General features: G+C 34.1%; 46 protein-coding genes. 32 read left to right on the forward strand and 14 right to left on the reverse strand.

Going from position 1 to position 46,723, the window contains the following annotated elements; genetic code table 11:
* Window positions 1-193: 193 nt before the first annotated feature.
* Both KO464_04280 and KO464_04285 read left to right on the forward strand, forming a co-directional pair.
* Window positions 194-970 carry an Mrp/NBP35 family ATP-binding protein gene (locus tag KO464_04280; GenBank protein MCC7572590.1) on the forward strand — a complete coding sequence of 259 codons (777 nt, stop codon included), beginning with the start codon at window positions 194-196 and terminating at the stop codon, window positions 968-970.
* Window positions 970-1,821 (forward strand): MBL fold metallo-hydrolase, encoded by an 852-nt coding sequence (locus KO464_04285; protein ID MCC7572591.1) that lies wholly within the window; start codon window positions 970-972, stop codon window positions 1,819-1,821. Before KO464_04280 ends, KO464_04285 begins: the two co-directional genes overlap by 1 nt.
* Here KO464_04285 and KO464_04290 read toward each other — a convergent pair whose 3' ends face one another.
* A complete protein-coding gene (locus tag KO464_04290) occupies window positions 1,822-2,091 on the reverse strand; it encodes an acylphosphatase (GenBank protein ID MCC7572592.1) in 270 nt (89 codons plus the stop codon).
* Between the two features lie 97 nt (window positions 2,092-2,188).
* Between KO464_04290 and KO464_04295 the strand changes: the two genes are divergently transcribed.
* From KO464_04295 to KO464_04310, 4 genes are read left to right on the forward strand one after another with little or no spacing between them, the layout of a single operon-like run.
* Window positions 2,189-3,001, forward strand: coding sequence for a hypothetical protein (locus KO464_04295; protein MCC7572593.1), 813 nt, complete (start codon window positions 2,189-2,191; stop codon window positions 2,999-3,001).
* 41 nt (window positions 3,002-3,042) lie between these two features.
* Entirely contained in the window at window positions 3,043-5,865 is a 2,823-nt protein-coding gene (locus KO464_04300; protein ID MCC7572594.1) for a M1 family metallopeptidase, read from the forward strand.
* Window positions 5,866-5,873: 8 nt separating this feature from the next.
* Window positions 5,874-6,071, forward strand: coding sequence for a hypothetical protein (locus KO464_04305; GenBank protein MCC7572595.1), 198 nt, complete (start codon window positions 5,874-5,876; stop codon window positions 6,069-6,071).
* A 43-nt stretch (window positions 6,072-6,114) separates the two neighbouring features.
* Window positions 6,115-6,552 (forward strand): hypothetical protein, encoded by a 438-nt coding sequence (locus KO464_04310; GenBank protein ID MCC7572596.1) that lies wholly within the window; start codon window positions 6,115-6,117, stop codon window positions 6,550-6,552.
* 4 nt (window positions 6,553-6,556) lie between these two features.
* Here the strand turns inward: KO464_04310 and KO464_04315 are convergent, their stop codons facing one another.
* Complete coding sequence (locus tag KO464_04315) at window positions 6,557-6,760, reverse strand: dodecin family protein (GenBank protein ID MCC7572597.1); 204 nt, start codon at window positions 6,758-6,760, stop codon at window positions 6,557-6,559.
* A gap of 107 nt (window positions 6,761-6,867) precedes the next feature.
* On the opposite strand from KO464_04315, the gene KO464_04320 reads away from it, so the two are divergent.
* The 4 genes from KO464_04320 to icd all read left to right on the forward strand — a co-directional run bounded on the left by KO464_04320 (window position 6,868) and on the right by icd (window position 10,914).
* On the forward strand, window positions 6,868-7,050 hold the full coding sequence (locus KO464_04320) for a hypothetical protein (protein ID MCC7572598.1): 183 nt from the start codon (window positions 6,868-6,870) through the stop codon (window positions 7,048-7,050).
* Window positions 7,051-7,154: 104 nt separating this feature from the next.
* Window positions 7,155-7,679 (forward strand): 2'-5' RNA ligase family protein, encoded by a 525-nt coding sequence (locus tag KO464_04325; GenBank protein MCC7572599.1) that lies wholly within the window; start codon window positions 7,155-7,157, stop codon window positions 7,677-7,679.
* Window positions 7,680-7,796: 117 nt separating this feature from the next.
* Entirely contained in the window at window positions 7,797-9,713 is a 1,917-nt protein-coding gene (locus KO464_04330) for an aconitate hydratase (GenBank protein MCC7572600.1), read from the forward strand.
* A 1-nt stretch (window position 9,714) separates the two neighbouring features.
* The gene (gene icd, locus KO464_04335; protein MCC7572601.1) at window positions 9,715-10,914 is read left to right on the forward strand and encodes an isocitrate dehydrogenase (NADP(+)); all 1,200 of its coding nucleotides are present in this window, start codon (window positions 9,715-9,717) and stop codon (window positions 10,912-10,914) included.
* On the opposite strand, the gene KO464_04340 is transcribed toward icd, so the two are convergent.
* Window positions 10,911-11,171 (reverse strand): hypothetical protein, encoded by a 261-nt coding sequence (locus KO464_04340; protein MCC7572602.1) that lies wholly within the window; start codon window positions 11,169-11,171, stop codon window positions 10,911-10,913. The genes icd and KO464_04340 overlap by 4 nt on opposite strands.
* A gap of 45 nt (window positions 11,172-11,216) precedes the next feature.
* A complete protein-coding gene (locus KO464_04345) occupies window positions 11,217-11,681 on the reverse strand; it encodes a GNAT family N-acetyltransferase (GenBank protein ID MCC7572603.1) in 465 nt (154 codons plus the stop codon).
* 106 nt (window positions 11,682-11,787) lie between these two features.
* Between KO464_04345 and rsgA the strand changes: the two genes are divergently transcribed.
* A complete protein-coding gene (gene rsgA, locus KO464_04350; protein ID MCC7572604.1) occupies window positions 11,788-12,876 on the forward strand; it encodes a ribosome small subunit-dependent GTPase A in 1,089 nt (362 codons plus the stop codon).
* Window positions 12,877-12,948: 72 nt separating this feature from the next.
* Entirely contained in the window at window positions 12,949-13,392 is a 444-nt protein-coding gene (locus KO464_04355) for a VOC family protein (GenBank protein MCC7572605.1), read from the forward strand.
* A gap of 16 nt (window positions 13,393-13,408) precedes the next feature.
* On the opposite strand, the gene npdG is transcribed toward KO464_04355, so the two are convergent.
* The 5 genes from npdG to prs all read right to left on the reverse strand — a co-directional run bounded on the left by npdG (window position 13,409) and on the right by prs (window position 18,113).
* The gene (gene npdG / locus KO464_04360) at window positions 13,409-14,149 is read right to left on the reverse strand and encodes an NADPH-dependent F420 reductase (protein ID MCC7572606.1); all 741 of its coding nucleotides are present in this window, start codon (window positions 14,147-14,149) and stop codon (window positions 13,409-13,411) included.
* Between the two features lie 118 nt (window positions 14,150-14,267).
* Complete coding sequence (locus tag KO464_04365; GenBank protein ID MCC7572607.1) at window positions 14,268-16,022, reverse strand: MtaA/CmuA family methyltransferase; 1,755 nt, start codon at window positions 16,020-16,022, stop codon at window positions 14,268-14,270.
* Window positions 16,023-16,201: 179 nt separating this feature from the next.
* Window positions 16,202-16,651, reverse strand: a complete 450-nt coding sequence (locus KO464_04370) for a hypothetical protein (protein MCC7572608.1) — start codon at window positions 16,649-16,651, stop codon at window positions 16,202-16,204.
* Between the two features lie 59 nt (window positions 16,652-16,710).
* Complete coding sequence (locus KO464_04375; protein MCC7572609.1) at window positions 16,711-17,256, reverse strand: CBS domain-containing protein; 546 nt, start codon at window positions 17,254-17,256, stop codon at window positions 16,711-16,713.
* A gap of 8 nt (window positions 17,257-17,264) precedes the next feature.
* A complete protein-coding gene (prs, locus tag KO464_04380; protein MCC7572610.1) occupies window positions 17,265-18,113 on the reverse strand; it encodes a ribose-phosphate diphosphokinase in 849 nt (282 codons plus the stop codon).
* 126 nt (window positions 18,114-18,239) lie between these two features.
* Here prs and lonB point away from each other — a divergent pair, with 126 nt between their 5' ends.
* From lonB to KO464_04420, 8 genes are all read left to right on the forward strand, one after another.
* A complete protein-coding gene (lonB, locus tag KO464_04385; GenBank protein ID MCC7572611.1) occupies window positions 18,240-20,174 on the forward strand; it encodes an ATP-dependent protease LonB in 1,935 nt (644 codons plus the stop codon).
* A 4-nt stretch (window positions 20,175-20,178) separates the two neighbouring features.
* Window positions 20,179-20,799 carry an MBL fold metallo-hydrolase gene (locus KO464_04390; GenBank protein ID MCC7572612.1) on the forward strand — a complete coding sequence of 207 codons (621 nt, stop codon included), beginning with the start codon at window positions 20,179-20,181 and terminating at the stop codon, window positions 20,797-20,799.
* Between the two features lie 203 nt (window positions 20,800-21,002).
* On the forward strand, window positions 21,003-22,250 hold the full coding sequence (locus tag KO464_04395) for a Glu/Leu/Phe/Val dehydrogenase (protein MCC7572613.1): 1,248 nt from the start codon (window positions 21,003-21,005) through the stop codon (window positions 22,248-22,250).
* 89 nt (window positions 22,251-22,339) lie between these two features.
* The gene (gene gatD, locus KO464_04400; protein MCC7572614.1) at window positions 22,340-23,629 is read left to right on the forward strand and encodes a Glu-tRNA(Gln) amidotransferase subunit GatD; all 1,290 of its coding nucleotides are present in this window, start codon (window positions 22,340-22,342) and stop codon (window positions 23,627-23,629) included.
* Window positions 23,613-25,490: a Glu-tRNA(Gln) amidotransferase subunit GatE gene (gene gatE, locus KO464_04405; protein ID MCC7572615.1), complete on the forward strand. Its 1,878-nt coding sequence runs from the start codon at window positions 23,613-23,615 to the stop codon at window positions 25,488-25,490. The genes gatD and gatE overlap by 17 nt, the downstream gene beginning before the upstream one ends.
* Window positions 25,491-25,609: 119 nt before the next feature.
* Window positions 25,610-27,124: an asparagine synthase B gene (gene asnB, locus KO464_04410; GenBank protein MCC7572616.1), complete on the forward strand. Its 1,515-nt coding sequence runs from the start codon at window positions 25,610-25,612 to the stop codon at window positions 27,122-27,124.
* A gap of 51 nt (window positions 27,125-27,175) precedes the next feature.
* Window positions 27,176-28,585 carry a CoA-binding protein gene (locus tag KO464_04415; protein MCC7572617.1) on the forward strand — a complete coding sequence of 470 codons (1,410 nt, stop codon included), beginning with the start codon at window positions 27,176-27,178 and terminating at the stop codon, window positions 28,583-28,585.
* Window positions 28,536-29,240 carry an acetate--CoA ligase family protein gene (locus KO464_04420; GenBank protein ID MCC7572618.1) on the forward strand — a complete coding sequence of 235 codons (705 nt, stop codon included), beginning with the start codon at window positions 28,536-28,538 and terminating at the stop codon, window positions 29,238-29,240. The genes KO464_04415 and KO464_04420 overlap by 50 nt, the downstream gene beginning before the upstream one ends.
* On the opposite strand, the gene KO464_04425 is transcribed toward KO464_04420, so the two are convergent.
* From KO464_04425 to KO464_04445, 5 genes are all read right to left on the reverse strand, one after another.
* On the reverse strand, window positions 29,241-30,002 hold the full coding sequence (locus KO464_04425; GenBank protein ID MCC7572619.1) for a transglutaminase-like cysteine peptidase: 762 nt from the start codon (window positions 30,000-30,002) through the stop codon (window positions 29,241-29,243).
* Window position 30,003: 1 nt separating this feature from the next.
* Window positions 30,004-30,783, reverse strand: coding sequence for a transglutaminase-like domain-containing protein (locus KO464_04430; protein ID MCC7572620.1), 780 nt, complete (start codon window positions 30,781-30,783; stop codon window positions 30,004-30,006).
* A 119-nt stretch (window positions 30,784-30,902) separates the two neighbouring features.
* Window positions 30,903-32,240 (reverse strand): FAD-dependent oxidoreductase, encoded by a 1,338-nt coding sequence (locus KO464_04435; GenBank protein MCC7572621.1) that lies wholly within the window; start codon window positions 32,238-32,240, stop codon window positions 30,903-30,905.
* Window positions 32,241-32,319: 79 nt separating this feature from the next.
* The gene (locus tag KO464_04440) at window positions 32,320-32,853 is read right to left on the reverse strand and encodes a hypothetical protein (protein MCC7572622.1); all 534 of its coding nucleotides are present in this window, start codon (window positions 32,851-32,853) and stop codon (window positions 32,320-32,322) included.
* 145 nt (window positions 32,854-32,998) lie between these two features.
* A complete protein-coding gene (locus KO464_04445) occupies window positions 32,999-33,139 on the reverse strand; it encodes a DUF1003 domain-containing protein (GenBank protein ID MCC7572623.1) in 141 nt (46 codons plus the stop codon).
* A 203-nt stretch (window positions 33,140-33,342) separates the two neighbouring features.
* Here KO464_04445 and KO464_04450 point away from each other — a divergent pair, with 203 nt between their 5' ends.
* The 12 genes from KO464_04450 to xth all read left to right on the forward strand — a co-directional run bounded on the left by KO464_04450 (window position 33,343) and on the right by xth (window position 46,570).
* Window positions 33,343-34,554: a hypothetical protein gene (locus KO464_04450; GenBank protein ID MCC7572624.1), complete on the forward strand. Its 1,212-nt coding sequence runs from the start codon at window positions 33,343-33,345 to the stop codon at window positions 34,552-34,554.
* A gap of 27 nt (window positions 34,555-34,581) precedes the next feature.
* Window positions 34,582-35,274, forward strand: a complete 693-nt coding sequence (locus tag KO464_04455) for an ABC transporter ATP-binding protein (protein ID MCC7572625.1) — start codon at window positions 34,582-34,584, stop codon at window positions 35,272-35,274.
* On the forward strand, window positions 35,252-38,239 hold the full coding sequence (locus KO464_04460) for an ABC transporter permease (protein MCC7572626.1): 2,988 nt from the start codon (window positions 35,252-35,254) through the stop codon (window positions 38,237-38,239). The genes KO464_04455 and KO464_04460 overlap by 23 nt, the downstream gene beginning before the upstream one ends.
* A gap of 86 nt (window positions 38,240-38,325) precedes the next feature.
* Window positions 38,326-38,586 carry a hypothetical protein gene (locus tag KO464_04465; GenBank protein MCC7572627.1) on the forward strand — a complete coding sequence of 87 codons (261 nt, stop codon included), beginning with the start codon at window positions 38,326-38,328 and terminating at the stop codon, window positions 38,584-38,586.
* Window positions 38,529-38,771 (forward strand): ArsR family transcriptional regulator, encoded by a 243-nt coding sequence (locus KO464_04470; protein ID MCC7572628.1) that lies wholly within the window; start codon window positions 38,529-38,531, stop codon window positions 38,769-38,771. The genes KO464_04465 and KO464_04470 overlap by 58 nt, the downstream gene beginning before the upstream one ends.
* 8 nt (window positions 38,772-38,779) lie before the next feature.
* Complete coding sequence (grpE, locus tag KO464_04475) at window positions 38,780-39,322, forward strand: nucleotide exchange factor GrpE (GenBank protein MCC7572629.1); 543 nt, start codon at window positions 38,780-38,782, stop codon at window positions 39,320-39,322.
* A 35-nt stretch (window positions 39,323-39,357) separates the two neighbouring features.
* Complete coding sequence (gene dnaK, locus KO464_04480) at window positions 39,358-41,268, forward strand: molecular chaperone DnaK (protein MCC7572630.1); 1,911 nt, start codon at window positions 39,358-39,360, stop codon at window positions 41,266-41,268.
* A 31-nt stretch (window positions 41,269-41,299) separates the two neighbouring features.
* The gene (gene dnaJ / locus KO464_04485; protein ID MCC7572631.1) at window positions 41,300-42,424 is read left to right on the forward strand and encodes a molecular chaperone DnaJ; all 1,125 of its coding nucleotides are present in this window, start codon (window positions 41,300-41,302) and stop codon (window positions 42,422-42,424) included.
* 156 nt (window positions 42,425-42,580) lie between these two features.
* On the forward strand, window positions 42,581-42,997 hold the full coding sequence (locus KO464_04490) for a phosphoheptose isomerase (protein ID MCC7572632.1): 417 nt from the start codon (window positions 42,581-42,583) through the stop codon (window positions 42,995-42,997).
* 329 nt (window positions 42,998-43,326) lie between these two features.
* The gene (locus KO464_04495) at window positions 43,327-44,592 is read left to right on the forward strand and encodes a class I tRNA ligase family protein (GenBank protein MCC7572633.1); all 1,266 of its coding nucleotides are present in this window, start codon (window positions 43,327-43,329) and stop codon (window positions 44,590-44,592) included.
* 8 nt (window positions 44,593-44,600) lie between these two features.
* The gene (locus KO464_04500; GenBank protein MCC7572634.1) at window positions 44,601-45,785 is read left to right on the forward strand and encodes an HD domain-containing protein; all 1,185 of its coding nucleotides are present in this window, start codon (window positions 44,601-44,603) and stop codon (window positions 45,783-45,785) included.
* A gap of 8 nt (window positions 45,786-45,793) precedes the next feature.
* Window positions 45,794-46,570 carry an exodeoxyribonuclease III gene (gene xth / locus KO464_04505; GenBank protein ID MCC7572635.1) on the forward strand — a complete coding sequence of 259 codons (777 nt, stop codon included), beginning with the start codon at window positions 45,794-45,796 and terminating at the stop codon, window positions 46,568-46,570.
* Window positions 46,571-46,723: the final 153 nt, after the last annotated feature.

Genomic DNA, 46,723 nt, shown 5'->3' on the forward strand with positions numbered 1-46,723 from the left:
AAAAAATCTAATGACAGGTAGAACTCTCCTCTTTTAACTAAACTCTCGTTGTATTTGCTCCAGTTGCGCTGCATAAAGCAGTAGGGTTTTTATGGGGTTTAAGCTTTTCGCTTCATTTGAGGTGAATTATTCAACAAAGCAGTATATCTAAAAAGTTTTAAATAGTATTGATTACAAAAGGTCAGGTGATATAATGGTGTCTAACCTTCAAGAACAAATGAAAGTTCAAAAGATGAACATTGAAGAAAGAATGTCAAAAATTGATAAAAAGATAGCTATCGGAAGTGGTAAGGGCGGGGTTGGGAAATCCGTTGTTACTTCATTAATTGCATCTTATCTTGCCAAGCAGGGAAAAAATGTAGGTATCCTAGACCTTGATATAACTGGGCCCAGCATACCAATGATGTTTGGGGCAGATGAAAAGCCTATTGGAGGCAGCTCTGGCATAATGCCTGTAGTTACGGAAAGTGGAATCAAAATTATGTCCATGAGTCTACTATTGCCCAATAATGAAGACGCCGTAATTTGGAGAGGCCCAATGATTAGTGGCGCAGTATCTCAATTTCTTGCAGATATTATTTGGGATGAACTTGACTATTTGTTATTTGATCTACCGCCTGGAACAAGTGATGTCCAGCTGACTTTAATGCAGAGTATCAAATTAGACGGATTTGTAGTAGTAACATCTCCTCAAACACTTGCTGCAACAATTGTGAAAAAGGCGATATCAATGGCAGAAGAACTAAATGTAAAAATTTTGGGTGTTGTAGAAAACATGTCTTATGCAACTTGCCCAGACTGCGGTAAAAAAATAGATGTATTTGGAAATAGCCAGAACAATAAAATGGGAGTGTCCACTATAGGCACAATACCAATTGATCCACAAATCTCAAAGCTATGTGATGAAGGAAAAATAGAAAAGTACGAAATAGATCTTGGAGGAATTTATAAAATCCTGGAAGGATTGTAATGCATACTAAGATTAAATGTGTTGTAGATAATAATGTTAAGCTCTCCTCTAATTTTTGGGGAGAGCACGGACTTAGTTTTTTAATCCAAAACAAAGAGAAAATTTTATTTGACACAGGAAAATCTTTCGACGTATTTAATCATAATTTAGAAACATTAGGCGAAAAAAAAGAAGACATATCTAAGATATTTATAAGTCATGGGCATCACGACCATACCGGTGGGCTATTGGACATTTTAAAATATTCCAATGCGAAAGTATTTGCTCACCCTTCAATTTTTGATGCAAAATACAAAAAAAAAGTCACAGAAACTAAATATATCGGAGTCCCTTTTGAGAAAAAAGATTTCCCAGAAATATATCTAACCAAAGAAAGCATAGAGTTATCTAAGAATATATTCACGACTGGGCAAATAGAAAGAACTTTTGATTTTGAAAAAGTATCTCCAATATTCCTAAAGAAAGTAGGATCGAAATATAATCATGACGAGATAATAGATGATCAGGCTTTAATAATAAAAACTCATGTTGGAGGAGTAGTGATACTGGGATGCAATCATTCAGGGCTATTGAATACAATTGAACACTCAAAGGATCTTATCGGTGATGATGTGTTCTTAGTTCTAGGTGGAACTCATCTCGTTTCAGCAGATGAAAAAAAGATTTCGCTCACTGTTGAATACCTAAAGAAATATGGCATAACTCTATTTGGATTTCATTGTACTGGTGACTATGCTTCGTCTAAGCTTCTTTATACACTCGGTAAAATGTATTGCCGAGGGTACACTGGATTTGAAGTATCAATTGAATTTGAAGGCTATAATTTAGGGAAAGATACAAAATGTCAGTGATCATTTAATTAAAAAATCTTTGAATTGTCCCGTATATTGCTCGTTTATTACTTCAACTTTATTTACTCTTGCGTATTTTGGGCCAACTTCGCACCATTCAATCATTTTATTAACGCAAATATCTTCTCCTTCAACAATCGCTTCTACTCTACCGTCCGGAAGATTTCTAGCATAACCAGTTACTTTTAGTCTTTGAGCTTCTTTCTGAGCATTGGCACGATAAAATACTCCTTGTACTAATCCCGAAATAAAAATCCTAGCTCTTTTCATTGCAACTTATACTATTCGTGATTTATTAAAGCTTATGCTTGATTAATGTGGAAATATTAATAATTACCCTTTTATAGTTCAAAATTTAATACTATTTATGAAAGGATTTAAAGAACGTCAAAACATTAAAACAGATATACAGCTTTTAGATGATTTAATAATAGGTGGAATACCAAGAGATTCATTTTTAGTACTTCTTGGGGAAGGTGGAACCGGAAAATCAGCAATACTTGGAGAGTTATGCTATAAATTTCTTAATAGGGGCGAACCTGTAATATATGTGGCGCTTGATAATTCGCCACCATCTATCTATTCAGATATCAATGGCCTTGGGTGGGACCTTACACCTTTCTGTGAGAAAGGTCTTCTAAGATTTTTAGATTGTTATTCATTCAGAATGAGAACGGATTATGATGAGAAGTGTATTACTATACTAAGAGAACCAGAAAATTTACCAAACTTCACAGATAGATTGGTTAGTTTAATGGATGAAATGGGCATGAATGGCAAAGGGATAGTATTGATTGATTCTCTCACTGAATTCATGACTTTATCTGATCCTTCTCAAGTAGTAGATTCTGTTAAAAACTGGAGGGCAAAGGGGACAAAGGAAAGAAATGTATTATTTATTTCAACACTCCATTATGGGCTCAAGGCATTTGAGGGATTCTCGGATGTATTTGATTATATTGTGGATGGAATTATAGATTTAAGATATGACCCAACTTATATGGCTTCAGATATTCTTCTAAAACAAATAAGAATTAGAAAAATAAAAGGTTCAAACCATTATACAAATTGGGTAAATTTTATCATCCAGAAAGGAGGATTAAAACCTCTTATAATTGAAACTAAAAATACAAAAAAGAAAAAAACAGATAAGAATTTAAAGAAGAAAAGTCAAAAATAAGATTTTTAATTTAAATTTCTTTAATCAGAAGCAGTGATTTTATGAAAAGACTTTTCAAATATTACCCCGAAGATTTCAAAGATCTTCCTGTCAAAGTGCTACACATGGATTTAATCTTTGATGTTTATGATGATCACACGAATGTAAAATCAAAACTTAAAATAAAATCTTTAACTTCTCCACTATCAAAGCTTGAGTTGAATGCTAAAAATCTAGAAATCATATCTATATCTGTAGAAAATTATGATATAGAATATGAATACAGAACAGATGAGAATATTATTGCAATAAATTTTAGAAAATCAGTGGCACCTGAAACAGAATTTGTAATAAATACTGAAACTATCTGCAGGCCAACTACAAATATCTTAGAGGGATTATATTATGATGAAACACCCAAAGGAGCGCCACCACAACAAATTACTCAGTGTCAACAATGGGGATTCCAGAGACTTGTCCCATGTTTCGATGATATGATGGCAAAATGCACTTACGAAACTACAATTATTGCAGATTCAAGATATACTAATCTAATTACAAATGGTGACATCCTTGAAGAGAGACATTCTGTCGGGAATGGAAGAGACAAAATAAAATATTCCAATATAATTACTCCAATGGCGCCATACCTTTTCTTTTTAGGAGTTGGAACTTATTCAACTTTTAAGAGAGAAGTTGAATATCCAGAAGGACATAAATTTATCTTGGAATTACTTGTACCTCCTAACTCAAAAAAAGAAATAGCAGAAAAGGCTTTGGATGTTCTACATAATTGCGTAATCTGGACATATCTTTTTACTGGGCCTAATCAATATGATAATCTTGGCATCAAACATCAAATGATGTCTTTAATTGAGGAAAGAGAAAAATCTAAAATTGAAGGAGATAGTCAAAAACTTGAATTATCAAGGAAGAAGTTATTGGAACTAAATAATAAAATTGTACCCGGATATAGATATACCGGTACAGTTTATCGTGAAATTGGAATGCAAAATTCTGATTTTGGAGGTATGGAAAATGTTGGCAATACAACAATCAGTACAAATAGAATCATGCCTTTCAACGATATGACTGATAATGGCTTTGAGTACATGACTTCTGTTAAGGTGCATGAATACTATCATAATCTAAATGGTTCAGAAGTCACAGGTAAAGACCCATTCCAGATATGGTTAAATGAAGCAGTCACTGTAATCATTGAAAGATGGTATCATGAATTTCTTTTTGGAAAAGATTACAGTAGGCTAAAAACTGTATTAACTTTACTCGCTCCGAGCAGTGGAACATTTGCATCTGATCAGGGTTCATCCGTAATGCCCATATTGCCGGATGGATTTAATGACCCAAATGAACTTATTACAGGAGTAACATATGTCAAAGCACCTGAATTTGTAAAAATGATTGAAACTTTCATGGGGAAAGAAAAATTTGTCAAAGGTTTAGATTTATATCACAAGAGATTCAGTCATGGAAACGCAACAACAGACGATTGGATCAAAGCAATGGAAGAAGTTTCAGATATGAGATTTTCTGAAATGGCCAAACAGTGGCTAAAACAAACAGGTTTTCCAACAATTGAAATAAAATCACAATACGACAATAAAATGAAAAGACTAAAACTTTATTTAAAACAATTGACTCCAAAAAAAGAGATATTATGGACCTTTCCACTAAAACTTGCTGTTGTCGATGAAAAAGGTAATGATATCATTGAAACTATAAAAAAAATAGATAGTCCAGAAACCACTGTTATTTTTGATAATATTCCAGAATCTCACTTTCTATCTTTGAACAGAGATTATTCTTTTTACGGGAAGATAAATTTTGATATACCCACAGAGGAGATAATATCTCAAATCAGAAAGGACAAAGATACAATTGCTAAATATGTTGCATTCTATAAGCTTCTTGATAAGGAGAAAATGCGGCTTTTAAATAATATAGAGCTTGAGCCAATTGGAGATATAATTGATCTATATTTTGAACTCATTTCTGATGAAAATCTAATGGAAAGAGCTGGCGGTCAATTTCTTACAATATTTGAATCTGTCGACGATCAAAAATTTGCCCACCATTATAACAAAATATACAATGTTAAAAAGAAGCTAATGGAATCAATTGCAAATAAATACAAGAAGGAGCTTTTAGATATATATCATAAATATAGTGTTCCCTGTTCAGGCAAGAGTTATATCGAAACTAAGAGTATCGAAATAAAAAGAAGGCAAGTAAAAAATATTGCTTTGTCTTTATTGGCCACTTTAGATACACAAGATATCCACAAAATTATCAAAGACCAACTTGAGAAGTCAGATTCTGCAACAGATAAATTGACAGCTTTTTCTTTGTATCTTAATAGTTCAGCAAAAGATAAAATGGAAGTTCTTAAATTAGTTGAGGAACGGTCAAAAAAGAATTTGGTGAGCTGGGAAACATTTCTTGCAATTATTGCATCAAACAGTAGCGATGATACATTAAAAATTATAAAAAGAATTGAAAGCTCCGATTCATTTAGGATTGAGCAATCTAATGATCAAAGAGCATTGTATGTTCAATTTGCCCACAATAGAAAGAAGTCCTTAGAAACTGAAGAAGGAAGAGATTTCTTAAAAGATTCAATAATAAAGATTTCTAAAATAAATGAGTATACAGCTGTCAATGCAATAAAGGTATTTGGGAATATAGATGATATGGAAGAAAAACACCATTTAGCTTTGGTGAAGGTGCTTATTGATATAATTTCAAATATAACCCAAGAAAAAATGCCAAGCGTCTATAACACTGCTAGAAGATTATTGATAGGGGCTCCAGTAGCTGTAGAAAAATATAAAGATAAATATGGCGAAATTAATTTCATAAAATAGGTTAGAATATGTCCGAAAATAAAGAATATCTCCCTTTTGTAGTAAAAGAAGAAGTGAGTTTTTCCTTAGTTGGATTTGTTAGAAGAGATATTGTTCACAGTAGTTTTAGAATACCTCACTTCTCAGTTAATATTGTTCCAATTATCAGAGGCACAGAAAAAACTATTTTGCATAAGAGGTCTAAAAAGAGGAAGATAGACCCTTAAATATGATTTCAATGGCGGGCATGTTAGTTATGACCCCCTTATTTTGTTGGGCTCAAAGGCAATTGAGCAGTCAAACGATAAAACGGCCTTGAGGGAAACTAGGGAAGAAATAGCCGTTTCAAATGATGGAAGACCTTATGTATTCTCGTCTAGAGATCTGATAAGATTCACAAAAGTCGGCGAACTCTTAACAGGCTTTGATGATCACAGTTCAATAAATGTTGGATATATGACAGGGTATATCTTGTTTTTGCCTAGAGATTCAACAATTATAGTCACTGATGAAAATGAGGATGGGACAATTGAAGAACTATCTTACGAAGAGATCGATATGTCCGAAGTAGTTTCATCATTTAAAGAAAGACCATCCGATTTTGCAGGTGGTGCAACAGCTGTCTTAAAAGAGTTATCCAGTACGAAAAGCGACGCTTACAATAGATTCTGGCACATTGTAAATATAAACAAAAATAAAAAGAATTAATTATTTATTCAACAACAAAGATTAATTTAACTGTAGCTTTATATTTTGTTATCTTACCGTCAGTAACTTTGCCTGTTAATTTTTCAACTTCCACGCCTTTAATGTTGTGGATGGTCTTTGAAGCAACAAAAACTGCTTTTGCTACTGCATCTTCCCAGCTTATCTCAGATTTTCCAACTACTTCAATCACTTTCGCAACTTCAGACATAATAATCCCCATTACAATAAGCTTCTTTCTATAAATAGTTTTGCTTTATTAACAATCAAAGATTAACCATTTAAATCAGCAATAGTTTTTCATCAACGAGGGATGAAATGAGGATTATCCTACATAAACTTAGATCATATTTAACTGATTGGAAGAACTTATTAACGCACTCTGTTTTCGGCATAGGAATCCTAGTTATAGGAGTTTTTTCTCCAATACATCCACATGCAAGGATGACTCTAGTTGGGTCTGTAGTTTGTTTGAATATAATAAGGATGAAACATTTCTAGGTTAATCTTAGATTCCTTTTTTCCTATTTACTTTACTAATTACCCCTATATATCTCTGCACTTAAAATAGATAAATTTTTATTATAAGAAATATAATAATTATTATGTCGCTTTTAGTAATTGCATATCCAGAAATTAAAAAGAAGAATTATGATTGGATTCAAGATTTAAGAAATAAATATGATATGCTTTACTATGATGTTGTCAAACCCCATTTTACTTTTGTCTTTCCAGTTTTTAATTTAAATAAAAAAGAACTTACTCATGAAATAAAGGAAAAATCTAAAGGGTTAAAAGAGATTGATTTCTACCTTAGATGTGCTGTGCTAAATAAAGATGCCTTCAATGATTACTGGCATGTCTTTTTAGTCCCAGATGAAGGATTCAGCAGTATTACAAAAATCCATGATAAATTCTATTCTGGGAAACTCAAAGATGAGCATTTTCTTGCTATCCAGTTTATACCTCACTTGGGAGTTGGGAATTCTACAAATGCAAATGAATGTAAGAAACTTGTGGATGAATTAAACGAAAAGAATTTCGAGATTCACGGCAAAATAAAAAAGCTTACAATAGTAAATTATGAGGATAAGAAGGTAGAGGATATAGAAACAATCGATCTAGGGTAGAAATTTTCAATCATTTGATTCCTTTATTACAATAATCTGCCTTAATGTACCCACTAAACTTAAAAACTTAATCAATATACCAAAGAAAAGAGATTATAATGAACAATTGGTGATTATATGAAATATAATGTTTCTGAAAAGATTATATCTGCTCATTTGGTTGAGGGCGAGATGCAAAGTCAAAGCCTTATTGCAATTAAAATTGATCAGACTTTAACTCAAGATGCAACAGGCACACTTGCCTACTTACAGTTTGAAGCAATGGGGGTACCAAAAGTAAAAACTGAATTATCGGTAAGTTATGTTGATCACAATACTCTACAGACTTCATTTGAAAATGCAGATGATCACGCATATCTGCAAAGCGTTGCAAAAAAATATGGGCTAGTCTTTTCAAGACCTGGAAATGGAATCTGCCACCAGCTGCATCTTGAAAGATTTGGAGTTCCTGGGAAAACTCTACTTGGCTCTGATAGTCACACGCCAACAGGCGGCGGTATAGGAATGATTTCTATGGGTGCGGGGGGGCTTGACGTCGCACTTGCAATGGCAGGTGAGCCATTTTACTTGAAAATGCCAAACATAGTGGAAGTTTGTCTTGATGGAGAACTTTCTGATTGGACTTCTGCAAAGGATGTAATTTTAGAATTATTGGGGAGATTATCCGTTAAGGGCGGAGTTAATAAAATATTTGAATTTACTGGGAAAGGTATTGAGAGTTTATCTGTTCCTGAAAGGGCAACAATTACAAATATGGGAACTGAACTTGGCGCTACAACTTCTATTTTCCCAAGTGATAAAATAACAAAAAAGTTCATGGAATCTGAGGGCAGAGGAAAGGAATGGCAAAGGATTGAAGCTGACAATAGTGCAGAATATTCTGAATCTATTTCAATTGATTTAGACAAATTAGAACCAATGATTGCAAAACCCCACATGCCCGACAATGTTGTGAAAATAAGTGAAATTGAAGGCACTAAAGTATCTCAAGTAGCAATTGGAAGTTGCACCAATTCATCCTACAAGGATTTAGCACTAGTATCAGAAGTTCTAAAAGGAAAGACAGTTCATCCCAATGTAAGTCTTGTTGTTTCTCCTGGTTCTAAACAAGTTTTGTCTATGATAGCAAAGGATGGCCATCTGAAGAATATTGTTGATGCTGGAGGAAGAATATTAGAGTGTACGTGTGGTCCATGTATTGGAATGGGACAAGCCCCTACATCGGAGGGTACTTCCCTTAGAACATTCAACAGAAATTTCAAAGGTAGAAGCGGTACAAAAGATGCAGATATCTACTTAGTAAGTCCTGAAGTTGCAGTTGCGGCTGCTCTTTATGGAGTTATAACTGATCCTAGAAAATTAGGCAAATACCCAAAGGTAGAGATGCCAGATAAATTTGAGATTAACGATAACATGTTCATTTTTCCAACAGAGGATGGAAAGGATGTTGAGATAGTCAGAGGGCCAAATATAAAGCCTGTTCCAAGAAACGAGAGTCTAAAAGATCCCTTGAGAGGTTCTGTTCTATTAAAAACTGGAGACAATATTACAACTGACGATATAATGCCTGCAGGGGCGAAGATATTGCCACTTAGATCAAATATTCCAAAAATTTCTGAATATACTTTTGAGAGGATAGATAAAGACTTCCCTTCAAGGGCTAAAGCTAAAGATGGCGGATTCATTATCGGAGGTTCAAATTATGGTCAGGGCTCTTCAAGGGAACATGCGGCAATTGCCCCAATGTTCTTGGGGGTCAAGGCCGTAATTGCTAAGAGTTTTGCAAGGATTCATCATGCAAATTTAGTTAACTTTGGGATAGTACCCTTAACATTTTCAGATGAAAAGGACTATGACAGAATTGAGTTTGGGGATGAGCTAGTAATTGAAATAGGAGATTTTAGTAACATCGGCTGTAAAAATGTTACAAAGAATCAAACATACAAGCTCAATAAAAATCTCTTGGGCAGAGATTTAGACCTTTTAAAGGCCGGCGGGGCCTTAAATTATGTGTATAACAAAATGAGGAGATAAAATGAGTGGAGATTTAATCACAATAAAATCGGGAAAGATCGATGTTCCTGATTATCCTATAATTCCTTTCATTGAAGGGGATGGAATAGGTCCTGACATATGGAAGGCATCCCAAAAGATTATGGACGCCGCCATCCAAAAAGCATACGGAAGCAAGAGAAAAATATACTGGACAGAAGTATTGGCTGGAGAAAAGGCTTTCAATAAAACAAAAAGCTGGCTCCCAGATGAAACAGTTGATAAGATAAAAGAGTGCATAGTGGGCATTAAGGGACCTTTGACAACTCCTGTTGGAGGAGGTATAAGAAGTATTAATGTTACACTAAGACAAGTTCTTGACCTTTATGCATGTATAAGGCCTGTTAGGTACTATACTGGGATCCCATCTCCAATGAAACATCCAGAATATGTTGATATGATTGTTTTTAGAGAAAATACCGAAGATGTTTATTCTGGCATAGAATGGCCTGCGGGCTCTGACGAAGCCAACAAAGTTATTTCTTATCTTGAAACACAGTTTGGAGTAAGAATAAGGAAAAACTCTAGCATAGGTATAAAACCCATTTCAGAGTTTGGAACAAAAAGGATTGTTAAGAAAGCATTTGATTTTGCCATTGAAAATAGTAGAAAGTCCGTAACTGTAGTTCACAAAGGAAACATAATGAAATACACAGAAGGGGCTTTTAAGAATTGGGCATATGATCTTGCTAATCAGGATTACAAGGGTAAGATTATCCCTTATACTGAGTACAAAGATTCTGGTATTGTGCTAAAAGACGCTATAGCTGACAACATGTTCCAGCAAGCTCTTTTGAGGCCCGCTGAATATGATGTACTTGTCATGCCAAATCTAAACGGAGATTACTTCTCTGATGCACTTGCAGCTCAAGTTGGCGGACTTGGGATTGCGCCTGGTGGAAATGTCGGAGATGGCTACGCAGTATTTGAAGCAACTCACGGCACCGCACCAAAATATACAGGAATGGACAAAGTAAATCCGGGATCATTACTACTTTCTGGCGTTATGATGCTAAACTACCTTGGATGGAAGGAAGCTGCAACTTTAGTTGAAAAGAGCTTTGGCGAAACAATAAAACAAAAATATGTCACATATGACTTCGCTAGGCAGATGGAAGGCGCAACAGAAGTAAAATGCTCCGAGTTTGGAGAAAGAATAATTAAAAATATGGATAAAAATTAATCCTCTTTTTTACCTTTCTTTTTCTTTTGAACAACTTCTTTTCTGAATTCTTCGATATCCTCTTCAGGGATTTCTGGGAAATATATCAGATCGTTTACAAATACACTTTCCTTAATACTTCCATAGCCGCATTCTTTACAGATATCCCTTACCATATAATTGAATGATTCAACAGAAACATCAGTACTACCGCAATTTGGGCAGATTTTGATGTACCCTTTCATGCGTGTTTCATCAATAGGTTTTTTCTTCTTCATAATTCTTCAGGTTATCTATTAGATTATTTGATTATAAAAATCTATTCAATCAAGATAGTACATTCTGACCTTTTTACCGCCAGATGTTAGAGTTCCTACCTCTTTAAATCCAACTTTATTATGGAATTTAACTGAGTCTTCATTTGGGGGTTCAATAGATACTTCTGCTACAAGGGGTATTGGCCCTTTCTTGTTTATCACTTCTTTGTATAACATAGACACAATCCCTTTGCCTCTCATAGACTCATCAACAATTACTCTATCGATATAGTAGTATCTCCTGAACTTATTTTTAAACCATAGAAAATTGATATTATCATAATCTGTGCTGTGATCCATAGCCATCAAGAATCCAACTACTTTCTCAGTATTTTCAATCACACTGAAGAATGGGATGTTCATATATTTTTGAAAAAACGCAATTTCCTTTTTACCTACCCATTTAGATTCTATATTGTTTAATTCTAGTATTCTAGGTAAGTCTTTTTCTTGTGCTCTTCTAATATTCATTAATCTATTAGATTATTAGGTATATTAAAATCTTTAGTTCTATCTTTCATATGTTAGTTTTTTAAAAAGATAGGGTATCTATCTAAAATAGAAGAGAGGATATTCAATGGATAATTCATCAGTTGATCTAGAAACTATTGGTTGGGATTCATACTTTGAAGATAATTTTACCGAGTATAAAGAGGAAGGATTTGTACCTGGCCGAATTACTGAAGTCCAACGTAAAAGTTTCATGGTGATCACAGAATTAGGCGAGATTGAATCAAGAGTTTCTGGTAAATTTAGATTTAATTCTCCGGACAAAAGTAATTTCCCGGTAGTTGGAGATTGGGTGGCCATAAAGACAGAGATTAATAACAAGGGAACTATTCATGAAGTGCTGCCAAGAAAGAGCAAATTCTCTAGAAAAATTGCAGGTAAACTTACAGAAGAACAGGTCTTACTTGCAAATGTTGATGTGGTTTTGATTGTATCGAGACTTGATCATGATTTTAATATTCAGAGGATTGAAAGATACCTTACTTTAGTTTCAAAGAGTGGTTCAAAACCAGCCATTGTACTGAATAAATCTGATATTTGTGAAGATATTGATCATAAGCTAGAAGAAGTGAAGAAAATAGCTCCAAATGTTGCAATACATAATTTGAGTGCAGAGTTAAATGAAGGTTTGGATTCAATTGAACAATATCTAGAAAAAGGAAAGACCATAGCACTTCTTGGGTCTTCTGGCGTAGGTAAATCAACAATTATTAATAGATTACTTGGTACTAATCGTCAAAAAGTTAGTTCTGTAAGAAAATCAGATAGCCATGGGCGACATACTACGACTTACAGAGAGATGATTATGCTTCCAAATGGAGGGATGATTATTGACAATCCCGGAATGAGAGAGCTTCAATTGTGGTCTGATGGTGACGATGTTAGTGATGTCTTTTCTGATATAGAAGCACTTTCAGATAACTGCAGATTTTATGATTGTACTCATATTAGCGAGCCAGGATGTGCTGTAAAGGTTGCAATTGAAAACGGTGATCTCGAAGCACGTCGTTATGAACATTATCTCAAACTGAAAAAAGAGATAGAATACCTTAATATAAAACAGAACGAGATGGGTAGAGTTACAGATAAGGCTAGAGGGCGAGGCATGTCTAAAAAAATAAAACTCATAAGAAAAATGAGGACTGATAAATACTAGATTAATAATTTTAGTAAAATCATTAAGCAATCATTTCAAAACCTTTAAAACTATCCATTTCTTAAAGTATTTATGGCAACTTTAAACCATATAGCGCTACTTGTTTCAAATCTTGAAGCATCAAAAAGATTCTATAAAGAAACACTAGGATTAGAACCAATCTTTGAACATCCAATAAGTGGCGAACAGTTCGAAAAAGTAACAGGTTTAAATGATTTTGATGTTGTATTTGCAGTATTATCTGATAATAAATCAAAGGTAAACATCGAACTAGTAGAATTTAAAAATGGCCTCATGGAAAGTCCTTCAATATTTAATCACATTGCATTTGAAGTAGATGATGTCGATGAACTCCATCAAAAGTTTGTTAATAATTGTATAGAAACAGTTTCTGAACCAGTAACACTTACTCATCCACACCCAAAAATAAATGGCAAGAGATTCTTCTATTTTTATGATCCGGATGGGAACATAATAGAAGTATATAATAAAAAAGAAGGATTGTACTCAGAATAAAATTAAAAATAATTTATCATTCAGGAAGGTAAGTAAATCTTATTCCCATTCCTTCTCTGACCTTATACCTTATGTTCATTCCTATTAGCAATGCAGTTATTGGCTCAATCAGTCTTGCATTCTGTAGTGGTCCACCATCAATTGCCCTAGCACTAGGTATATCCTTTGCAAGTTCCATTATGTTTTTCCTTGCATCTTTTGAGCCGCCACATACCATTATATCACAATCGACATCTTTTTCAAGGTCAGAAAGTCTGTCTGCGCTTACATTCTGAAATGCGCTGATTACTTGAACATTCTCTGGTACTAAGCTCTGAATAACTTCGGCAGCACTTCCTTCCCAAGGAGAAATAACAGTCGTTGCTTTTCCACCAACTGCAGTTGAAAGAGGCACAACTACCGATATAATTGTTTTCCCTTCAGTTAAAGCCTCTTTAATAGACGCTACAGTAGGAATAAGATGCGAATAAGGAACACTTATCACAATTATGTCTGCTTTTTTTGCCGCTTCTAGATTATCGAATCCTAGTATCTTTGCTTCAGGAACTTTTTCCTTTATAGTTTGAACATCAGACCTTTCTATTTCTAATAAAGAACATGCAGTATCGATACATATCTCTTTTAGATTATCGGCAGATGCACAAGCCTTACTTTCTTCTCTAGATCCAATAAAGATTTCATGTCCAGCTCTTGCCCATCTTAAAGCAAGTCCCGTTCCCTGTCCGCCAGTTCCCCCAATAATGGCAATTTTCTTCATTTTAATCAACCTTAGAATAAATTATACTTGTCTATATATAAAAAGTTTTTGAGAGAACACTTTCCAATAAAATAGGATGAAAAATTAATTAAAAAAAGAATAAGAAAAATAAAATAATTTACTTGTATTTCTTGTGTTCTTCTTCTCTGATCTGTTGCCACTTCTTGCCTTTTCTTATACCTTCAAAGACAGGCTCAGCATCTCCTGGTCCTTTACAATATATGGCGTAGTCCATTGTTTCTGCGTATGCTGGGTCAACTGCTCCACCGGCAACTATGAATGGTACTTCTATACCCTCCTTCTTCATAAGTTCGGCTACCTTGGGGAATGCAGTTCTTGTAGTTGTCATTAATGCTGTTCCAGATACGACATCTGGTCTTTCCTTCTTTGCTGCCTCAATTACTTTATCCCATGGAACACTTGCCCCTAGATCAGTTACTTGGTATCCCTTTGCAATCAAGATTGACTTAACAATGTCTTTTCCAATGGCGTGAACGTCACCGAATGCAACGTGCATAATAATCTTACCCTTTGGCTTGACATCTCCCATTGCGCTTTGGCAGTGGCTGATACCTTTCTTCATTGCATTTGCGGCAAGTAATATTTCAGGCACGAATGCATATCCACCATCATACATCTCTGCTACTCCAATTGCACCAGGCAATAAGGCTTCTTCTACTAAATCGATTGGCTTTACTCCTTTCTTAAGAGCTGCTACTACTAGATCTTCAGTTGTTACAGCATCTCCTACCATAACTGCTCTTGTAATATCTGCAAGGTCAGCATTTGTTGGTATGTATTTCTTTATGATTTCTTCTTTGCTTAGTGCGACAACTTTTCTCTTTACTTTCTTTGGTTCGCAAGCTTCGACCATTGCCCTTATGTTTGCATTTGGAGTCATTGGTGGTGTACCGCAAGCAGGTGATAGAATATCAACACCATCTGTGATATCTCTTAATGACTGTGTGTAAACATAATCTGGTTTACCCATCATGACTACCGGGATTGTTTCCAAACTACCAACTAGTGTAACTCTGTCTCCAAGACCCATTACAGCTTCCTTAACGGATGTACCAGGAGCTTCAAATGAGAATGCATCAAATCCAGAATGTGGAATTCTGTCCATGTAACCTCTTGTGTCACCACAGATATGTAACATTGATACAACATCCTTTGTTTCCTTTGTTAATCTCTTATATCTTGGTTCAAGGAAATACTGGAAGTCCTTTGGATCCAATAAGTCTCCTGATGCTGTTGGATCAGGCATGTAGAATCCGTCTACACCGCTTGAATCTGCAGAGTTTCTAATGATTTCAATACATAGATCAGTACAAATATCAAGACAAGCTTCAAACTTCTTCTCTTCTTGTTTTGACCACATTAATATCCTATCAACACCAAAAAGGTGCCCTGCAATAGTCATTGGTCCGGTAACTGTTCTTAGAACGGGAACAAGATTTTCATATTTTTCAACGAGAATCTTTGCAGACCCTTCAACTATTGGATTTCTCCCCTTTGATACAACATCTTTAGGCATGTTGTATTTTGTTGGATCAGTATTCTCAAGTGCATGCTTCAATACTGATGGATGTCTAAGGTCTGTTCCAAGGTCAATTTCTGCTCCTAGCATAGTTGCTTCAGATACTAAATCGTTATGGGATATCAATACATCTAGGCCCCAAACTTCGTATCTGCCTGCTTGGAACTGTGCCATGACCTTTGAATCTGTCTGACATGCTGGCCAAGTAACATTTGTTGAAGCCATTAATTCTTTACAAAAGTTAGAAAGAACCATTACAGGTGTTCTATCAACACGGCCGCCTGTCATAGCGGACATGAATCTTCTATATGGTGTCATTTCTCTTAATGCCAAATAATCTCCTCCTTTATGTAGTCAACCAATTAAAATAGGTTAACTTACCCAATTGTTCCTTTTGATTAATTAATAAAAGGTTTTTCATGGATGGTCTAGCCATCCAATTATTTAATCAACAATAGTCAAAAAATAAATTTTAATTTAAAACAATAAATATAGAAAAAATTATAGAAAGATTATTTCTTTTTTGGTTTCTCAGCCTTAGCAGCATCTGGAGAAGCGCTGTATCTGAATGGAGTTGCTATTGGAAGTCCAAGTTCTTTTATTAGCATCATTGAAAATACATAGCATTTCGCATTTATTCCGTTAATAACTTCATCAAAAAATGCAGTATCAAGAGGTTTCTTTCCTTCCCATTGTTCAAGGATTTTTTTCCTGAACTCTTCTCCTTCTTGGTAGTAAACATTTCCTTTCATGCTTGCGCTTCCGACATCTGGATCGTAATTTGAGAGAAAGTTAAATTCAACATCCAATACGTTCAATCTTCCACCTGGGCCAGACATCTGTATTTCTTTAATTGAAACAATATTTGGTGTCTGAGTGAAACTTACAGGCCCTTCAGGAGCTTTCTCCAATTTTTTCTTTTCTACTTCGGCTTTTGTAATATTAAAATTAATTATTGGCATATACGACCTCCTTTTTCCTATGGAATGAAGATTTGTTTTTAAAATTAACTATTGATATATTATATTTTATCAAGAATATCTGCTCTTGTGATTATTCCTACAACTCTTCCCGTTTCTTCAATAAGGACAGCTTGATTTTCTTTTAGAAGTGTGTAAACTTCAGCAAAACTTTGTTCTTTAGATACTACTGGGAAACTTTCATCCATGATCTCGGAAACAGTAAGATCGGGAGTTTCACAAATCTTCCCAATCCCTAGTTTTTTAATAAGGGATTTCTCCGATAGGCTCCCAACTGGAGACCCATTTCTCAAAACAGGCAACTGGGATATATTATATCTTGCCATTATTGTTATTGCATCACTAACCTTATCCTTCGGATGAACGAATATTACTGGAGAAACCATTACATCCTGTATTTTTTTCATTCTAACTCTTAACTCTTCCAATGCATTTAAGATCTTATTAAAAGTAGAAAGTTTGGGATCAATCTGTTTATTCTCAAGTTTGGCAATGTATGCTTGTGTAACCCCAGCTTTAATTGCAAGCTCTTTTTGAGTAGCTCCAAATTTTTTCCTCAATTTTTTTACTTCGCCAAGATCGATCATTGAATCGCCTAAAACATTTCTTGTATAATTTTAGCAATTGATATATCTGAAAATTTTGAAGGAATTGAATCAGAACCGAATATGCCATCAATCCCTGCATTTTTTAATCTTTCTTCTGCATTTGATATCATTAAAAGATGAGTTGCGCCAGATAGTACCTTTAAAGTGCCTTCTCTTTTAAGAACTTCACACGCCTTAGCCATAGTTCCACCGGTTGATATTATGTCATCGACAATTGCGACATCTCTGCCTCTAGTGTTTATTTCTTTTGGCCTAATCTCCACAGTATCTCCAGAAAGCCTTGTCTTTTCGAGATGGTCAAACTCTGCTTCCATTTGGTCTGCAACAATCTTTGCCCTTTCGACTGACCCTTTATCGGGCGATATAACAACAGGCTCGTTAAGTTTTAGATCCATTAAATATTCTGCTATTAATGGCATAGCTGATAAATTTTCTCCACCCATAGCTTTTGTGATTTTTATATCATGTATATCAACAGTATATTTTGATTCAAGTTCGAATCTGTCAATCATCTTTGCTAGAGAGATCCCAGAAACAGATTCCCAGTCCTTAAATCTCTTGTCTTGTCTTGCATAAGCCATGTAGGGGATTAACAGGTTAATCTTGATGTTTAAGTCTTTTAACGCATCAATCATGAAAAAGAGCTGCATTATATGCTCATCTTGGGGATAATATAACGATTGAACTATTAAAATTTCTTTAATATCTTTGACTTTTTCATCAAATCTAACATATCCTTCTCCATCGGGGAATCTTTCAAAATGGCAGTCGATTAATTTGAAATCACCTTTTAATTTTTCAAGAGTTTTTTTCGATGAAAGTGATGTAACAAACATGGAAACACCTTAAATTAGGTATATCTAATCATTAATATATTTTTCTCTTTATAAGCATTATATAAGCGATATATTTTTAAAGGCTAGACAACTATAAACGCTAAAGTATTTCTAGAGGAAATCAGAATGGTAAGGAAAAAATCTTCTTTAGAAGAAGTAAAACCAGTCAACGAAGAATTAGTAGATATTACTGAAGAAGTTAAAAGAGTTAGAGACCAGATTAAATCTTTTTACGATGTCGCTACTACTGAAGAAATAGAAGTGCCTGAAAATTTAATTGATCAAGTCATTGGCCAAGATCATGCTGTTGAAATCGTTAAGACGGCAGCTAAACAAAGAAGAAACGTATTGCTAATAGGTGAGCCTGGAACAGGAAAATCAATGCTAGGATTGGCAATGGCCGAACTTCTTCCAAAGGAAGATCTTGAAGATATACTTGCTTATCCAAACCCTGATGACCCGAATACGCCCAGAATTAGAACGGTACCAAGAGGGAAAGCAAGACTTATAATTGACGAACACAAGGCCATGGCAAAAAAACAGGAAGAAAGCAAAAAGATGATAATGTTCTTCGTTATAGGTGCGATAATTGTTATTGCGTTAACTCAAGGACAGTTAATATGGGGGCTGTTTCTTGCAGTTATTATATTCTTTGGAATGCAGACATTTAAGATTAAAAATCAAGTCATGATTCCAAAGATATTAGTTGATAATTCTAAGTGGGATCATGCTCCGTTTTTGGATGGAACAGGAGCCCACGCTGGAGCATTACTTGGAGATGTTAGACACGACCCATTCCAGTCCGGAGGGCTTGGTACACCTGCACATGAAAGAGTTGAAGCGGGTATGATTCACAAGACCCATAAAGGTTTACTTTTCATAGACGAAATCTCAACATTAAAAATCCAGATGCAACAAGCCATTCTTACAGGTATGCAAGAAAAAGCATACCCTATAACTGGGCAAAGTGAAATGAGTTCTGGTGCAATGGTTAGAACTGAAAAAGTTCCATGTAACTTTGTTTTAGTTGCTGCCGGAAATCTTGAAACTTTAAGAGACATGCACCCTGCATTACGTTCAAGAGTTAGAGGTTATGGTTATGAAGTTTACATGGAAAATTCAATGCCTGCCAACGAAGAGAACATTAAAAAGATTGTAAGATTTGTTGCACAGGAAGTTAAAAAAGATGCAAAAATACCACATTTCTCCCTTGATGCAGTAGCTGAAATTGTTCAAGAAGCAAGAAGGAGAAGTAACAGAAAGAATCACCTTACCTTGAGATTGAGAGAACTCGGAGGAATGGTAAGGGCAGCTGGGGACGTCGCATTGTCTAGAGGAGACACTATTGTGACAGTTGAGCATATTGTTGAGGCAAGAAAACTTTCTAGATCTCTAGAACATCAAATAGCTGACGACTATATTGATAGGAAAAAAGCTTACCGGATATTTGGATCCAAAGGAGCTCAGATAGGAAAGGTTAATGGGCTTGCTGTTTTGGGCGAAGGAAGTGGAATTATCACTCCTATAGAGGTCGGTGTTAGTAGATCATCATCAAAATCTCATGGAAATGTAATTGCAACAGGAAAACTTGGAGAAATAGCAAAAGAGTCAATATCTATTGTATCTTCTTTAATAAAGAGATATTCGAACAAGGATTTATCTAGTTTTGATATTACTATTCAGTTCCTTCAAGCATATGAAGGAGTCGAAGGGGATAGTGCCAGTGTATCTGTTGCAACAGCAGTTATCTCTGCGCTAGAAGAACTTCCAATAAGACAAGATGTTGCAATGACTGGCTCACTTTCAGTTAGGGGTGATGTTCTCCCAATAGGTGGTGTCACTGCCAAAATAGAAGCTGCCCTAGAGAGTGGAATGAAAGAAGTAATTATCCCTGAATCAAACAAAGACGACGTATACATAGAAAAATCAAAGAGAGAACAGATTAAAATAGTTCCAGTAAAGAGATTAGAAGATATTTTGAGCTATGTACTAATAACAAATAATTCAGATTTTATTAAAAATCTAACAAAATTAAAAGAATCTCTAGGAGTACAAGCGTGATTAAATGTTTCATTTTATAGAGTCAATTGGTGTTGACTCTAATTGTTACATCCTTGAAAGTGATATAACTGCACTGATTGATACTGGGACATTCAAAAACTACAGAATATACGATTATGTAGATGAAAATGATTTACAAATAGACCTTATTATTAACACCCATTGCCACTACGATCATATCGGCGGCAATAAATTTTTTCAGGTACCAATATATGCTCATGAAAAAGACTATCTTGACATAAAAAATGGATCGGAAAAAACTTTTTTCTGGGGATTTTCAGAAACTTTTGAAGGATTTAAAGATGTAAATCCCCTCAAAGAAAACGATGAAATAGACCTTGGAGATTACTTGCTTAAAGTAATTCATACACCCGGGCATACATCAGGATCAATGTGCTTACTTGAAGAAGATAAGAGTTACCTCTTTTCAGGCGACACTGTCTTCAAAGGGTCAGTTGGTCGGTATGATCTACCCTCTGGAAATCTTCAAGAATTAAAGGAATCGTTACAAAAGCTTTGCGATATTAAAGTAAATGAAGTATTCCCTGGGCATGGCGAAAGTTTCCCCGGGAAAGATCTTTTATTTAACAAGTATATGATTACTCTAATGGAAGAGGATATATAAACTTAGGATATCGTTCGGCTTAACTATTTTTACATATAATTTATGATGCAATTAAAGGCCATTTATACCTAGAGAGTATTCAATAATAATTATAAATGGCATGAATTTAATTCACTAAATGCCAAATAGTGTTTATTCCTGCCAAATAAAATGACTAAGATTTAAATACTTAAAAAATTAACATCGTAATGGGGAGGTATTCTATGGAGAACATAGATCCTTTTGGAAATGTATTAAAACAACTTGATAAAGTAAACAAAGTTCTAAAACTTGACGAAGGAATATACGAAGCGCTGAAGAAACCTAAGAGATTTGTTGAAGTAACTATCCCTGTTACTATGGATAATGGTAATGTTAAAGTTTTTACTGGTTATAGATGTCAGTATAATGATGCCCGTGGACCAACAAAAGGAGGAATAAGGTATCATTGGAATGTATCTCCATCTGAAATAAGGGCACTAGCGGCTTGGATGACGTGGAAATGTGCAGTTGTTGATATACCTTATGGAGGGGGCAAAGGAGGAATAATCTGTAATCCAAAAGAAATGAGCGATCGAGAAATTGAAAGACTTTCTAGAGGATTTATTGCAGCTATTTACAAATTTATAGGGCCAGAATTGGACATACCCGCTCCAGACGTTTATACCAATCCGAAAATTATGGGATGGATGATGGACGAATTTTCAAAGATAAGACAACACTACACCCCGGGAGTAATTACGGGAAAGCCACTATCGATTGGAGGTTCTCTAGGAAGGGGAGACGCAACAGCAAAAGGGGCATGGTACACTATTAGAGAATACATAAAATATTTGAAATGGGATATAAAGAAAACAACCTCAGTGGTCCAAGGATTTGGAAATGCTGGAGCTTATATTGCTAAATTTTTACATGACCAAGGCTCTAAGATTATAGCTGTTTCTGACTCGCAAGGAGCAATTTACAACGAGGCCGGAATTGATCCATATAAAGTCTTTGAACACAAAGAAAAAACAGGGTCTGTTTCTAACTTTGCAGGTGCAAAAAACATAACTAATGAAGAACTTCTAACACTTAAATGTGATATTCTATGTCCAGCCGCACTTGAGAATCAGATTACTGCAAAAAATGCCGACAAGATTCAGGCTAGGATGATTGCTGAACTAGCCAATGGACCAGTGACACCTGAAGCCGATGAAATTCTTATCAAAAAAGGAATATTTCAGTTGCCTGATTTCTTATGTAATTCTGGAGGAGTAACAGTTTCATATTTCGAGTGGGTCCAGAACTTAATGAACTATTACTGGTCTGTTGACGAAGTATATGAAAAACTTGACAAAAAGATGACAAAGGCATTCTGGGATGTAATTGCGGCTAAGGAGAAATATAATATTGACATGAGAACAGCTTCTTACGTTGTTGCAATTGAAAGAGTGGTCGATGCAATGAAAGCAAGAGGATTCGGTTACTAGTTCTTATTTTTTCTTTTTAATTATTTTCATTTATTTCCAAAATTCGTATCATGTAAAACACTTATATAGTATTATTCTTATTTTTTGACATGGAACCAGAAGTTGGAGATGTAATTACATTAAGGAAGGGGCAAATTAGTTATGAAGGCATAGTGATACCCTCTCCAAAAAAAGATTCAATTATTATTAAATTATCAAACGGTTATAATATAGGTTTCCAGAAAGACACTGTTGAAATAATCAATGTAGAGAAAAAACAAAAACCTAAAATTTTTTCTGAAATAAAATTTCAAAAAAGAAACGATATTCCTGAAATATCCCTTATATCAACAGGAGGTACAATCGCCTCTAGAGTTGACTATGAAACTGGTGGGGTAAGATGGCTAATGAAGCCAGAAGAGATATTTTTTATGGCCCCAGAGCTGTCTGATATAGCAACATTTAGAAATATCTCTTCTCCTTTTCAAATTGCTTCAGAATCAATGACATTTGAATGTTATAGAATCCTAGCCAAAGAAGCGGCAAAAGAATTAAACTCAGGATCAAAGGGAATAATTATTACTCATGGTACAGATACACTTCACTATACATCAGCCGCTTTATCTTTCATGCTTCAAAATCTGTCTAAGCCAGTTTGTCTTGTAGGTGCGCAAAGAAGTCCCGATAGAGGAAGTTTTGATGGTTCTATGAATCTCATTTGTGCTTCATACGTTGCAGGACATTCAGATATAGGCGAAGCGGTCATTGTAATGCATGGTGAGATGAGTGATACCTATTGTAATGTTCTTAGAGGAACAAAAGTTAGAAAAATGCATTCTACCCGAAGAGATACTTTTAAACCTATTAACACATCACCATTGGCTAAAGTTTTCATGAACGGAAAAATTGAGAAATTATCGGATTACAGAGTAAGAAACGACGAAAACGAGGTATATCCGGATATAGAGTTGGAAGAAAGAACTGCAATTATTAAAGCATATCCAAATTTTAATCCCGAAATTCTTGATTATTTTATCGATAAAGGGTATAAAGGATTAGTGATTGAAGCATCAGCACTTGGTCATGTTCCGACTGATACAATAAATGATAAATTTTCATGGGTAAAATCAATTAAGAGGGCAAGAGAAGAAGGCGTAATAATTGTTTTTGCAACACAATGTCTCTTTGGACGAGTTGATCCATTTGTATACTCAAATGGTAGGATAATGGAGGAAATGGGAGTTATCTATGTTGAGGATATGCTACCAGAAACGGCATATCTCAAACTTTCATGGATTTTGGGCCATACCAACGAATACTTTGAGGTAAAAAGAAATATGCTGGATAATATGACAGGCGAAATAAACTATCGCATTAAGGGTGATAAAAATGGATTATAAAGAACTTGGCCTTAAAGTAGGATTGGAAATTCATCAGCAACTAAACACTAAAAGAAAATTATTTTGTCATTGCCCAACCGTTCTTAGAACGGATAATCCTTTGGATACGATTGAACGAAAACTTAGACCAACACCCTCTGAGATAGGTGAAGTAGATGTTGCTGCATTGAAGGAATACATGAAAGGAAAAACCTATATTTATCAGTATTATGATTCAAATTGTCTCGTTGAGCTCGATGAAGAGCCTCCGCATAACGTTTCTGACGAAGCTAAAATAATAGGGGTGGAAGTATCATTACTTCTTAATTCTAATATAATTGAAGAAATACAAGTAATGAGAAAAACAGTTCTTGATGGTTCAAATACTTCAGCATTTCAGAGAACCATGCTTATCTCAACAGATGGATTTATTGAAACAAAAGAAGGGCCTGTTTCTATTCTCACAGTATGTCTTGAAGAAGACGCAGCAAGAATAATTAGTCAAGATGAGGCCACTAAAACATTCAGACTCGATAGATTGGGGATTCCTTTAGTTGAAATTGCCACTGGGCCAGACATATCAAATCCCGAACAAGCAAAGGAAGCGGCGTATATTTTAGGCCAAATCTTAAGAGCCACAGGGAAGGTAAAGAGGGGTCTTGGTACTATAAGGCAGGACCTAAATGTTTCAATCAAAGAGGGCGGAAGAGTTGAACTAAAAGGTGTTCAAAAGTTAGAATTGATACCTCTATGGGTAGAAAGAGAAATAGAAAGACAAATTAATCTTGTCGAAATCAAAAAAGAATTGCATCGTCGAAGTTCTGAAAAAGAACTTGAATTTAAATTCATTGAAATAACAGATATATTTTCCAATACTTCATCCAAAGTTATTGTCAACTCAATTAAAAAAAATGGCGGCGTCTACGGAATTAAATTGAAAAGTTTCAAAGGCATTTTAGGAAAAGAAATACAAAAAGGCAGAAGATTTGGAACTGAATTAGCAGACCATGTGAAAACATACGGGTTATCCGGATTATTTCACTTAGATGAGCTTCCAAACTATGGGATAACTGCCGATGAAGTGAGAAAAATAAAAACTAAATTAAAAATTAATGAATTAGATTCATTTGTTATTGTCAGTGGAAAAGAAAGCATATGCCATAAGGCTTTAGAAGAAGTATTTGAAAGATGCAAAAAGGCCTTTTCTGAAGTACCGAACGAAACACGAGATGCCTTAGAAGATGGAAATTCCAGATATTCTAGGCCACTTCCGGGCAGAGCAAGAATGTACCCCGAAACTGATATTTTACCATTTACCATTGATACAAAGCTAATTGAAAATATTAAAGAAAATTTACCAGAAACATTCGATGAAAAAGTAAACAAATTTGTCTCCAAATATGGCCTCAAGAAGGAAGAAGCAGAAAAGATTGTGTATGAAAACCCTGAACTTTTTGAAAGAGTTACATCTTCTCTTGATATAAAATCTACTATTTTCATTAAGGCCTTAGACTTATCAAAAAACTTGGAAAGAGAAGAGGGATATATAACAGAGGACGATACACTATACTTACTTTTTGAGAAAGTATCAAAAGGAATAATTGCAAAAGAAGGGATTGAAGAAGTTTTGAAGAGAGTTTCAAAAGGAGAAGATATTGAAAAAGTCATATCAGAATTCTCTTCAGAGAACAATTCTTCTGATGTTGAATTTGCTATTGAGAAAATTATTCTTGAGAAAAGAGATTTCATAATAGAAAAAGGAGACCGCGCTATTTCTCCACTAATGGGTTTATGCATGAAGGAATTTAGGGGAAAAGTTGACGGTAGTTTAATCAATAAAATTCTAAAAGAAAAGATAGAAGAAATCCTCAAATCTTCTTAAAAAATATATCCTTCCTATTTTTGAAAATAGTTAATTATTTAAAGGCCCTTCCAAAAGACTTTCTAGAAGAAAATTCTAAAGATTTTATTTCCTAATTTTATTCTTTAGGAGGAATTATAATGTGTGGTTTTATTGGAAGCTTTCCTAGCCGAGATAATGATAGTGTATCAAAAGGGTTAATTACCATCCTGCATAGAGGGCCGGATGACAATAATATAGTTGAATCTGAAATGGGTGCCTACGGCCACTGCAGGCTTGCCATACTTGATGTTGATTGTGGTATACAACCAATGGAATATGATGGCCATTTGATAGTTTTTAATGGAGAAATATACAATCACAAGAATCTACGCTCTTTATTGAATGAAGAATTTTTAACTGACTCTGACACTGAAACGCTTTTAAGACTTTATTTAAAATTTGGGCCAGAAATTGTAAACAAATTTAACGGCATGTTTTCGTTTGCCATTATTAACAAAAATAGTTTATTCTTGGCAAGAGACCCTATTGGGATAAAGCCTTTATATTACTTGAAAAATGAAGATACTCTTTATTTTGCATCAGAGATTAAAGCCCTATCTGGTTTAGACGGGATAATTAATGAATTCCCTATTGGAACATATTGGCATTCCAACTTTGGATTTAAAAAATATCATGATTTTTCTAATTCATTAATGCCAAATCTAAAAACATATCCATTTTTAGAGGAAGATTTAATTAAAATAAAAGACTCTCTAAAAAAGGCCGTTAAATTAAGATTGATTGTAGATGAAAATGTTCCGCTTGGCGTTGCTTTAAGTGGTGGGCTTGATAGTAGTATTATAACGGCCCTAGCAAGAGAGCAAAAAGATCCTTTGGATACGTTTGCTGTGGGCACACTTGGATGTAAGGATTTGGAATTATCCTTAATGGTTTCTGAATATTTGGATACTAACCACCATACTTATTTGTATGATGCCGAAGATATTCTAAAAGTCCTCCCTACAGTGATAAAGCACTTGGAGTCTTTTGATGCTGCATTACTCCGAAGCGCAGTTCCAAATTATTTTCTTGCAAAGCTGGCTTCAAAATATGTTAAAGTAATATTAACTGGTGAGGGGGCAGATGAATTGTTTGGCGGATATAAATACATGTCAGAAATATCTAATCCGTATGAATTCCAAAGTGAATTATACAATCTGATATCTAATCTACATAATACAAATCTTCAACGTACCGATAGGATGACCATGGCATTTAGTTTAGAAGCAAGAGTACCTTTTCTCGACAAAAATGTTATTGAAACTTCATTAGGGATTCCTGTAACCTGGAAATTACATCACAAAAAAAGAGTTGAAAAATATATTTTAAGAGAAGCATTCAAAGATATGTTGCCTTATGAGATTATTCATAGGCCAAAAGAAAAATTCTCTCACGGCGCCGGGTCAAAAGATTTGATGGCAAATCATGCAGAGAATCAGATATCGAATAAGGAATTCGACAAAGAAAAAAATATAGGAAAAAATATAATATTAAGATCAAAAGAAGAACTATTATATTATAGGATATTCAACGATATATTTGGGGACTCTATTAACCCAGAAACTGTGGGCAGGACTAGATCAATAGTAAAGGATGAATTGATAAAAATATAGATTTTACAAAATATATTTAAATTAGCTAGTACCATAGAAGTTTGTGAAAATATGAAAGACTTAGATTTCTTTTTTAATCCTTCTTCTATCGCAGTCATAGGCGCTTCAGACACTGTTGGGAGTGTGGGTTATGAAATAATGAAAAATCTCCTTGAAGACTTTCCTGGAGAACTATACCCAATAAATATTAAACAAAAACCTATTTTTGGCAAACCTAGTTACAAGAGTATACTTGACGTGCCCAAAACTATTGAAATGGTAGTTATAGCCATTCCAGCACAATATGTTGCTGACGTTTTAGAAGAATGTGGTAAAAAAGGTGTAAAGGGAGTAGTTATAGTTTCTGGAGGATTTTCAGAAATTGGAGAAAAAGAGAGGGAAGCTAATCTTTTAGAGATATCTAATAAATATGGCATTAGAATAATAGGTCCAAATTGTATAGGAATTTACGATAATTTTTCTGGCGTAAATACAGTATTTTTATCAAAGGAGAAAATTTCTTTCCCTCAAAAAGGTAATATTTCTTTTATTTCACAGAGCGGGGCATTTGCAGGACTTATATTGGACTGGACAAGTAAGGAAAGAATTGGAATATCAAAAGTTGTAAGCTATGGAAATAAAGTAGATGTAAATGAAGCTGACCTTATTGACTACTTATATGATGATGAAACCTCAAAAGTTATTTGTTTGTATATTGAAGGCATACGTCGTGGTCTTAGATTTATGGAATCTGCAAAAAGAGCCTCAAAAAAAGTGCCCATTCTCGCATTGAAATCCGGCAAAACTAAATCTGGAGCTAAAGCCGCTTCAAGCCATACTGGAAGCCTTGCAGGAGAGGATATAATATATGACTCTGCATTTAAACAATCTCACATAATAAGGGCAAGTAATTTTGAAGAACTTTTTGACATGGCAAAAGCTCTAGAAAAACAGGTTTATCCTAAGAGTGACGGGGTTGCAATTTTGACTAATGCGGGCGGACTAGGGGTAATGACAGCAGATGCATTAGAAATGAATGGACTTAGACTTGCCAATTTGGGCGAAGAAACAGTAGAAAAGCTAAAGACCCAGTTTCCCGAAAGAGTAGTTGTTTCAAATCCAATGGACTTAGTTGGAGATGCAGATAAAGAACGTTATGAAATTGCTCTAAAATCCCTTATGGAAGATAAAGACGTAGGTTTAATCGTAGTTATTTTGTTACTTCAGGTTCCAACACTTTCCTTAGATTCTGCAGACATAATCCTCAATATTAAAAAAAATTCTGATAAACCCATTATTATTCTAGCAGCAGGAGGAGAAATCATAACTCCATGCCTTAGAAAATTGGAAGAAGGTGGGCTTGCAGTTTACCCTTCTCCTGAGAGAGCAGCTAGAGCAGCATACGCCTTAGTTAATCATGCAATAGTTCGAGGTGATATCCATAGAGAGGGTAAGGAAAATATTGGAATTTGTAAGATCTGAAGGAAGAAATTCTTTGATGGAACATGAAGCTAAGGAAATAATGAAAGCTTATGGGATAAAAGTACCAAAAGAAGGAATTGCAACTTCTGAAGAAGAAGTACTAAAAATTGCAAGAAAAGTAGAGTATCCGGTAGTACTAAAAATTGCGTCACCCGATATCCAACACAAGACTGATGCAGGTGCAGTATTTTTGAATTTATCAAAAGCAGAGGATATTTTAGAAGGATATAGGAAGGTAATACAGAACTCAAAGAACTTTAAGCCTGATGCAGACATAAGAGGAGTAATAGTCCAGCACATGATGCCAAAGCAAAGAGAAGTTATTATAGGAGTTTCTAAGGACAATCAATTTGGCCATGTTCTCATGTTTGGGCTTGGCGGTATATTTGTTGAAGTATTAAAAGATGTATCTTTTAGGATTATCCCTATTGAAATGGAAGATGCATACGAAATGATTTCTGAGATAAGATCACATCAGATGCTTTGTGGTGTCAGGGGAGAAAAACCATCAGATATAGATGCACTCGTGGATATTATGCTAAAAGTATCAAAATTTGTTTCAGATTTTCCTGAAGTAAAAGAACTCGATTTAAATCCGGTATTTGTTTCCGAAAAAGGTGCTGTAGCCGTAGATGCGTTGATTGTAATAGAGTAATCATTCAATTGCTTCATAATATAAATCATTAAAAGAGCCTTTGTAACTTGCATTGATTAATGAGTAATATCTTGTTTTTTCGATATAGTCACTTGCACTACTAGTTGGATCAAAAACAACCCAGTTCCCTTGATAAAAAAGCTCTACCCATGCATGGCCCGTATTTGATGAAGTGAGACCAAATACTACTTTTACATCTTCTGGACTATATCCTTTTGCCCTTAATAAAGTGCACAATAAAATAGCTTGATCTTCACAGTCACCAGTTCTTAAGTTAAGTGTTTCTTCTGGTAATTGCCAATATTCGAATCTATAGTCGTAAGTTAGATAATCCTCTTCGTACTTAATTTCATCACGCACAAATCTATATATTATAACAGGGTCATTTGTACTAATCCCATTAGAAAAAGACTTTATACTCTGATTTTCAGGTGTTATAAAAACAGTCATATCATATTTTTTTAATTTTTCATAGATATTTATTTCTTCTTTTAATATGTTTATACTTTCGATTCTTTGATTTATTCTGTCCTTAAGATTCTCTATGTTTTTGTTTTCAGTGACAATATTAAGTTCTATCGCCTTAACTTTAGCTTCAATATTAGATCTTTCGTTATTGTAGTAAAGAAGTCTATTCTCTAGTTCTTTCTCTTGGATTAAACTATTGCTATATTGGTAATGCTTAATTAAAAAACCTGAAAATAAAACTGATGAAAAGATCATTAGGATGATAATTAGGATCTTAAAATTTTTGTATTCCATTTTATGACCTCATCAGTTTTTTATCATTGAATCTGAATAATTCTTCGACACTATATACCTTATATATATCATTTTTATTAAATGAATCAAAATTATTATTTTCCCTGGGTAAAAGCAAATATATATTTCCATTCAGTTTCAGCTCTACCCATATATCTGAAGAAGTGGAATTGAGCAAATTTATTTTTGCACCAACCACTTCAACGTCATTTTCACTGAATCCAGAGGCCCTAAGCATAGAAACTAATAAAATAATTTTATCTTCATATTCTCCTTTTTTGCTTTGAATAATATTTTTTGGATAGTTCCAGTAGTCGATTCTACCATTTCGTATTAGCTTATCGTCTTTCTTAATTTCGTCTCTTGCGTAATTGAATATTGCTCTAGCTTTTTCCGCATTTCCCATACTAGGAGTAATAATCTGATTAAGAGTTTCGGTAACTAAAGAATCATTTAAATCAACAAAAATTCTAGGATCTTTTGATTCATATATCTTATAAGAACTAATTTCTTGATTTAATTTATTTTGGGATTCTAGGAGAAATAATTCTTCTTCATTTAATTTATCTTTATACTGGACCATTTCTTCAAGTTCAAATCCTTTTTCCATTAAAGTAGAATTAGTTTCTTGAAGCTCTAAATATGATTCCATAATTTTTTCTTCTATTTGGTAATTTGATTTTATTTGAAAGTTTAATTTGTGTGTTTCTGACATAAACATAAACGAAAACAATATAATTCCAAATATAAAAAAAGAAACAACAAAAAATCTCTTCATCATATTTTTTTAAATATTAAATCTATATTTAAGAATAACTTAAATCAAATATATGATTTAATTTGGAATTCTTTATTATTAAAAATATTTAAGATTTAAAGAGATAAGTTATTAGTTGTATACTAATCAGAACCGATTATTTTTCTTGCTGCCATTGTAAGGGGATCTAGAGCGCTAGATATTGGGGGGGCGTATGACGTTTCTGAAGTTGCAAGTTGATGAACTGTTGTTTTCCTACCTATAAGGAGTGACATAGCGTCTATCCTTCCTTTTACTCCTTCTTTAGAAATAACTTGGGCCCCAATTACTCTGTAATCACTGTCAGACAATATCTTAACGTAGATATCTTCTCCACGTGGATAATATTTTGCTCTCGTTAATCCTTTTGCATTACCTTCTATTGGATTTATCCCGTATTCTAGTGCCTTTTCTTTTGTAATCCCTACTGTACCAACTTCCAATTCTCCAATAACAGCTATACTTGGACTCGATATGGGCCCAAAAACTGAATTTTTTCCATTAATATTATCTGCTACCACTACACCTTGCCTTATCGCTGTGGATCCTAATGCACTTATTGTTGATTTATGGGTAATAATATCTGTTACTTCAACGCAATTACCACAAGAATATACATTCTTAAGGAATTTACCCTTCCTTCTCACCCTTAGTGAGGCATCTGTAACAATTCCTCCAGTACTTCCAGTTTCAATACCTGCGTTTTTTGCCAATTCTACATTTGGTCTTACACCCACTGACACAAGAACTAAATCCGTTTCAAACTCATTTCCATTGGCTTTAACATGATTTACTTTTTTCTCACCTAGAATTGCTGAAGCGACTGTGGACGTATGTATATTCATATTTAGATATGTTAGATAATTTTCTACTATGATACTCATATCCTTATCAAGCATATTTGGGAGAACACGATCTTTCATTTCAATGACTCTTGATTTGAGCCCCTTTTTAAGAAAAGCATGGGCCATTTCGAGACCTATCGCCCCAGCGCCTATAATTGTTGGCGATTTTGTGTTTTTTAAAGAGTTAGATATTTTAAAGGCGTCTTCTAGAGAATTCAAAAAATAAACGCCCTCAAGATCTATTCCCGGAACAGGAGGTATTATTGGTTTTGCCCCAGTGGCGATTACTAAAATATCATATTTTAATGTTTCATTACCCAAAATAATCTCATTATCGTCCATATTTATTTTATAAACAGCAGTATTATTCAATATGTTAATGTTCATTTCGGAATAATATTTCATATCTCTAAGAATGAGTGTATCGAATGAATTAATCATCCCAGAAATTACAAATGGAATGCCACAAGGACTATAAGCGAAATATTCGCGATCTGTAATTACAGTTATTTCTATATTTTTGTTTTTTCTCCTTACTTGAGAAGCAACAGGTAGGCCCGCAGCTCCTGCACCTATAATTACAAGGTGTTTTGGCATGTCTATTATAAAAAGATAAAGACCTTTTAAAGTTAAGGTTTAATATCTATATAGTACTGGCCACTATTCACATCTTCATTCACAAAGCATTTCTTAGAATAATTATCAAAAAAATACCTGCTGTATTCAGAACATAAGAGATAATCCCGAAGTGTCTAAGTTTTATGTTTTTTACCAAAGCTAGAATTACAACCCCTATTTCATCGGGGAGAGGCGATGATATAAAAAATGCCCCTATGATATATGCCAGATATTTTCGATAAGTTTCAGGTATTTTGTTCAATGTAAAAAGAGAAATTTTATGTTGTGAAAAATCTTTTATCTCGTCATTAAATGATATACGTATAAAGTGGAATATTATTACATCGCCTACTAAAGACCCAATACCCGCAATTATACCCAATAATAAGATATTTTTATTGGCCGAAAATATTAAAATTAGAGCAGTTGCAATCGGTGCGGTAAAGGAAAATACATAGAATATGCCCGAAATAAATATACCTAGGTATCCTAATTCAATAAAACTTTCAGGTATGGCATTTCTTAAACTCCCGAAGAGAAAGAAAGTCAATATATAAATTGTACCTAAAGTTTTAAATTTTTTATATTTCAACTTATCACGTCGGAATAGATTTATTATTTCTTATTTGGTGAATCTTATAGAGAAGATATTTTTTCATAAATTAATTTTTTAGCATTATTTTTTGCATCAAGATTATCCAGTATTACCATCATTTCTTCTTCTGCTTTTAAATGTATCAAGTAATCGGCATGCGTTTCCAATCTAGTTTTTGCATCTTGTCTGTTTGGCCCATCATTATGATAGGCACAATATAAGATGCCAATAAGGAAACAACTAGATTTAAGAATATGAATGGGTAAGGATACCATTGATTAATTCATGCAGTAATATTCAAAGATACCCATATTGATAAAATAACCGAACAAAAATGAATTTCCACGAGCCTATCTTAGATGTGGCCCAATCGGATGCCTTTTCTCCAAAAGTTAAATATAAATTTCTATTTTCATAAAGAGTAGTCGAAAAACATATAAGAAGAATAATTGTAGAAATCTCAAGGCAATTATAGGTGGAGGTATAATGAAATTAATAACTTATTTAATAATTGGGATGTTGCTTTTAACATCATTGACATTTGTTTCTGCAGATAATAAAAATTTTGATGTAATTGTACTCCAAGGATCATCTCTTAAAGCTGGTACAGAAAATAATTTAGTTACAGTTACAATAAATAATGAAACTTCTTTAGAATTTCAGACTGTAAAAGTATATCTAGATCTTTCAGCTCCCTTTTCAGCTTCCCGTAAAGAATCAGATCAGTTTGTTATTGGAAATCTTACAACAATTCCCAAAGGGGCTTTTTTTGTAGTCGATGTTGACGGCGGGGCTGCATATGGAAATTACAAAATTCCCGTGATTATTGAAACAAATAGGGGAAATTATCGTGAGGAGATAGAAGTCAAAGTTATTGGAGATACTCTTGTTAGCGTTGAAGACTTTTCTATTGATGGAGTAAAAGGGCAAACAGTTGATCCTGGGAAAATATTTAATATTAATCTCCGATTGAAGAATGTTGGAGGTAACAGACTACAATGGATAAAAGTAGAACTTAACACACAGGATCCCGGGATTGTTCCAGTTTCTTCATCACTAACTAAAACATTCCAAGACTTAAGGACAGGAGAATATATTATTGCATCGTATGATCTCTCAATTGGTAAGGATATCGTTCCAAAGAATCATATCATGTCTCTTGTTTTAACTTTTCAAGATAATCTTGGAGTAACCTATACTCAAAATGAAGTTCTTGGTCTAAAGATAAGAGGACAGCCCCAGTTGGAACTTGGTAGAAGAACAACAGATCCAACAAGAATTGTCCAGAATCAGCCTTTTGTGTTAACATTGAAGATAGAAAATATTGGAACAACCAACGCAGATAACGTTAAACTAAAAATTGAATCTCCGTTTACTGGAGACAGTGAAGCATACCTTGGTAAGATTCAAAAAGGGGATTATGCCAATGGGGTTTTTGCCTTAAATTCTGGAGCAAATAATGGAGAAATTAAATGCAAACTCATTATTACTTACAATGACGATCAAGGTTCGCATACTAATGAAAAAGAGTTCTTTGTATCTGTCAATTCTATCCCTCAAGCAACTGGAGGACAAGTTGCGGCTAATTTGATTGTTCCTGTAATAGTACTGGCTATGATTATTGGTGGAATATATCTATACCGAAAAAGAAGAAAATCGAAAAAAGAGGGGTCTTCTAAAGAGATATCTGAGCAATAAATTGAAATCTTTAGAGGTTAAGTAAAAATGGAACCACCGGTAATTGATGCAAGGGCACTATACAAGTGCTATACTCTTGGAAATGCTCAGATTCCTATTTTGCGGGGAATAGACCTTACCGTAGAAAAAGGAGAAATTGTCGCTTTAATGGGGCCATCTGGGTCAGGTAAGAGTACACTTTTGGGGATACTTGGAGGTTTAGACTTACCTACTTCGGGTAAAATACTAATAGATGGAATTGATATAACAAGGCTTCCTGAAAGTAAACTTGCAGAGATCAGAGGTAGGAAAATTGGATTCGTTTTCCAGGCATATAATCTCGTTTCAACTCTTACGGCAATTGAAAATGTGATGTTACCTGCTTATTTTGTTAAAGGCAAGAAAAAAGATCCTGAAGAGCTTCTTGAGATAGTAGGACTTAGCCACAGAAGGAATAACAAGCCGAACGAGATGAGCGGCGGTGAACAGCAAAGAGTAGCTATCGCAAGAGCATTAATAAATAATCCTAAAATTCTTTTCGGTGATGAACCTACGGGTAACTTAGATACTAAGACAGAAGTTAAAATATTAAATCTATTTAAGAGATTAAGGGAAGATTATGGCTCTACTATTTTTTTAGTTACGCATTCTGATGAAGTAGCTAAGATCGCCGATCGTATTATTCATATCAGAGATGGAAGATTGGAAAGGGAGACAAATGTTGGAAAAATCAAAAATTAACATATATTTTAAATATGCTGCAACCTCCCTTTTAAGAAGAAAACAACGATCTCTTTTTTCTTTACTTGCGATTGCCATAAGTATATCCTCAATAGTGGCAATTAGCCTTATGGGAAATTCTGTCGATTACACTCTTCAAAGTAGTGTTAAATACTATTTTGGAGGAGATTTGCGTCTAGATATGGATGCAATTGGCTTTAGAACTGGTGAATTCGACTTCAAAGAAACAGAGGAATTTATCATCTCTTTGAGAGATAGGGGTACAATTCAAGATTACACTTATCAGATAGATACTGTTAGAGGAACTGATATCCAAAGAGAGGGCGTAACTCAGACATTTTTAGGTCTCAGAGGAGTTGAAATAGGGAAATATCCTCTTTATAACGAGATCCCTGTTATTGAACCAGAAGGTGCTAAATTTAATTCTTTGATAAAAGAACCTTATGACATTGTAGTCAATGACATATTAGTTCAAAATCTTAAATTAAAATTAGGCGATACACTTCCAGTTCTTTCAGATAATGGAAGAACCGAATTCAAAGTTGTAGGCATAGTAAAAGAAGGAGGAGGAGTTGCAGATATCTTTGGAGTTGGGATAATAAGGCATGAAACGATGCTTGAATTACTTAAACTTAATGAAAGAGATGCAACAAGTTTTTTCATAAAAACTCAGAACGATTCATTAATGTATGATGCTGAGAGGTCTTTAAAAACAGAGTTCATTGAGAGAAATAAATATGATATTAGAGTTAATAATTATGTAGATCAAAATAAAGAAACAATTCAGATATTGAGGCCAGTACTTCAGTTTTTTGGACTTGCAGGTATTATAGCATTATTAGTTGGTGCTATAGGCATAATCACAACAATGTTTATTTCAATGAAGGAGAGAAAAAAAGAAATAGGGACAATGAAAGCCGTAGGAATTAAAAGTGGAGAAGTACTTAATTTCTTTCTTTTCGAAGCGTTACTTCTAGGTGTTACTGGCAGCCTTTTAGGTGTTATTTTAGGAATTATAATCTCTACTCAACTAGTATTAGTCGCCGAGGCATTATTTAATACACCTCTAATTTTAGTAATTGATCCGTTCATTTTAGTATATGGATTTCTAGTGGGCGTGTTTTCAGTATTGACATTTCAAATTGTTCCCGCGTATATTGGAAGTCAGATTAGGCCAATAATAGTTCTTAAAGACATGGAAGGAGAAAAACCCTTTTATAGGGATTGGGGATTCATAAAAATAGTATTTATCTCTTTTTTAGTCTTTGGGGGCATACTCTATATTAATTTACGTTCATTATTATTAGTTCTTGGGGTTTATGGATTAATTCTCTTAATGTTCATTTTCACGATTGTTGCAAGATATATAATTAGATTAGTTTCAAGATTCCCAACATTTAATCTTGTATCTCTAAAGCTAGGCCTGAGGAGTATAGAACGAAATCATTGGACCGTTGCAACAGCACTTTTGGCAATTGCAATTGGACTTGGAAGTGTTGGGGCAGTATTAACAACTGGTGAAGGACTTAAAGATTTTGTAGCCGACGCTTTTTCCTCATTTGCAGACTATGATGTTCAGATAAATGGAATATCCGATTCAAAAATTTCGATAATGGAAGAAAGACTTTTACTAATGGAAGAAGTAAAAACTATTTATAGAACAACAGATGAATTCTCAGGATTTTCAGTGAATATTAAGGCAGTCAATGGTAAAGATATCTATAGATATATTAGTGATTTTACAGAGGAGAAACGTAAACAAGCCGAAGAGGGATGTTTAAATGTAAATATAGGGGGCCGAAATCTTGAACATAATCCTCTTAATCTGGTAACATTTAGAACAATAAAAGGAAGGCTTCTAGATAAACAAGACATTGGAAAAAACAGAATAATCGTGTCAACTAGATGTGTAGAGACATTTGGGTTTGATGTAGGCGATAAGATTACATTTGAATTTAATGATTACAATGTTGACATGGAGATTGTTGGAGTATATTCCCCAAGTTTCCAAGGAGGTGGACCTCCCTCTTCAAATCTGGGAATTATAACTTCAGTTGAAACTCAAGACAAGATTAGAAGAACATCTTCAAATAAACAATTTAATATTTTAGAGATAAATAACCTCAGTCTAAAGGATTATGTTTCTGTATTGCCTCCGTCTCAAGCTAAATTCATTCCAATTTTCTCAAATCCAAAAGCGAATATAGTCGGTTTAGAATTAGAAAATGAATTTTTTGGCAGATATGACACAGAAGGCATAATAATATCTACAAAACTGGCACAATCGTTAGGTTTAAAGAAAGGCGACACTTTACTGCTAGAAGAAAATGATTACAAAAAGATATTTATTATTCGGGAAATTAGAGAGGGACCATTCAATAAGGATGCGGAGATTATCATTCCCTACAAGGCTTTAGAAAGAACATTTCCAGATATATATTCCTATACCCTCAATGTAATTGCAAAAGAAGGACAGTTAGAATCTTTATCTAAAAAAACTAAATCAATGTTTGCGCCTGACTATTACGTGTTTGAATCTTCAGAAGTGTTGTCGATAGTAAATAGATTAATAGATCAAGTAGTTATTCCTATATCTTTGCTTGCATCATTTTCTCTTTTTGTCGCAATAATTGTAATATCTAATACAATGTATCTCTCTATACTTGATAGAAAGAGAGAAATAGGCATAATGAAAGCAATCGGGGCAAGTAATCTTACGGTGTTAAAGAATCTTGCAGTTGAAAATCTGGCAATAGGTACAATAGGGGGAATCCTTTCTTTAGTAATTCTATACATGGCTTTCGTAGGATTATCTTTAATCTTACAGATTGGTAACATTCCTATTAGTTTTGCCATATTGATGGGCATATTCACCTTATCCCTCGTTGTTTCTGTCTTAGCGTCAATCATACCGGCGTACAACACTTCAAAAATAAGACCCTTATCTGTTCTAAGATATGAATAATAAATTGTCCAGTACCATCTGGACAAAACCAAGATAACCGAAAATCTTATAAATGGATTGATTAGATTAACTTCAGGTGAACTTAAGTGGCCGTTTCACGAAGCTGTCCAATGCGAATAGTTGTCAGAGATTTAGATGCGCCGTTTGACGATTCTCCAGTAGAATACATGAAATGTGTTTGTGAGTCTTTAGGAATTGTTACTGGCAGGGATGTAAACAAGACAGCAATTACAGTATTTAGGGCGATAATTGAAAAATCAGCCATCGATATGGCATTTCAAGTACAGATTTGGCGGAAGAACTCTCGATGTCTCGTGGAGCCGTTATCAATCAACTCAACAAGCTAATTGAATGTGGCCTTATAAGAAAAAGTGGAAGAAATTATACTCTCCGAGGTGGAAATCTAACTAGAACAATGATGGAGATTAGAGGGAATTTTGATAGACTCTTTGAACGACTAGAGAAAGCTGCAACCTATATGGACAATTGCTTTGGCTTCCCAAGGGAGAATAGAATCTATAAAAAATTATAGGTGTTGTAATGGCAGAAGAAAATGAAATACTTGAGAATAATGAAGACAAAATCACTGAACTAGAAAAAAAAATATCTCAACTTGAGGACCAGCTTTCCCAAAATGAATCAAAGTTAAAGGAAACTTTTGAAAGACTATTAAGAAGCGAAGCAGATTTTCAGAATCTTAAAAAAAGAACGGAAAAAGAAAAAGACGATACAAGAAAATATGCTCTACAGGATGTAATAATGGGAATTTTAAACGTGCTTGATCATATAGAAAGAGGAATAAAAGTCTATAAAGACTCAGAGAAAGATATTTTAGACAGGGGAGAAGTGCTGAAAGGAATGGAACTTATATACAAAGATCTAAGGGATGTACTCAGTACTCATGGACTATGTGAGATTGAATGTGTAGGCAAAGAATTTGACCCATACTACCACGAAGCTTTGGCCACAACTTGTTCAGAAGAGACTGAGGATAATACAGTAGTGGAAGAATTTCAAAAAGGATATATTTTAAATGATAGGGTCATAAGACCTTCAAGAGTTAAAGTAACAAAAAATGAATAATTAATATGGTATTATATAAAATGAGGTGAATTATAATGGGAAAAGTATTAGGAATTGATTTAGGAACAACAAATTCATGTATGGCCATAATAGATAAAGGTCAACCTCTTGTCATACCCAACGCAGAAGGTGGAAGAACTACTCCGTCCGTTGTGGGCGTTTCATCAAAAAGTGAATGGTTGGTAGGCAGAGTGGCAAAGAATCAGATTGTTTCAAATCCAGAAAACACTGCCTATTCAGTTAAAAGATTTATTGGCAGAAGGTATGATGAAGTTGACAGTGAAAAAAAGATTATCCAGTATACAATAAAATCAGGAAATAATCAGGAAGTAAGAATAGTTCTTGGTGGAAAGGATTATACTCCTGAAGAACTTTCTGCAAAAATCCTTAGTAAACTTAAAGATGATGCAGAAGCATATCTTGGAGAAAAAATCACTGAAGCCGTTATCACTGTTCCCGCTTACTTCAATGATTCTCAAAGAAAAGCAACAAAAGATGCCGGAGAAATAGCCGGACTTAAAGTCTTAAGAATTATCAATGAACCTACGGCAGCAACTCTTGCGTACGGCCTTGATAAACAGGAAGAGCAAACTGTCCTCGTTTATGACCTCGGAGGGGGTACCTTTGATGTTTCAATTCTTGAAATAGGCGAAGGAGTATTTGAGGTAAAATCTACAAATGGCGATACTCATTTGGGCGGTGACGATTGGGATCAGCGCGTAGTCGAATGGTTAGTTGAAGAATACAAAAAACAATATGGAAAAGATATAACTAAAGACAAAATGGCTATGCAAAGATTAAAAGAAGCTGCTGAAAAGGCAAAAATTGAATTGTCTGGATTAGCTGAAACCTCTATTAACTTACCATATTTAACTGCAGACGAAACTGGGCCAAAACACTTAGAAGTGTCTTTATCTAGATCTAAATTTGAAGCAATGACAAAGGATCTCATCGATAGAACAATGAAACCAATCCAACAAGCAATGACTGATGCCAAGGTAGAACCAGAAGACATTGATTCTATATTACTTGTAGGTGGATCAACAAGAATGCCCCAAGTATATAACTATGTAAAACAGTACTTTGCCAAAGAACCGAGAAGAGACATAAATCCTGATGAGTGTGTGGCAATTGGTGCAGGAATTCAAGGTGGGGTATTAAAAGGGGAAGTAAAGGATGTACTTCTTCTAGACGTCACGCCATTATCCCTAGGAATCGAAACTTTAGGAGGAGTATTCACTAAATTGATTGATAGAAATACAACTATACCTACAAAGAAAAGTGAAGTTTTCTCAACAGCTACAGATAATCAATCTTCAGTAGAAATACACGTACTTCAGGGAGAAAGACCAATAGCGGCAAACAACCATACTCTTGGTAAATTTACTCTAAGCGGTATACCACCTTCTCCGAGGGGTGTACCTCAAATAGAAGTTACATTTGATATTGATGCAAATGGAATTCTAAATGTCACAGCTAAGGACAAGGGAACCGGAAAAGAACAGAGCATTACAATACAAGCATCGGCCAATTTATCCAAGAATGAAATAGAAAATCTAAAAAAAGAAGCCGAAGCGAATGCACAAGAAGACACTAAAAAGAAAGAATTAGTAGAAGCAAGAAATCAGGCAGATACTGTGGTATATACAACTGAAAAGGCAATAAAAGATTTTGCAGATAAAATAGATTCATCAAAGAAATCCGAATTAGAAGCGTTAATCACTGAATTAAAGAATTCCATGAATGGTGATAATCCTCAGGAAATAAATGAAAAAACAGAGAAACTATCCAAAGCAATGTACGAAATAAGTGCTAAGATTTATCAACAGACACAAAGCTCTCAAGAACAGCCAAGCGAGGAACCAAAAACTGAAGGTCAAACTAATGCAGGCGATAACGTTTACGATGCTGATTTTGAAGTAACAGACGAAGATAAAAAAGATTAATTTATTTTTTCTATTATTTTGAGGTTTTAGGATGACTAAAAGAGACTACTACGAAATTCTAGAAATTAATAAAAATGCTAGTGACGATGAAATAAAAAAGTCATACAGAAGACTTGCTAAAAAATATCATCCTGATCTCAACAAAGGAGATAAAGCAGCTGAAGAAAAATTCAAAGAGATTTCTGAAGCATATGAAATCCTGATGGACAAAAATAAAAAAGCTAACTATGATAAATATGGCCATGCAGGGGTAAATAATCAGTTTGGGCGAGAAGGATTTGAATGGAGTAACTTTACTCATTTCTCCGATTTAGAAGACATCTTTGGAGGTGGCTTTGGAGGAGGAGGTTTTGGGGATTCTATTTTTGACATATTTTTTGGTTCTTCTGGACAAAGAGGAGGAAGTTACCGCCCACAAAGAGGTAGAGATCTTAAAACAGAGATATCTATAACACTTGAAGAAGCATACACCGGAACAAAAAAATCACTTAAAATGAATAAAGGACTAAAATGTTCTGATTGCCAAGGAACTGGATCAAAAGGAGGTTCTCCTCCAAAAGTTTGTCCTGCATGTGGAGGCACCGGCAGAGTTCAAGCTAGGAGAGATACAGTTTTTGGCACTTTTGCAACAGTCACTGCATGCAATACTTGTGGGGGAAGGGGTAAGGTAATTGTAGAAAAATGCCCTAAATGTAGCGGCATTGGCAGTGTGCGTGGAGAAAAAACAATTAGCATAGACATACCTAAAGGTATTGAAGACGGAAGTACCCTTAGAATATCCCAAGAAGGCGAAATTGGGTCAGTTGGGGCCCCCTCTGGGGATTTATATGTTGAGATCAAAATTATCCCTCATAGCAAATTCAAGAGAGAAGGCCCAGATTTGATATATTCACAACCAATTGGGATAGCTCAAGCTGCATTAGGCTGCTCATTATCCGTACCTACAATTGATGGGAAAGCAAATGTGAAGGTTCCAACAGGAACCCAACCAGAAACTATTTTGAGATTAAAAGGTAAGGGCATGCCTAAAATTAGAGGGTTTGGAACAGGCGATCTTCTCGTAAAAATAAAGATTGAAATCCCAAAGAATTTAACCTCAGAAGAAAAAGACATACTGAAAAAATATGCTCAGGTAAGAAAAGAGAATCTTAATTAATTTATTCTCTCCACTTAATTCTATGAGCATCAAAAATACAATTGTAACATTGAAAGCTATAAAATAGAGTATATACTTACAGATTAACTAATCTTAGATAATAATAACCTATAAATAGTACAGCAATCAATTGTTATATATATATGGGGGAGAAGAATGACCTATCTTAGAGAGAACATTGGCCCTAATGGAAAAAAAACAAGTCCTAGATTACTAGAAGGGTTGAAAAACTTCATTATAGATATTGATGGAGTAATATGTGATGACATACCAAACGAAGAGCCAGAAAGGATGGGATCTGCAAATGAGATTCCAAATGCTAAATTAACTATTAATAAATGGTACGATGAAGGTCACATCATTACATTTTTTACCTCTAGAACAGAAAAAGAGAGAGATGTAACGGTCAAATGGTTAAAAGAACATGAAATCAAATACCATAACATTATTTTTGGTAAACCTAGGGGTGGAAATTATCACTATATTGACGATAAAGACATAAGAGCGACAAGATTTGAAGGTAAATTTGGGGAGTTTGTTAAAAAAACTAAAGAAATACAAGTTTTTGAATAAATTCTTAAAAATATTTTACATTGTACATTTAGAACCTTGGTTCAGCGGTTAATTAGATAACAGAGAATTCCTTGAATATGTTAATTATAAAAGCAAATAAATTTCCTTAGTTTAATATAAAATATGAAAAAAATATTTTTTTTTGTTCTATTCTTTTTGTATCATTATTATTTTATCTTATAGATTACCCAAATATAGTTATAACTAAAATATTCCATAGTTCTTATAAAATAATCTGAATAAAAATAAATAATAGAGATTAATTGTATCCTTTTTTATATCGATCATAGTTAGAAATATTTTTATATTCTTGTTTCATAAGTACTTATATGAGTTATGAGAGTGATTTGAATTTCTATTTTTTTAATAGTTTAACTAAAAGAATAGATAAGCTAGATATACCTAAATCAAAAGAAATTAAAATGTTCACATGTGGCCCTTCAATTTACCGAAAACCACATATTGGAAATTATAGAACTTTTATATTTGAAGATATACTCCAGAGATATTTGGAATATTTGGGATATAAAGTAACAAGATTGATGAATTTTACCGATATTGAAGATAAAGCAATCGAAGAAGCTAAAGTCAAGGGGACAACTGTAAAAAAATTGACAAAAAAAATAGCAGATATATTTCATGATGAAATAAAACTTCTTAACATTAAGACTCCAACTTACATCGTAAGATCAACAGAAGCGATTGAGGAGACAATTAATATAATTGCAAAACTGGTAGAAAAGGGCTATGCGTATTACTATAAAGAAGATATCTATTTTGATCCTACTAAATTTAAAAATTTTGGAAAACTGTATGGTCTCGACATGACTAAATGGCCAAAAAAGAAGATTCGATTTAAAAGAGATAATTATTCAAATAATGTATGGAATTTAGGTGACTTTATTCTATGGCATTCCTGTAAAGATGAAGCCTATCCATGTTGGGATGCGCCAATAGGGAGGGGGTGGCCAGCATGGAATGCTCAAGACCCAGGGATTATTATGCATTCATTAGGGGCTAAAGTTGATATCTGTTGTGGCGGTATTGATAACAGATTAATGCACCATGACTATAATATTGCTATAATGGAAAGCTGCTCTGGAGAAGATTTTTGCCCTTATTGGTTACATGGTCATCATCTTTTTGTAAATGGAAAAAAGATGTCAAAAAGAAAAAATAATATTCTGTATGTTGAAGATCTTATAAAAAATGGTTATTCAATCAAAGAAATACGATTCTTTTTGATATATTCTCACTATCGTGAAAAAATGAATTTTACTTTTTACAAATTTGATAGAACTTCAATAAAACTTGATGAATTTGTAAGAATGATTAATCACATTGTAACAATGAAAAACATTGAATATTCTTCGCCTACAGTGTCAAGATTAATAGACGAGTTATCTAATGCCTTTGAAGAAAATATGGGAAATGACTTAAATGTAAAAAAAGCTTTTGACAATGTTTATGTGATTATCAAGAAATTATATGCCTATAAACAGAAAGGGACGATTAGTGATAAAGATTCTGAACTTATTTCAAATAAAATGCTAAAAATAGATGAGGTACTACAAGTAATATTTACCAATCAGTAGTGATCTTTATGATAAGAAAATCTTTACTATTAAGAATTTTTGATTCTGCTTATATGCAAAGATGGAATGACAAAATAAGGCCTCTAGAACTTGTAGAACTTGATAAACAGGGACATAAGATGATAATTGCCTATGTCTTGGGCAAGTACGAAGAAAAAAAGAGCGATTTCAGCTGGATAGACATAATAGAAGGAGGCATATTTGAACTTCTGCAAAGAATAGTTATTACGGACCTTAAGCCGACAATTCTCTATGAATTTAAAAAAGATGAAGACAAATACAGAAAATTAAATCAGTGGGTATTTAAAGAGCTAGAACCAGTAATATCTCCTTTAGGCACAGATTTTTCAGAGAGATTTAGGGCATACTTTAATGATAGCGACGATACATTAAATAAAAGAGTTCTTAGCGGCGCTCACTTTTATGCAACTAGGTGGGAATTTGACATAATTAAACAGTTGAATACACATGATTACGAAATGATTGGAATTGAGCGTGATCTACAACAAAAACAGAACAGATATTATGACCTTGAAGGCATAAAAGCTGGAGCTTATACCAAATTCGGGAGATTTATTAGTTTTGCTGGTCAACTTAGATTTCAGGCTAGATGGGCCCATGTACACAGAGTTCCAAAAACATCTGTATTGGGACATATGATGTTTGTTGCTATCCTATCCTACCTTTTCTCCCTTGAAATAGATGCATGTGAGAAGAGAAGAGTGAATAATTTTTTTACCGGACTTTTTCATGATTTGCCCGAAGTCCTAACAAAGGACATACATTCCCCTTTAAAAAGATCCGTTGAAGGATTAGAGGGATTAATCAAGGGTTATGAAAAGGAGCAGATGGAAGAGAAAGTCTATCCTTTGATCCCAAAAGACTGGCATGATCAGCTTAGGATGTTTACTGAAAATGAATTTGAGAATATCATTCACAATAAAGGAAAGCCCAAGATAATTTATGAAGATATTGAATCAGAATTTAATTTTGACAAATATTCTCCCAGAGATGGTAAACTAATTAAAGCTATTGATAAAATCTCTGCATTTATAGAGGCTTATGAAGCCATAAAGAATGGTAGTGCTAGCCCTGAATTGCATAAAGCAAGATGGTCTCTGAAATTTGAATCTGAGAAAAATCCCATTAATTCGGGAATAAATTTTGGAGAAATATATGCTGATTTCGATTAGGTGTTTTAATGAAAAAACTTAGGATAATATCTTGGAATGTAAATGGGTTGCGTTCAGTGGCAAAAAAAGGATTTTTTGAGTTCTTAGAGAACGATAGTCCAGATATACTATGTATTCAAGAAACAAAGGCAAGAGATGAAGATATATATAACGAATTAAAAGAAATACCCGATTATTATTCTTATTTCTCTTCACCGGGAAGAAAGGGGTACAGTGGAGTAGGAGTATACTCAAAAGAAGAACCATTATCTGTGAAAACTAATTTCGGAATAGATAAGTTCGACGTAGAAGGAAGGGCCTTAATCCTTGAATATCCTAATTTTAGGCTATTAAACATCTATTTTCCAAATGGAAAAATGTCTAATGAAAGGCTGAAATACAAAATGGATTTTTATCAGATGTTTTTAGATTATACTAAAGATTTACTTATTCAAGATAAAAAAATAATAGCATGTGGAGATGTAAATACTGCCCACAAAGAGATTGATATTGCAAGACCAAAGGAAAATGAAAAAATATCTGGTTTTCTGCCTGAAGAAAGGGCTTGGATTGACAAATTTATTGAAACAGGATTTATAGACACTTTTCGCCATTTTAATAAAGAACCCAGCAATTACAGCTGGTGGGACTATAAGAGTAAAGCAAGAGAACGAAATGTTGGATGGAGAATTGATTATTTTTTCATTAGTAATAATTTGATTGAAGCTTTAAATTCGGCATTTATTCTTAACAAAGTAATTGGATCTGATCATTGCCCAATAGGAATAGAACTATCAATGCCATAAGATATTATAAATTGTGTAATCTGCTAAAAATTTCGCCTAGCTTTAAATCGCTCTTTTGCCTTAAATGGCATGAAGCTTAAGGATGCAGATCTTGAGGCGATTGTACTTAGGGTAACAAAGTACAAACTTCCCACAAGAATCGTTGCCTCTCAG

Source organism: Methanofastidiosum sp., assembly GCA_020854815.1.
Lineage (GTDB): Archaea > Methanobacteriota_B > Thermococci > Methanofastidiosales > Methanofastidiosaceae > Methanofastidiosum.

What these genes read in the sequence shown, in the direction of transcription:
- KO464_04280 (MCC7572590.1), top strand. Translation starts at nt 194, where the DNA reads ATGGTGTCTAACCTTCAAGAACAAATGAAAGTTCAAAAGATGAACATT.
- KO464_04285 (MCC7572591.1), top strand. Translation starts at nt 970, where the DNA reads ATGCATACTAAGATTAAATGTGTTGTAGATAATAATGTTAAGCTCTCC.
- KO464_04290 (MCC7572592.1), bottom strand. Translation starts at nt 2,091, where the DNA reads ATGAAAAGAGCTAGGATTTTTATTTCGGGATTAGTACAAGGAGTATTT.
- KO464_04295 (MCC7572593.1), top strand. Translation starts at nt 2,189, where the DNA reads ATGAAAGGATTTAAAGAACGTCAAAACATTAAAACAGATATACAGCTT.
- KO464_04300 (MCC7572594.1), top strand. Translation starts at nt 3,043, where the DNA reads ATGAAAAGACTTTTCAAATATTACCCCGAAGATTTCAAAGATCTTCCT.
- KO464_04305 (MCC7572595.1), top strand. Translation starts at nt 5,874, where the DNA reads ATGTCCGAAAATAAAGAATATCTCCCTTTTGTAGTAAAAGAAGAAGTG.
- KO464_04315 (MCC7572597.1), bottom strand. Translation starts at nt 6,760, where the DNA reads ATGTCTGAAGTTGCGAAAGTGATTGAAGTAGTTGGAAAATCTGAGATA.
- KO464_04320 (MCC7572598.1), top strand. Translation starts at nt 6,868, where the DNA reads ATGAGGATTATCCTACATAAACTTAGATCATATTTAACTGATTGGAAG.
- KO464_04325 (MCC7572599.1), top strand. Translation starts at nt 7,155, where the DNA reads ATGTCGCTTTTAGTAATTGCATATCCAGAAATTAAAAAGAAGAATTAT.
- KO464_04330 (MCC7572600.1), top strand. Translation starts at nt 7,797, where the DNA reads ATGAAATATAATGTTTCTGAAAAGATTATATCTGCTCATTTGGTTGAG.
- icd (MCC7572601.1), top strand. Translation starts at nt 9,715, where the DNA reads ATGAGTGGAGATTTAATCACAATAAAATCGGGAAAGATCGATGTTCCT.
- KO464_04340 (MCC7572602.1), bottom strand. Translation starts at nt 11,171, where the DNA reads ATGAAGAAGAAAAAACCTATTGATGAAACACGCATGAAAGGGTACATC.
- KO464_04345 (MCC7572603.1), bottom strand. Translation starts at nt 11,681, where the DNA reads ATGAATATTAGAAGAGCACAAGAAAAAGACTTACCTAGAATACTAGAA.
- rsgA (MCC7572604.1), top strand. Translation starts at nt 11,788, where the DNA reads ATGGATAATTCATCAGTTGATCTAGAAACTATTGGTTGGGATTCATAC.
- KO464_04355 (MCC7572605.1), top strand. Translation starts at nt 12,949, where the DNA reads ATGGCAACTTTAAACCATATAGCGCTACTTGTTTCAAATCTTGAAGCA.
- npdG (MCC7572606.1), bottom strand. Translation starts at nt 14,149, where the DNA reads ATGAAGAAAATTGCCATTATTGGGGGAACTGGCGGACAGGGAACGGGA.
- KO464_04370 (MCC7572608.1), bottom strand. Translation starts at nt 16,651, where the DNA reads ATGCCAATAATTAATTTTAATATTACAAAAGCCGAAGTAGAAAAGAAA.
- KO464_04375 (MCC7572609.1), bottom strand. Translation starts at nt 17,256, where the DNA reads ATGATCGATCTTGGCGAAGTAAAAAAATTGAGGAAAAAATTTGGAGCT.
- prs (MCC7572610.1), bottom strand. Translation starts at nt 18,113, where the DNA reads ATGTTTGTTACATCACTTTCATCGAAAAAAACTCTTGAAAAATTAAAA.
- lonB (MCC7572611.1), top strand. Translation starts at nt 18,240, where the DNA reads ATGGTAAGGAAAAAATCTTCTTTAGAAGAAGTAAAACCAGTCAACGAA.
- KO464_04390 (MCC7572612.1), top strand. Translation starts at nt 20,179, where the DNA reads ATGTTTCATTTTATAGAGTCAATTGGTGTTGACTCTAATTGTTACATC.
- KO464_04395 (MCC7572613.1), top strand. Translation starts at nt 21,003, where the DNA reads ATGGAGAACATAGATCCTTTTGGAAATGTATTAAAACAACTTGATAAA.
- gatD (MCC7572614.1), top strand. Translation starts at nt 22,340, where the DNA reads ATGGAACCAGAAGTTGGAGATGTAATTACATTAAGGAAGGGGCAAATT.
- asnB (MCC7572616.1), top strand. Translation starts at nt 25,610, where the DNA reads ATGTGTGGTTTTATTGGAAGCTTTCCTAGCCGAGATAATGATAGTGTA.
- KO464_04415 (MCC7572617.1), top strand. Translation starts at nt 27,176, where the DNA reads ATGAAAGACTTAGATTTCTTTTTTAATCCTTCTTCTATCGCAGTCATA.
- KO464_04425 (MCC7572619.1), bottom strand. Translation starts at nt 30,002, where the DNA reads ATGGAATACAAAAATTTTAAGATCCTAATTATCATCCTAATGATCTTT.
- KO464_04430 (MCC7572620.1), bottom strand. Translation starts at nt 30,783, where the DNA reads ATGATGAAGAGATTTTTTGTTGTTTCTTTTTTTATATTTGGAATTATA.
- KO464_04435 (MCC7572621.1), bottom strand. Translation starts at nt 32,240, where the DNA reads ATGCCAAAACACCTTGTAATTATAGGTGCAGGAGCTGCGGGCCTACCT.
- KO464_04450 (MCC7572624.1), top strand. Translation starts at nt 33,343, where the DNA reads ATGAAATTAATAACTTATTTAATAATTGGGATGTTGCTTTTAACATCA.
- KO464_04455 (MCC7572625.1), top strand. Translation starts at nt 34,582, where the DNA reads ATGGAACCACCGGTAATTGATGCAAGGGCACTATACAAGTGCTATACT.
- KO464_04460 (MCC7572626.1), top strand. Translation starts at nt 35,252, where the DNA reads ATGTTGGAAAAATCAAAAATTAACATATATTTTAAATATGCTGCAACC.
- grpE (MCC7572629.1), top strand. Translation starts at nt 38,780, where the DNA reads ATGGCAGAAGAAAATGAAATACTTGAGAATAATGAAGACAAAATCACT.
- dnaK (MCC7572630.1), top strand. Translation starts at nt 39,358, where the DNA reads ATGGGAAAAGTATTAGGAATTGATTTAGGAACAACAAATTCATGTATG.
- dnaJ (MCC7572631.1), top strand. Translation starts at nt 41,300, where the DNA reads ATGACTAAAAGAGACTACTACGAAATTCTAGAAATTAATAAAAATGCT.
- KO464_04490 (MCC7572632.1), top strand. Translation starts at nt 42,581, where the DNA reads ATGACCTATCTTAGAGAGAACATTGGCCCTAATGGAAAAAAAACAAGT.
- KO464_04495 (MCC7572633.1), top strand. Translation starts at nt 43,327, where the DNA reads ATGAGTTATGAGAGTGATTTGAATTTCTATTTTTTTAATAGTTTAACT.
- KO464_04500 (MCC7572634.1), top strand. Translation starts at nt 44,601, where the DNA reads ATGATAAGAAAATCTTTACTATTAAGAATTTTTGATTCTGCTTATATG.
- xth (MCC7572635.1), top strand. Translation starts at nt 45,794, where the DNA reads ATGAAAAAACTTAGGATAATATCTTGGAATGTAAATGGGTTGCGTTCA.